The sequence below is a fragment of the Streptomyces sp. NPDC058145 genome, assembly GCF_042884245.1.
GTDB lineage: Bacteria > Actinomycetota > Actinomycetes > Streptomycetales > Streptomycetaceae > Streptomyces.
Genome location: NZ_JBHVUH010000012.1, coordinates 81,186 through 137,388, shown reverse-complemented (window position 1 = coordinate 137,388; position 56,203 = coordinate 81,186). Strand labels below are relative to the sequence as shown.

The window sequence follows — 56,203 nt, the reverse complement described above, 5'->3', positions numbered from 1 at the left end:
GGCTCACCGCCGTTGGCCCGGGCGACCGCCTCGTACAGGTCCAGCCAGTCGTCCAGGCCCGGCAGCGCCGGGTACCAGGTCATCGCCGCGTAGTCGGCGTCGCGCACCGCGATGTAGCCGCCGGGCTTCGTCACCCGGCGCATCTCGCGCAGCGCCGCGACCGGGTCGCCGACGTGCTGGAGCACCTGGTGGGCGTGGACCACGCAGAACGTGTCGTCGGGGTGGTCCAGCGCGAGGACGTCGGCGACCGCGAAGTCCACATTGGTCAGGCCACGCGCCTCGGCGGTCGCCCGGGCCCGGTCCAGGATCGCGGGGGCCCGGTCGGCGCCGGTCACCCGGCCCTCGGGGACCAGCGCGGCCAGGTCGGCGGTGATGGTGCCGGGGCCGCAGCCGATGTCCAGGATCCTCATGTGGGGTTTCAGCACGTCGAGCAGATAGGCCGCGGAGTTGGCGGCGGTCCGCCAGGTGTGCGACCGCAGCACCGACTCGTGGTGCCCGTGTGTGTAGACGGCGGTGTCCTGCGCCTTCGGCATGGCTGTGCCCCTTCGCCCCTCGTCGACGTCACCGGCGGCGCGGCCTGCGGCGCCGTCGCGCGATACGCCGAACGGTACGCGCCCGTGCCGAATGATGAGATCTGCGTTTCATCATGTGGACGGGCGCGTCACGGGCGGCCGGAAGGCGGGGGGTCAGGACAGCGGCCGGTACACCGTCAGCGCCTCGGGCAGCTTCTCCACCAGCACGTCCCCGCCCACCTCGATCACCTCGCCGTCGAACGCCAGTGGCGTCCCGGGGGCGAGACCGGTCAGCCGCAGCCGGTTCACCTGGACCGCCGCGTGGGCCGGGGACCGGGTGAGGGGGCCGGCCGCGGCGGCCGCCAGCAGGCGTAGCGCGGGCCTGCGGGTGCCGTGCACCACCCGCACGTCCAGCAGTCCGTCCGCCAGGTCGGTACGGCGACCGGGCGCGAGACCCATCCGGTGGTAGGTGCCGTTGCCGACGAACAGCAGCCACAGGGGGTGGCGCTTGCCGCGCAGTTCCACCGTCAGCGGATGCCGGTCGGCGCGCAGCACCTTCATCGCGCCGAGCATCCCGGCCGGCCAGCCTCCGATCCGGGACGACCAGCGCTCCCGCTCGCGCACCAGCTCCGGGTAGACACCCAGGCTGAAGGTGTTCAGGAAGAGCCCCTCGTGATCGCCCGCCACGAACCGACCGGCGTCCACCCGGACCGCCTCGCCCGCCCGGACGGCGTCGGCCAGGGTCCGTTCGTCCTCCACCCCCAGGTCGTAGGCGAAGTGGTTGAGCGTGCCCCCGGGCAGCACCGCCAGCGGCAGACCGCGACGCAGGGCCACCCCGGCCGCCGTGTTCACCGTCCCGTCGCCCCCGCACACCCCGAGCACCCGCGCCCGCGCGGCGGCCTTCTCCAGCTCCGCCTTCACGTCCTCGGGGGCGCACTCCACGATCTCCGCCCCGGGCAGCGCCTCGTGCAGCACCCGCACCCGGTCGGAGGTGCCCGAGGCGCGGTTGGCGACGAGCACGAGGCCTTCGCCGTCGGGCAGCGCCGGTGCCTCGGTCCGGGGCCGCGGCGGCGGCGCGACCTGGGTGCGGGTCGGAACCAGGCCCCGTACGGCGAACGCGGCGCCCGCGCCCAGCGCCGCCCCCGCCAGCACGTCACTCGGATAGTGCACGCCCGTGTAGACACGCGACATGGCCACGGAGAACGCCACCGGCGCCACCGCCGCACCCCACCGCGGCGACTCCAGGGCGACCCCGGCGGCGAAGGCGGCGGCCGAGGCGGCGTGACCGGACGGGAAGGAGGTGGTGATCGGCTGCCGCTTCAGCCGCCGCGACAGCGGCACCGTATCCAGCACCGGCCGGGCGCGGCGCACCGACCGCTTGCCGAGGGTGTTGATGGCCAGCGAGGCCACGCTCAGCGAGGCCACGCCCCGGGTGGCGGCCCGCCGGGCCCGCGGCGAACGGCTCGCCGCGATCGCGGCGGCCGTCGCGAACCACAGCACCCCGTGGTTGGCGCTCCGGCTGAGCCGGGGCAACATCCGCTCGGCGCCGGGCCAGTGCCGGGTGGCCGCCAGCTCGAACAGCCGGCAGTCGTACTCGAGCAGCTTGGACAGGACGCGGAGGCGGGGCCTCGGCACAGTGAGGTCGACGTCTGGGCTCATAGGGGTCCGGTTACCCTGAAGTGCCCGCTTCTTGTGCCCGGACACGCCGGTCACCGACCCGCGTTCACCGGTCCGCCCGAAGGGCGCGTGAGGAGACACCCCGGATGCGCCTGCTCCTGGTCCGCCACGGTCAGACCCCGTCCAACCTGGACCGGCTGCTGGACACCGCCGTACCCGGCCCGGGGCTCACTCCGCTCGGCGAGCGGCAGGCCGCCGAACTCCCCGGGGCGCTCGCGCACGAGGACATCGAGGCCGTCTACGTCTCCACCCTGCTGCGCACCCGGCTCACCGCCGCCCCGCTGGCCACCGCCCGCGGCCTGGAGCCGATCGTCCGGGACGGCATCCGCGAGGTGACCGCCGGCGACCTGGAGATGCTGCCGGGCAACTCCCCGCGGGGCACCCTCTACCTGCGCACGGTGTTCGCCTGGGCCGCCGGGGACACCGCACCGCGCATCCCCGGCGGGGAGAACGGCGCGGAGACCCTCGCCCGGTACGACACGGTGGTCGCCGAGGCCGCCGCCAGCGGTGCCGCGACCGTCGCCATGGTCAGCCACGGCGCCGCGATCCGCCTGTGGACCGCGGCCCGGGCCGGCAACGTCGACGTCGCGTTCGCCGCGGCCCGCCCCCTGCGCAACACCGGCGTCATCGTCCTGGAGGGTTCGCCCTCCGACGGGTGGAAGGCGCTGGCCTGGGAGGGCGCGACGGTGGAACCGGCGGGGGAGGGCGGCCCGGCGGGGGAACCGGTGGACGCCGGATAACGGTTTGCCCCCGCCCGGGGGCGGCCCACAGAATGCCTCCTCATGGGACATCTGGAAGCCGCGCACCTCGAGTACCACCTCCCCGACGGGAGGACGCTGCTCGGCGATGTCTCCTTCCGGGTCGGCGAGGGCGCGGCCGTCGCCCTGGTCGGCCCCAACGGCGCCGGCAAGACGACCCTGCTCCGGCTGATCTCCGGCGAGCTGAAACCGCACGGCGGCACGGTGACCGTCAGCGGCGGCCTCGGCGTGATGCGCCAGTTCGTCGGCTCCGTACGGGACGAGACGACCGTGCGCGACCTGCTCGTGTCCGTCGCCCCGCCCCGTATCCGCGAGGCGGCACGGGCCGTGGACCGGGCCGAGCACGCCCTCATGACCGTCGACGACGAGGCCGCCCAGCTCGGCTACGCGCAGGCCCTCTCCGACTGGGCCGAGGTACGCGGCTACGAGGCCGAGACCCTGTGGGACATGTGCACCACCGCGGCCCTCGGCATGCCGTACGAGCGGGCCCAGTGGCGGCAGGTGAGCACCCTCTCCGGCGGCGAGCAGAAACGCCTCGTCCTGGAGGCGCTGCTGCGCGGCACCGACGAGGTGCTGCTGCTCGACGAGCCGGACAACTACCTCGACGTGCCCGGCAAGCGCTGGCTGGAGGAGCAGCTGAGGGAGACCCGCAAGACGGTGCTGTTCGTCTCCCACGACCGGGAACTCCTCGCCCGCGCCGCGGAGCGGATCGTCTCCGTGGAACCGGGCCCGGCGGGCGCCGACGCCTGGGTGCACGGCGGCGGCTTCGCCACCTTCCACGAGGCACGCCGTGAGCGCTTCGCCCGCTTCGAGGAGCTGCGCCGCCGCTGGGACGAGAAGCACGCCCAGCTCAAGAAGCTCGTGATCAACCTTCGCCAGGCCGCCGCCGTCAGCCATGAGATGGCCTCCCGCTACCAGGCCGCGCAGACCAGGCTGCGCAAGTTCGAGGAGGCCGGGCCGCCGCCCGAGCCGCCGCGCGAGCAGGACATCACCATGCGCCTGAAGGGCGGCCGTACCGGGGTGCGCGCCGTCACCTGCGCGGGTCTTGAGCTGACCGGCCTGATGAAACCATTCGACCTGGAGGTCTTCTACGGCGAACGGGTCGCCGTGCTCGGTTCCAACGGCTCGGGCAAGTCGCACTTCCTGCGGCTGCTGGCCGGGCGGGAGGTGGCGCACACGGGGGAGTGGAAGCTCGGGGCGCGGGTCGTGCCCGGCCACTTCGCGCAGACCCACGCCCACCCCGAACTCGTGGGCCGCACCCTGCTGGACATCCTGTGGAAGGAGCACGCCCAGGACCGGGGCGCGGCCATGTCCCGGCTGCGCCGCTACGAGCTGACCGGCCAGGCCGAGCAGTCCTTCGACCGGCTCTCCGGTGGCCAGCAGGCACGCTTCCAGATCCTGCTGCTGGAACTGGAAGGTGTCACCGCCCTGCTGCTGGACGAGCCCACCGACAACCTCGACCTGGAGTCCGCCGAGGCCCTCCAGGAGGGCCTGGAGGCCTTCGACGGCACCGTCCTCGCGGTCACCCACGACCGCTGGTTCGCCCGCTCCTTCGACCGGTTCCTGGTCTTCGGCAGCGACGGCCGCGTCCGCGAGACCCCCGAGCCGGTCTGGGACGAGCGCCGGGTGGAACGCGCCCGCTAGATGTATTGAGCACACCCCAGGGTGGTGGGGGCGCCGACGTATGCGGAGGCCCGGGGACCGGGATGTTCGTACAGTGGATGCAGGAACGCGAGCTCCATGGCTTCCCTCCCGGAAGTCCCCGGGTGCGGCGCATCATCCGGGCGGGTACCCGAACCGCAGACACGACACGACGAGCGGGGCACCACCATGACCGGAGTCGAGCCCAGCCGACTGGACGACCAGCAGCTCATGAAGGAGCTGGAGACGATCCACCGCACGCGCCACGACACCCTGCTGTACGGCTCCAACGACGCGCTGCGGGCCCACAACGAGCGGATGGCGCAGCTCGAGGGCGAGTACCTGCGCCGCAACCCGCGCCGCCTGGTGAGCGCGGGCCGCACCCGCGAGGGCGCCCGTGAACGCGGCTGCGGTGAGGCGGTGACTCCGGGCACGTCCGGCACCTGATCCGGACGCCCACGCGAGAGGGCCGGCCCGTACGGGCCGGCCCTCTCTCTGCGCGGTGGACGGGATCAGCCCGCCTCACCGGCGAACGCGCGCAGGAACGCGTCGCAGAACGCCTTCAGGTCGTCCGGCTTGCGGCTGGTCACCAGTGTGTTCGAGCCGTGGTCACAGATCTTGACCTGCTCGTCCACCCAGGTGCCGCCCGCGTTGCGGATGTCGGTCCGCAGGCTTGGCCACGACGTCAGCACCCGGCCCCGTACGACGTCCGCCTCGACCAGCGTCCACGACGCGTGGCAGATCGCTGCGACCGGCTTGCCCTGCTCGAAGAACTCCTTCACGAACGCGACGGCCTTCTCGTCCATCCGCAGGAAGTCGGGATTGGCGACCCCGCCGGGCAGCACGAGCGCGCCGAACCCGCCGGCCGACGTCTCACCCACCACCTCGTCCACGGGGAAGGTGTCCGCCTTGTCGAGATGGTTGAACGCCTGGATCTTGCCGGACGCGGTCGACACCAGCACCGGTTCGTGCCCGCCGTCGGAGGCGGCCTGCCAAGGCTCGGTCAGCTCGACCTGCTCGACACCCTCGGGGGCCACCAGAAACGCGATGCGCATGATCTATCACTTTCCTTCCACAGCACGGAGAACGGTCTTCTCGGCCCGGGCGCGCCGTTTCCCCACCGCGGCCGCCCGGGCCCGGCTCATGCGCCGCCCACCAGCGCCTCGGCCAGTTGCTGCACGTTCTCGTAGCGGTTCGAGCGGGTCAGTCCCGCCACCGCGTCGATCAGCGCCCCGGGGGCGTTGCCGCGGCGCAGTGCCCGGGCCAGCTCGCCCGCGTTGGCCGGGAAGGCGTGCCGCCCCAGGCGCCGCGCCAGCTCCAGCCGCACCTTCTCCAGCGACGCGCCCGTCTGCCCCGGCGCCACGGGCCCGGCCCACACCACCGGGTCGTCGTCCGCGGCGGGCTCCGGGTCGTGCCACTCCTCGGTGCGCGTCGGGTGCCCGGACCTGAGCAGGCCCTGCAGCTCGTGTTTCATCTCGTCGTCCCGGTGGACGTTCAGCCGGTCACTGCCTCGCTGCATGTTCTCCCTCCAGAGGGTCGAAGGTTCGCACCGCGTACCCGCCGGCCGCCGGCCGACACGGGCTTCCCGGCACTCGGTCACCGCTGATCCCGCTACTTCCTGCTGCCCGGCAGGAACTCCTGCACCTTTGCCTTCAGCCCCCGCTTGATCATCGATCCCCGGTCGGCGTCGCCCTTGAGGATCGACTTGGCCGTCGCCTCCATCTGCTCCCAGGAGGCGTGCGGCGGGATGGGCGGTACGGCGGGGTCGGTTACGAACTCGATCACGGCCGGACCGTCGGCCTCCAGGGCCGCACGCCAGCCCGCCTCGACCTCCTCGGGCTTCTCCACCCGGACCCCGGTCAGGCCGAGGGTGCGGGCGAACGCCGCGTACTGCACGTCCGGGATCTCCTGCGACGGCAGGAACGACGGCGAGCCCTCCATCGCGCGCATCTCCCAGGTCACCTGGTTCAGATCGCGGTTGTTCCACACGCCCACCACCAGCCGGGGATCGGACCAGCGGTCCCGGTACTTGGCCGCGGTGATCATCTCCGCCAGCCCGTTCATCTGCATCGCGCCGTCCCCGACCAGCGCGACCACCGGCCGGTCCGGGTGCGCGAACTTCGCACCGATCGCGTACGGCACGCCCGGGCCCATCGTCGCGAGCGTCCCGGACAGCGAGCCGCGCATGCCCGGCCGCATCGTGATGTGCCGTGCGTACCAGTTCGCGACCGAACCGGAGTCCGACGTGAGGATCACGTCGTCCGGCAGCAGCGGGTCGAGCGCCCGTGCCACGTACTCGGGGTTGATCGGGTCGGCCGGCAGACCGGCCCGCCGCTCCATCGTGTCGTGCCAGCGCTTCACGTTGGCGCACACGGTGTCGCGCCACTCGCGCCCGCCCCGGTCGGTGTCCAGCAGCGGTATCAGCCGCCGCAGCGTGGCCCCGGCGTCGCCGACCAGGTTCACCTCGTAGGGGTAGCGCATGCCGACCATGTGCGGGTCGATGTCGATCTGCACCCCGCGCGCCTTGCCGAACTCCGGCATGAACTGCGTGTACGGGAACGAGGAACCGATGGTCAGCAGCGTGTCGCAGTCCCGCATCAGCTCGTACGACGGCCTGCTGCCCAGCAGCCCGATCGGCCCGGTGACGTACGGCAGCTCGTCGCTGAGGACGTCCTTGCCGAGCAGCGCCTTGGCCACGCCCGCGCCGAGCAGTTCGGCGATCTCCCGCACCTCCGCGACCGCGCCGGCGGCGCCCTGCCCGATCAGGATCGCGGGCTTGTCACCGGCGTTCAGGATGTCCGCCGCCCGGCGCAGCGCCTCGTCCGTCGGGGTCGCGGTGTAGTCGCTCATCCCCAGGCTGGACGGCACCATCTTGAACTCGTGCGTCGGCGGCGAGTAGTCCAGCTCCTGCACGTCGCCCGGGATGATGATCGCGGTGGGGCAGCGCCGCGCGTAGGCGGTGCGGATCGCCCGGTCCAGTACGTTCGGCAGCTGCTCGGGCACCATCACCGTCTCGACGAACTCCGAGGCGACGTCCTTGTACAGCGTGTGCAGATCGACTTCCTGCTGGTAGGAGCCGCCGATCGCGGTCCGGTCGGTCTGGCCGACGATCGCCAGCACCGGGACGTGGTCCAGCTTGGCGTCGTACAGGCCGTTCAGCAGGTGGATCGCGCCGGGCCCCGAGGTGGCCGCGCACACCCCGATCCGGCCGCTGAACTTCGCGTAACCCACCGCCTCGAAGGCGGACATCTCCTCGTGTCGGGACTGGATGAAGCGCGGCTGGTCCTCCGCCCGGCCCCAGGCGGCGAGCAGCCCGTTGATGCCGTCTCCGGGATAGCCGAAAACCTGTTCCACGCCCCAGGCGCGCAGCCGCTCGAGGACGTGGTCCGAGACCTTGCTGCTCATGGAGGGGCCCTCCCGGTGCGGTTGCTGGCGGACATCCGGTCAGTACCTGCCGAGTGACCTGCAGCGGGTGCCGAAAACCTGCCGGGGCGCGGGACGGGGGGGGCGGCCGGGCGGTTGTCACCCGCCCGGCCGCTCGCGTCCCGCGAATGGGGTCCGGCCGCGCGCGGTACGGCGCCGGGCGGGCTCTGATGGCAGTCGAGGGCACCAGCCGTGTCCCGCCGTCCGCCGACCGCCGTCTCGCCGAGGAGCCCGCCCCATGCGCCGCACCGCCCGCGCCCTGTCCGTCGCCGTCCTGGCCGGCGCCGCGCTCGTCATACCGGGGCCCGCCGCGTCCGCTGACCCCGGTGCCGGGGAGAGCCCCGGCACCGTCCGGCCCGAGGCCCCGGTTACCGTGCCCGGTCCGGTGACGGTGCCCGGTCCGGTGACGGTGCCCGGTCCGGTGACGGTGCCCGTGCCCTGCGACGGCGGCATCGGTGCGAGTTCCGTTCCCGGAGGGGTGTGCGCTTCGGGGGAGGCGCGGGAAACCTCGGCGCCGCAGCAGGGGTTGGGGCAGACGCAGGAACCGGGTGAGGAGGAGGGGCAGGGGGACGAGCAACAGGGGCAGGTCGAGGGACAGGAGCTGGGGCAGGGACAGGACCAGGGGGAGGGCCAGGATCAGGAGCAGGGGCAAGGCCAGAGCCAAGGGCAGAGCCAGAGCCCGGACCAGGGCCAGGGCCAGAACCAGAACCAGAACCAGAACCAAGGTCAGGGACAGGGTCAGGGACAGGGATGTGAGGAGGGCGATTCCTGCGAGGACGGCGGCGGAGACGGCTGCCCCGCGTCCGGCGGGGACCACGACTGCACGCCCGCGCTCGTGGAGCACGGGGTGGAGGCGGGACAGGGAGGCACCTTCGACGATTCGGTCCCGGCCCTGGTCGCCGGCGGTGTGCTGATCGCCGCCGCCTGCGCCGGCGCGGGCTACCGGCTCCTCGGCCGCCGACGGACCACGGGCGGCTGACGCCGGGCCGGTCCGGCACTCTGACGGGAACGACCGCGATCACCGGCCATGGCGGGCCGCCCGGCGGGTACACGCCCATCCGAGGGCACCATCCGTGGGCACCGGACGCACCAGCCGCACAGCCCGCACCACCGAAGCGGCCGGAGCCGCCGGGAAGCCAGTGGTGAGGGCCGGCGGAGGAGAGCACGGGACGGCGGGCGGCACCACGACAGCGCGGAGGCGGACATGCGGCGGACGGACCCGGAGGGCCACGGCCCCGTCCGCTACGGGCCCCCGCTGCCCGGCGACGGCCTTCCCGTCCTGCCGGAACTCTCCGCCGTCCTCGCCGCAGCCGCGGGCCGTGCCGAGGCCCAGCCGGTCGGCGGTTCCCCCGCCCTGCTGGAGGCGGCCTGCGGCTACTGGACCCGGCGCGGACTGTCCTGCGTCCCCGACCGGGTGGCCGCGGGACCCGGCGCCCCCGCCCTGCTGCTCGCCGCTACCGCCGCGCTCGCCGGGGACGGCGGCGACGTGCTGGTGCCCCGCCCCTGCGCCGCCTGGTGGGCGCCTTACGCCCGGCTGCTCGGCAGACCCGTGTTCCATGTGCCGACCCCGGCCGAGAGCGGCGGTGTCCCCGACCCGTACGCCCTGCTGGAGACCGTCCGCCGGGTCCGTGCCGAGGGCGGCGACCCCAGGCTGCTGGTGCTGTCCGTCGCCGACGACCCCACCGCCACCGTCGCCCCGCCCGAACTGCTGCACGAGACCGTCGAGGCGGCCGTCGCCGAGGGCCTGCACCTGGTCAGCGACGAGACCTGGCGCGACACCCTGCACGACCCGCACGGCACCGTCCTGCTCAGCCCCGCCGAGATGCTGCCCGACCGGGTCACCGTCGTCACCGACCTGGCCGGCGCCCTGCTGCCGCCCGGCTGGCCCGCCGCCGTCGCGCGCGTGCCCTCCGGAGCGGCCGGGGAGCGGCTCCACGCGCGCGTGCTCGACATCCTCACCGCCCTCGACGCCCGGGTCGCCGCGCCCGTCGCCGCCGTGGCCGGATACGCCCTCGACGAGCCCGCACCCGTCGCCGAGCGCCGTGAGGCCGCCGTACGCCTGCACGCGCGCGTGGCCGCCGCTGCGCACTCCGCGGTCGTCGCGGCCGGCGCGCTCGCCCGGCCGCCGCAGGCCGGCCGCCACCTGTACGCCGACCTCGCGCCGCTGGGCGGGGCGCTCGCCGGCCAAGGCGTGTCGGACGCGCAGGAACTCGAGGACTTCCTCACCGCGCGGCTCGGCATGCCCGCGCCGGGCGGCCACCGCTTCGGCGACGGCCTCGGGGAGCTGCGGGTACGGCTCGCCACGGGGCCCCTGCTGGGCGGCACGGACGAGGAACGCAACGAATCCCTCACGTCACCCTCACCGTTGGAACTGCCACACGTGCACCGCGCGTTGACCTCCTTGAGGTCGGCCTTCGACGGCCTCCGCGACGACGCTCAGCGACGGGAGCCTCCTCGATGACGCAGCAGACGCATGAGCCCGGGTCCACCGCCACGACGTCCATGACGACCTCCACTACCTCCACGACCACGACGACCTCGGCGGACCCGGGGGGCGGCGCGGCCGGCGCCCGCGGGCCCCGGGCCGCGCCCGCGCCCCCCTTCCCGCCGCTGGCCGAGCCCCGCCCGCTGGGCGAGCACCGGGTGTGGCCGCGCACCTTCCACGACCGGCTCACCGCGCCCCTGCCCGGCCTCAAGGCCCTCGCCCGCTTCGCCCGCGAGGGCGCCGTACGCCCCGGCCCGGACGGCCTCGCCGACATCCCGCGGGTCCCGTACGCCCCCGGCCCGCTGCCGAGCGTGGGCACCGGCACCCTCGCCGTCACCTGGGCGGGACACGCGAGCTGGATCGTCCGGGCCGGCGGGCTGACCGTCCTCACCGACCCCGTCTGGTCGCGCCGCATCCTCGGCACCCCGGCCCGCATCACCCCCGTCGGCGTCCCCTGGGAGAGCCTGCGGCGCGTCGACGCGGTCGTCATCAGCCACAACCACTACGACCACCTGGACGCGCCCACCCTCAGCCGGCTCCCGCGCGACACCCCGGTGTTCGCGCCCGCCGGTCTCGGCCGCTGGTTCCTGCGGCGCCGGTTCACCCGCGTCACCGAGCTGGACTGGTGGGAGGGCGCCGAACTGTCCGGCGTCCGCTTCGACTTCGTGCCCGCCCACCACTGGTCCAAGCGCACTCTCACCGACACCTGCCACAGCCTCTGGGGCGGCTGGGTCCTCACCGACCCCGACGGACAGCGCCTCTACTTCGCCGGCGACACCGGCTACGGCCACTGGTTCTCCCGCATAGGCCGCCGCTACCCGGGGATCGACCTCGCCCTCATGCCCGTCGGCGCCTACAGCCCCCGCTGGTGGCTCAGTGACGTCCACTGCGACCCGGAGGAGGCGGTACGGGCCACCCTGGACCTGGGGGCGCGCAGAATGGCCCCGATGCACTGGGGCACCTTCGTACTGTCGGCCGAGCCGGTCCTGGAGCCGCTGACCCGGGTGCGGACGGCCTGGGAGAAGGCGGGCCTGGAGCGCGAGGACCTGTGGGACCTCCCGGTGGGAGGCTCGCGCGTGCTCGAGTGAACCGGATCCTCCCCGAAGCTATCGCTCGATCCCCCGAAGACGCCGCACGGCACTCGGCATGGCGCTGACCAGCACGGTCAGCGCCACCGCGGCGGCCACCCCTTCCCAGGGCTCCGGGAACAGGGAGCCCCCCAGGATCCCGATCACCTGGTACGTCAGCGCCCACGCCAGGCAGGCCGGCAGGTTGCCCCGGGAGAACCGCCGCAGCGGCCACTCGGCCAGCAGACAGGCCAGCATCACCGGTATCCGCCCCGCGGGGACGAGCCGGGACAGCACCAGCACGGCGACCCCGTGCTCGGCGAGCTTCCCCTGCGCCTGCTCGAGGCGTTCCTCCGGCGCCCGCGACCGGATCGCCTCCAGCCAGCGCGAGCCGTTCCTCGACCGCAGCCCGCGCCGCCCCAGCCAGTACAGCGACGCGTCCCCCAGGAAGGCCGCGAGGGAGGCCGTGACGAACACCAGCAACAGGGAGAACGGCGCCGTCTGATGGAACGCCACCACCGCCGCCGTGCTCACCAGGGCACCGGTCGGCACCACCGGGACCAGTGCCCCGATCAGCACGAGCAGGAACAGCGACGGATAGCCGAGCGCCTGCTGCGTGGACTCCGGCGGCACGGACCGTGCCGACGCGGCGGCCAGCGTCACCGCGCCCGGCAGCCATCTCATCGTGCGACCTCCAGCCGCACCCGCTCACCGTGCCCCAGCTTGTGCACCGCCACCTCCGGCGCGGTCACGGCCGCCAGGCGCACGAACTCGTCACCCGGCGCGTGGAATTCGTGCGGGCGCACGGCGTCCATGCCGATCGGCCAGTACGTCCCGTAGTGCACCGGCACCGCGGCACGCGGCGCCAGTCGGGCCAGCGCCCGCGCCGCCCGCCCCGCGTCCAGGTGCCCCGTCCCAAGGAACGGTCCCCAGCCGCCCACCGGCAGCAGCGCCAGGTCCACCGGCCCCACCTGCTCCGCCATGTCGTCGAACAGCCCGGTGTCCCCGGCGAAGTAGGTCCGCGCCTCGCCCGTGACGACGTATCCGAGCGCCGGCGAGCGGTGCGGGCCGACCGGCAGCCGGCGCCCGTCGTGCCGCGCGGGCACCACCCGGACCAGCAGGTCCCCGACCCGTACCTCGTCCCCCGGCGCCACCTCGGTGATCCGCAGCCCGGGTAGCCGGCGCAGTCCGGGTACCGCCCGTGGTGCGCCCCGGGGCACGAGCAGGCGCGTGCCCGGGGGGAGTGCGGCCAGCGAGGGCGGATGCAGATGGTCGGCGTGCAGATGGGACACCAGTGCCACGTCCGCGCGGTGGGCCTCGGCGGGGGGCACCGCGCCCCGGCGGCGGCGCAGATGCGCGAGCCGGGCGGCGAACAGGGGATCGGTGATCACGCGTATGTTCGCGTCCTCGATGGTGCAGGTGGCGTGCCCCCACCAGGTGATCTCCACCGGCACCTCCTTCGCCTCCTTCACGCGACTCCCCCGAAGCCTACGGGCAGGAGTAGGGTCGCTGGCGAAACCCGGAGGTGAGGGGGACGCCATGGGACAACTACGGGGTGCCTCCGGCGGGCTCGCGCCGGTGCGGGTCACCGCCATCGCGAGCCTGACGCCTCTGGAGGAACTGGAGGCCGAACCCTTCCTGGTGGACTCCCGCAGCCAGCACGCCATGTGCGCCCGCTGGGCGGCGGAACGCGGTTACGTCGTCACGCGGGAACTCCTCGTCGGCGGGCTGCGTTTCGACCATTGCGCGCTGTGGGACGGTGTGCGGCCCGGGGTGGACGTGTTCGTCGCACCCAGCCGGCGGGTGCTGGAGCGCGCCCTCTCCTCCGTGGAGGAGTTCACCGCCGAGTGCGCGCGGCGCGGGGTGCGCGTGGAGACCGTGGGGCGGGCCGAGCCTTCCTACGACGCGCAGATGAAGGCACGGGTGCACCGCAGGCTGTCGATGCCGACGGCCGGCTACGACGGACGCTGACGGCACCGGCACCGTCGTCCACGGCGCGGCGCCCCGCCCGGACGCGTCCGGCCCGGTGTGACAAGGTGGGAGCCGGGGCCCGGTCGGTCGAGCGGGGCGGGACGTGAGGTGCGCGGGACGTGCGGTGGCGGCGGGTGGCCAGTCAGATCGGACGGAGCGCCACGGTGTGGGCGGTCTCCACGCTCACCATGCTCGTGCTCGCGGGTCTGCTGCCCGACTTCAGGCTCCAGTCCGCCGACGGCGACAGCGCCACCCACATAGCCATCACCGCCGCCTGCGGCGCCGGCGCCTTCGGTCTGCTCTCGGCCGTGGTGTGGCCGCTCCTGGTACGGCTGCTGCTGCTCGTGCCCGCCCTCGTCCTCGGCCTGCTGGTCTTCTTCCTCAACGGTTCGCTGCTGCTGCTCGCCCTGCGCCTCAACCCCTCCGGCCGCCCCGAGGCCGCCCCGGAGACCGCCGTCGTGGTGGCCGCCGTGATGTCCGCCGTCGCCTCGGCCACCGGCGCCGCCCTCGCCGTACGCGACGACGACGCCTACCGCCGCCGCCTGCTGCGCCTCGCCGACCGCCGCCGAAGAGCCGGACCGCCCTGTGCGGACACCTTCGGCCTGGTCTGCGTCCAGCTCGACGGTGTCGGCCACGACGTGCTCACCGACGCCGTCCGCAGGGGCCTGATGCCGACCGTCGGCCGCTGGCTGGCGACCGCCGACGGCATGCGGCCCACCCACCGGCTCACCCCCTGGCGCACCGACTGGTCCAGCCAGACCGGCGCCAGCCAGCTCGGCATCCTGCACGGCAGCACCTTCGACGTGCCCGCGTTCCGCTGGTACGAGAAGGACCGCGGCGAGGTGATGGTGTGCAACCGACCGACCGGCGCCGCCGAACTCCAGCGCCGTGCCGTGCAGCGGACGGGCGACGGGGGACTGCTCGCCGTGGACGGCGCCAGCCGCGGCAACCTGTTCAGCGGCGGCGCGGGCGAACAGGCCCTCGTCCTGTCCATCGCCATCCGCCGCCGGGGCCGGGAGAACCGTTCCCGCGCCGGCTACTTCGCCTACTTCTCCGACCCCGCCAACGCCGTGCGCACGGCCCTGTCCTTCGTCGCCGAGGTGGTCCGCGAGATCGTCCAGTCCACCCGGGCCCGCGTCCGCAAGCAGCGGCCCCGGGTCGGCCGCGGCGGCCTCTACCCCTTCGTGCGCGCCTTCGCCACCGTCGTCGAGCGCGATGTCGTGGTCGCCGCCGTGCTCGGCGACATGCTCGCCGGCCGCACCGCCGTCTACGCCGACCTCGTCGCCTACGACGAGGTCGCCCACCACTCCGGGCCACGCGGCCGGGATGCCGAGCAGGTGCTGCAGCGGCTCGACCGGTCCCTCGCCCTCATCGAGAAGGCTGCCGAGCACGCGCCGCGCCCCTACCGCGTCGTCGTCCTGTCCGACCACGGCCAGAGCCCGGGCGAGACCTTCCGCTCCCGCTACGGCCTCACCCTCGGCGACCTGGTCCGGGCCGGCTGCGGACTGCCCGTGCCGCGCCGCGCCGAGCGGACCCGCAGCGGCGCCGAGGCCCGCGCCGCGGTCCGGGCCGCCCTGGGCAGGCCCGAGGAGGTCGACGGCGACGGGCACCGTCCCGCCCGGGGCACCGAGCCCGTCGTACTGGCCTCCGGAAACCTGGGCCTGGTGTCCTTCCCGGACGTGCCCCACCGCATGACCCGGGAGGAGATCGACGCCCGCCACCCGGGCCTGCTCACCACCCTCGCCAACCACCCCGGCATCGGCTTCCTGCTGGTGCGCAGCGAGGAGCACGACGGCCTGGTGCTCGGCCCGTACGGCACCGAGATCCCGCTGGCCCGCCTGGACGCGGAGCCCGGCCCGCTGGCCGTCTTCGGCCCCGGTGCCGCGGACGCCGTGCGCCGCACCCACTCCTTCCCGCACACCGCCGACATCATGGTCAACTCCTTCCACGACCCCGCCGACGGCGAAGTCCTCGCCTTCGAGGAGCAGATCGGCTCCCACGGCGGCCTGGGCGGTGCCCAGGCCCGGCCCTTCCTGCTCTCCCCGCTCACCCTGTCCGCGCCGGCCGCCGACGGCGAGGAACCGGCCGGCGCCGAGCACGTGCACCGCGTACTGCGGCGCTGGCTGCTGGAGGTGGACGGCCCGCAGGTGCCGCTCACCACGCGGGCCGAGGAGGAGCGGGCCGCCTAGGGCCGGTCGTCAAATTCCCGTCGTCGCCCGAAGGGCGGCCTTGCGGCGCCTGGCACGTGCTCTCGGCGTGCCAGGCGGAAGTCCTCGTACTGGACGTACTCGGGCTTTCGCCCGGTGCGGCGAGAGCACGTGCCAGGCGTCGCGGGGCAGACGGGAATTTCACGACAGGCTCTCGGGCCTGTCCGGCGGATCCGGAATCGCGGGGCGTGGCACGACCTCCCGCACTCCGCCTCGCAGCTGGACGCACCACGCCCCGCTGACCCGAACTGAGAGAACACCGTTGCCGGTAGCCGGCCCGATCCGCCGGACAGGCCCTGAGCGGCGGGCGGCCCGGTCCGCGGGGTGCGGTGCCCCCGAGTGTGATCGGATGGGACGCGGTACCCGAACAACCCGGACCCCCATGGAAAGGAAGAGCCGTGGCAACCACGCGCACCGCACACACCGTCTGGGAAGGCAACCTGCTCGAGGGCAACGGCGTCGTCACCTTCGACTCCTCCGGCATCGGCCAGCAGCCGGTGTCGTGGCCGTCGCGCGCCGAGCAGGCGAACGGCAGGACCAGCCCCGAGGAGCTGATCGCCGCCGCCCACTCCAGCTGCTTCTCCATGGCCCTCTCGCACGGCCTGGCCGGCGCCGGTACTCCGCCCACCCGTCTGGAGACCAAGGCCGACGTCACCTTCCAGCCCGGCGAGGGCATCACCGGCATCCACCTCACCGTCCGCGGCGAGGTGCCGGGCCTGGACGAGGACGGCTTCCGCTCGGCGGCCGAGGACGCCAAGAAGAACTGCCCGGTCAGCCAGGCCCTGACCGGTACGACCATCACCCTGACGGCCGAGCTGGCCTGACGCCCGTACGTCCCGCAGATGCCGCGTGCCCACCGGGTGCGCGGCATCGCCGTTTCCTGGGCACCCGTGCATTGACAAGCGGGTACCCGCGTTCTGTGCTGGGAGGGCGGCAGCGTCCTGGCGGATGCTCCCCGGCGGAACCTCCTGGCGGAACCACCTGGCGGAAGGGAACGGACCATGACACGTGCGGTCGGGATCGATCTCGGGACGACGAACTCGGTGGTGGCCGTCCTGGAGGGCGGCGAGCCGGCCGTCGTCGCCAACGCGGAGGGTGCGCGCACCACCCCGTCGGTGGTGGCGTTCGCGAAGAACGGCGAGGTGCTGGTCGGCGAGGTGGCCAAGCGGCAGGCCGTCACCAACGTGGAGCGCACCGCCCGCTCGGTGAAGCGGCACATGGGGGACGCGCACTGGCGCTTCCCGGAGCAGGGTTCCATCGACGGCAGCCGGCTGCGCGCGCAGGAACTGTCGTCGCGGGTGCTGCAGAAGCTGAAGCGGGACGCCGAGGCGTACCTCGGCGAGGACGTCACGGACGCGGTGGTCACCGTCCCCGCCTACTTCGACGACACCCAGCGCCAGGCGACCAAGGAGGCCGGGGAGATCGCCGGCCTGAAGGTGCTCAGGATCATCAACGAGCCGACCGCCGCCGCCCTCGCCTACGGCCTGGACCGCGGCGAGGAGCAGACCGTGCTCGTCTTCGACCTCGGCGGCGGCACCTTCGACGTGTCCCTGCTGGACATCGGCGACGGCGTCATCGAGGTGAAGGCCACAAACGGTGACACCCACCTCGGCGGCGACGACTGGGACCAGCGGATCGTCGAGTACCTCGTCAAACGGTTCAAGGGGCAGAACGGCATCGACCTCGGGGCCGACAAGATGGCCGTGCAGCGGCTGCGCGAGGCCGCGGAAAAGGCCAAGATCGAACTGTCCTCGTCCTCGGAGACGTCGATCAACCTGCCCTACATCACCGCCTCCGCCGCCGGCCCGCTGCACCTGGAGGAGAAGCTGACACGCGCGCAGTTCCAGGAGCTGACCGAGGACCTGCTGGACCGCTGCAAGAAGCCCTTCCACCAGGCGGTCGCGGACGCGGGCGTGCAACTGTCCGCGATCGACCACGTCATCCTGGTCGGCGGCTCCACCCGGATGCCCGCCGTCACCGGCCTGGTGAAGGAACTCACCGGCAAGGACCCGCACAAGGGCGTCAACCCCGACGAGGTCGTCGCGGTCGGCGCCGCCCTCCAGGCGGGCGTCCTGCGCGGCGACGTCAAGGACGTCCTGCTGCTGGACGTCACCCCGCTGTCCCTGGGCATCGAGACCAAGGGCGGCATCATGACGAAGATGATCGAGCGCAACACCACGATCCCGACCCGCCGTTCGGAGATCTTCACCACCGCCACCGACAACCAGCCCTCGGTCGGCATCCAGGTCTACCAGGGCGAACGCGAGATCGCCGCCTACAACAAGAAGCTGGGCGTCTTCGACCTCACCGGACTGCCGCCCGCGCCGCGCGGGGTCCCGCAGATCGAGGTCGCCTTCGACATCGACGCCAACGGGATCATGCACGTCTCCGCGAAGGACCTCGCCACCGGCCGCGAGCAGAAGATGACCGTCACCGGCGGTTCCGCCCTGCCCAAGGACGACATCGACCGCATGATGCGGGAGGCCGAGCAGTACGCCGAGGAGGACCGCAAACGCCGCGAGACCGCCGAGACCCGCAACCAGGCCGAGCAACTCGTCTACCAGACCGAGCGGTTCCTCCAGGACAACGCGGACCGCGTGCCCGCGGAGACCCGTACCGAGGTCGAGGAGGCGGCGGCCGAACTGAAGACCCTGCTCGGTCAGAACGCCGAGACGGCCGCCCTGCGCGCGGGGACCGAGAAGCTCGCCACGGTCAGCCAGCGGATGGGCCAGGCCATGTACGCGAACGCCTCGGCCGGTTCAGCCGGGTCCACCGGTTCAGCCGGTTCCGCCGGAGAGCGGAACGCGTCCGAGGAGGACGGCGTGGTGGACGCGGAGATCGTCGACGACGAGCGGGACACGAAGGGCGGAGCGGCCTGAGCCGGCGGCCGGGAGTCACAGGGCCTCGCGATACTCCCGCAGCAGTTGCCGGGTGCGCCGGGCGGAGGAGGCCCGGGCGGTCATGTGGTCCAGGACCTCCAGATGCGTGGAGACCTCCTGGCGGGAGTCCAGGTACAGGGCGCCGGTCAGGTACTCGGTGAACACCATGTCCGGCAGCTCCGGTTCGGCGAACCGGAACAGCGTGAACGGCGCGTACGTCCCCGGGTGCGGGCCGGCCGCGAACTCGGCGAGCTGGAGCGTGACCCGGTCCCGGTCGGCGTACTCCAGCAGCCGGTCCAGCTGGTCGCGCATCACCGCGGCGTCGACGCTCACCGGGCGCCGCAGCACCGTCTCGTCCATGATCACCCACAGATGGGGCGGATCCTCCCGCTCCAGCAGCCGCTGCCGCGCCATGCGCAGCGACACATGCCGTTCTATCGTCTCCGGCCCGGTCTGCCCGATCGTCCCGGCCTCCAGCACCGCGCGCGCGTACGCCTCGGTCTGCAGCAGGCCGGGCACGAAGTGCGGCTCGTAGGAGCGGACGATCCGGGCGGCGCCCTCCAGGCTCACGTACAGGCTGAACCAGTCCGGCAGCACGTCGTGGAACCGCTGCCACCAGCCCGGCTGGTTGGCCTCCTCGGCCAGCCGGACGAACGCGGCCTGCTCCTCCCCGGCCGCCCCGTAGGTGGCCAGCAGCACCTGCACGTAGGGGATCTTCAGCGCGACCTCGGCCATCTCCATCCGCCGTACGGTCGCCGACGCCACCCGGAGCACCCGGGCGGCCTCCTCGCGGCTGAGCCCGGCCGCCTCCCGCAGTTCCTGCAACCGCTTGCCCAGCACCACCTGGCCCACGGTGGGCGCCGCCCGCCGCTCACTCACAGCCCGTCCTCCCCTACGCGCCGAAGTACCCGCGCAGTCTGTCATGCGAGGCCCTTGCCGTACACGCGGTCGAGCGGACCCGGGTGCCGGGCGGGGTCGTCAACCGGCCAGTGTGTGCAGGTACTTGGTGGTCGCCGGGTCGGCGGGCAGGAAGGTCTCGATGGCGAGCTCGGCGACCGTGACGTCCATGGGCGTGTTGAAGGTGGAGATCGACGACACGAACGACAGGATCCGTCCGTCGTGCTCGATGCGCAGCGGCAGCGCGAAGTACGGCACCGGCCCGGCCGGTTCGTCACCGGGCGCGTCCTCGGGCACCGGGTACCCGGCGACCTCCTCGTACAGGGCCCGTAGCTGGTCCGAGCGGTCCAGGGCGATCTGCCGCTCCATCTGCGCCAGCAGATGCCCGCGCCACTCGCGCAGGTTGCGGATGCGCGGCGCCAGGCCCTCGGGGTGCAGGGTCAGCCGCATCGCGTTCGGCGCCGGCGTCATCAGCTCCTCGGGGACTCCCTCCAGCAGCAGGGCGATGCCCCGGTTGGCGGCGACCACCGTGTACCCGGCGTCGACCACCAGCGCCGGGTAGGGCTCGTAGCCCTGGATGAGCCGTTCCATGCCGTCGCGCAGCGCGTCCAGCGCCGGGTCGTCCAGCGGGGTCTCCGGGTAGTGCGGGGCGTAACCGGCCGCCAGCAGCAGCGCGTTGCGCTCCCGCACCGGCACCTGGAGGTGCTCCGCCAGCCGCAGCACCATCTCCTCGCTGGGCCGGGACCGGCCGGTCTCGACGAAACTGATGTGCCGGGCGGAGGAGCCGGCGCGCAGCGCCAGCTCGAGCTGGGACACCCGGCGCCGCTCCCGCCAGGAGCGCAGCATCCTGCCGACCTGGCCCTTGTCGGCGTTCATGGCGGCGGAGGCGGAGGGGCCGGTCGCGACAATGGTCATGCCGTCGACCGTAGTCGAGCGGCGCGCCCGATGACGCGTCCCGTCACGAGCGGGCCCCGTCCGCCGCGCACCGCCCGGGGGAGCGGCAGGGAGCCGAACGGAGTGCCCGCGCGGCCGAACGGAGTGCGCGACACACCGGACCGGGTCCCGGGCGAGCGGACGTGGCAGGCTGAAGGCGTACCCGCACGCTCCGGAGGGAGACCGTCCATGGCCGTGGAACCGCTGTCGCAGAAGGAGATCGAGGACCGGCTGGCCGAGCTGCCCGGCTGGTCGCTGGACGGCGACCGGCTCACCCGCTCCTACCGGCTCGGCTCGCACTTCGCGGCGACGGCACTGGTCGTGCACATCGCCGGGATCCAGGACGAGCTGGACCATCACTCCGACCTCACCCTCGGCTACAACACCGTTCACCTGAGCGTGAACACGCACAGCGCCGGCGGCGTCGTCACGGAGAAGGACTTCGCCCTCGCCCACAGGGTGGAGGACATCGCCCCTGGCCACCGAACACACTGACGGTGTGCTCGACTACGACGAGGAAGCGGACGCCTACGACGCCTCGCGCGGCGGCGAACCGCGTGCCGAGGCGGCGGCCGGGGCCGTCCTCGGCCTGATACCCGACCGGCCGGGCCGGCTTCTGGACATCGCCTGCGGCACCGGCATCGTCACCCGGCGCCTGGCCGCCGCCCGGCCCGCGCTGCGGGTGACGGGCGCCGACCTCGCCGCCGCCATGGCACGCCGGGCGGCCCACCGCCTGCCCGGCACCATCCTGCGGGCCGACTGCCGCCGCCTGCCCTTCGCCGACGCCACCTTCGACGCGGTCACCGGTGTCTGGCTGCTGCACCTGCTGTCCAGCCCCGCCGACGTGCGCGCCGTCGTCGCCGAGTGCGCGCGTGTCCTCAGACCCGGCGGGGTCTACGTCACCACCGTCGACAAGGCCGAGGCGCACGACGTGGGCAGTGACATCGACGCCGTCCTCGTTCCCCGCCCCCGCCGCCCCGCCCAGGACGCCGCGGACGCCGTCACCGGGTACGCCGCCGCCGAGGGACTCGTTCCGGCCGGGCGGGCCGACTTCCCCGGCCTCGGCCAGGGCCGCAGTCCGCGTACCACCGTCACGGACCTCAGGCGCGGCTGGTTCACCCTGCTGCCCCCGGACGACCCACGCACCGAGGAGTTCGCCGCCCGGCTCGCCCGCCTGCCGGACCAGGACCGCCGCCGCCCGGACCCGGTCTTCTCCCTGCGCGCCTTCCGCAAGCCGGCCGTCACCTGACTCCGAGCGGGCGGCAACTCCCGGGCGAACGGCGGCGACTGAGAGGCGAACCCGTCCGCCCACCCGGGAGGTACGCCCCCGTGAAGCACCCGCACCCCCATCAGCTCCTCCACCAACAGCGGCAAGGGCTAGGACGGTCAGGGCAACCCCCAGCTCTCCGTCGCGGACGTCGACGGCGACGGCAGGGACGAGATCGTCTACGGTTCGATGGCCGTCGACGACAAGGCGCGACCCCGTCCCTGTCCGGCGACCTGCTCGGCGACTGGCGGGAGGAGGTCGTCTGGCCGACCACGGACAACACGGCCCTGCGGATCTACTCCACCCCGTACGACACGACCACCAGGATCACCACCCTGCTCCACGACACCCAGTACCGCACGGCACTGGCCTGGCAGAACACCGCGTACAACCAGCCCCCGCACCCGAGCTTCTTCAACGGCGGCGGCATGTCCACGGCCCCGAGGCCGAGCGTCTACACGCCCTGACCGTACGCCGCGCCGGCGGCCGTCAGGCCCCGTGGCCCGACCAGGCGTCGGGCCGCGGGGCCAGGATCGCGCGGACCACCGGACCGGAGGAGGACATGACGTCGGCCACGAAGCGCCGGCGTCCGACACCGAGCCGGCGCAGGGCGCGGCCGTGGTCGGCGGCGACGACGGCGCAGACCGCGAGCAGCAGCAGCCGCCACCCGGCCAGCACCGGGCGGCGTACGGCGCGGGGCAGCTCGGCCAAGGAGGCGTGCAGCCGGGCGCAGTGGAAGGGCACATGGCGCTCCTCGTCGGCGAGGACGCGGCCCGCCACCTCCGAGGTCAGCGGGTCCCCGGCGCCGTCGCGCAGCGCGCGGTAGTACCGCAGGGCCACCACCTCCGCGATCATCAGCACCAGCAGTTCGAGGCGCAGGCCCATCAGCCGCCGCAGCCGTACGAAGACCGTGTCGCTCCAGTGGCCGCTCAGCAGTGGCATCCCGCCCGCGGCCAGCAGGCGGGCGAGCATCCTGGCGTGATTCTGCTCCTCGGCGACGAACAGCCGGACCGCCCGCGTGTAGTCGGGGTCGCCCGCCTGGTCCGCCTTCGCCACGAGGTTGGCCCCGTCGCCGTCCTCCCCGACCTGGAAGCGCTGGACACCGGCCCACACCGCGGGATGCAGCGCGGCGCCCCGCCCCCAGTCGGGATCACCCTGGGCGGCCCTGCGCTCCCGCTCGTCCTCGAAGTCCCGTACCCACTTGGCGAACTCGCTGCCATGCACCCGGTCTCCCCTCCCCGGGCACGACCGTCGTGCCCTGGACAGGGACGACGCGCGGGGACGGCGAAACGTTGCATAGCCGCGTGCGGCGCCGGGCCCGTCAGGTCACCGTGCAGGTCCGGTCGCCCAGCTTGAACGACGCCGGTTTCGTTGAACGGCAGGTCCGCCTTCCGCCAGCTCGCCCCCGGTCCGAGGAGCGCAGCACGGCCCCGTTCCCGGGGTCCCAGTCGTTGGTGTACGTGCCGACGGCCGCGTAGACCTTGTCCGGGTCCACGGCGTCCGAGGCCAGGCCGACCACGCCCGTGTGCCCCCAGTCGTTCCAGCCGACCGAGTCCAGCAGCGGGGTCCAGGTCTTCGTCGACTGCTGCCAGCGGTAGGCGCCGCCGATGTCGGTACGGGCGTAGACCAGGTTCCTCTCGGACCGGTTGAACACGATCCCGGGGACAAAACCGCCCCCGTCGATCCGGGCGTTGCTCCAGGTGTACGTGTCCGCGGCGAGCGCCGTCTTCGGGGTGGCGGCGGCCAGTGCGGGCGGGGTGCCGGCGAGCAGGCCTGCGGCCAGAACAAGCACGGCCGTGAGGATACGGGTTCTGCGCACGGTGGGGGTCCTCTCGCGGGGGAGGGGGTGCAGGACCTGAAGATATGACGGCCGGGCGGCCCCCTGTACGGATGGGGACCGCCCGGCCCGGTGACCCCGTCGTCCTGTGACGGGGCCGTGCACGCGGAGCGCCGGCGGGGACTTATTCGAGCAGCTCCGCGTACGAGCCCATGGCCAGGGCGATGTCCGCCTCGGCCCAGAAACGGTGGTACGTGAAGACGGGCGCGGCGCCGCCCTTGAGGTAGGCCTCGATCTTCGACCAGGCCGGGTCGTTCTTGTAGAAGGACCGGATCGAGGAGAACGTCGAGGACGAGTTGACGGTGTCGCCGTTCGGCATCTTGCCGCTCCAGCCGCTCGGCACGTACACGCTGTCGTTGAACCGGCTGTAGTCGCTGCGGGTCTCGGGGACGGCGATGCCGAGGCTGTCCTGGTAGTTGCTCCACATGCCGTCCAGCAGCGCCTTCGCCGTCGACTTCGCCGCCGTGTCACCGGACTTGGCGGCGTAGTACGTGAGCGTCTTGGCGTACGCGGCCGCCACGCCGACGTCGTCGGTGTAGTCGGCGACCGTCACATGGAGTCCGCTGTTGGTACCGGGGCTCGACGCGTTCCAGGTGTCGGGTTGGCCGGTCCACTGGAGGGTGGAGGGAATCCGGTAGGTGCCGTCCGGGTTGACCGTGGTCTTGGACAGCGCCCACTTGACCCACTTGTCGAGGACCGCCTTGGCCCCCGCGTTGCCGGTCTGCTGGTAGTACTCGGCGACCCGCTCCATCGACCACGCCTGGAACCCGAACCACTGGTTGGACGGCGGGTCGTGGTAGACCGGCTGCCAGTCGTAGTACATGCCGTAGAACGTCGGCGTGCCCGCCGGAGGCGTGGCGTACCGGCCCTGCCAGCTGTTGGTCGCGCCGCCCGCGATCGCGCCCTCGGACGACTGCAGCCACTGGTAGAACTCGAGCTGGCGGGTGAGCGACTTGCCCCAGTCGGCCGCGCCCGTCGCAGACTTCGGCTTCAGATCGGCGTTGTTGCTCAGCGCGTACGCGGCGAGCGGGTTCTGGTAGCCGCCGTGCACATGGCTGGAGCCGATCCGCCAGGCCCAGCCCGCGCTGGTGTCGGCGGCGCCGCCCCAGGCGTAGTACCAGGAGAGCAGGTAGTGCGAGGCGTCCTTGCCGGTGCCGGCCGCGCAGGCGGACGGACCGACACAGTTGCCGATCTTCTTGAAGTACTTGTCGTACATCGCGTACCGCAGGTAGTCGCCCATCTTCGCGGCCTTGGAGACGGTCGCGGAGACGTCACCGCCCTTGCCCTGCGCCTTCGCCCACACGTCGGCCCAGTAGGCGGCCTGCACCGCGCGCGCGTCCGCGTCCGGGGCGTCCGTGTACTTCCACTGCTTGGCGTAGGAGGAGTCGCCGGTGAACAGGTCCAGATAGCCGTTGGTGCCGCCGTACTTGAAGGCGTCACAGGTCGGCTGCGGGACCGTCTCCCAGACGGACTCCTGGGGGCCGCGCTGGAAGGTGTTGATGTACGACGGTCCGGTGGCCGTCGGTCCGGCCTCGCACTTGCCGGGCTCGTCGCCGTAGCCGTAGACGTTGTCGACGTCCTGGATCCAGTGCATGCCGTAGACGTCGTCCGTGCCGTACGCGCTCTTCAGTTCACCGGCGATCGGGTCCGGGCCCACCGACACGCCCGTGTCGAGCTTCGCCGGGTACTCGTTCGGGGTGTCCTGTTCGGGCGCGTACGTGGCCGGCTTCGAGGCGTTGTAGAAGGAGTTCGTCGGCTGGTCGGCGTGCGTGGGGATCATGTACTTCTCCATGATCTCCCAGGCGCCGTTGAACTTGGACCAGTCGCCGGTCACCTTCCCGTACATCGCCTGCAGCCAGAGAAGATAACTGTAGGCCTCGGACGTGGTCTCGTGACCGTGGTCGGGCGCCTCGACGATCAGTGTCTCCACCGAATGGTACGGAATGCCCTCGGGGGAGAAGTAGCCGTTCGCCGGGTTGGTGATCTTCCCGTACAGGTCCAGGAACCGTGCGTCGTACGCCTTCGACGCGGCCAGCTCCGTCACCGTGACCGTCGCCTTGGTGTGGCCGGTCGCCGAGGCGGTGAAGGTGGCGCCGCCGGTGCCGGAGGAGTCGGCGGTGATGGTCACCTTCTGCGCCGTGTTCCAGTTGGACGGCGTGAAGGTCAGCGAGGAGCCGCCGGTCACCGACAGACCCGTGTTGCCGTCCGTACGGGCGACGCCCACCGTCACGTTCGCGCTCGGCTGCGTGGAGAGCTTCACGTCGAAGGTGCCGGACTTGCCCTGCTGGACACCGAGCTGGGTGGGCGAGGCGACGACCGCCGGGCCCGAGGCGACCGTGATGCCGACCGGCGTGGACTCGGCGGAGGCGCCGAGGCTGTCGTACGCCTTCGCCACCAGTGAATGACTGCCCACGGTCAAGCTTGAGGCCGAGAGCGAGTACGGCGCGCTGGTGTCCGTGCCCAGCAGCGTGGTGTCGTCGTAGAACTCCACCTTGGCCATCGTCGCGTTGTCGGCCGCCGCCGCGGTCGCGGCGAGCGGCACCGCGTCCCCTTGCGAGTAGGTCGCGCCCGCGGTGGGGCTGGTCAGCACGGTGACCGGCGGCTGGTGGGCGCCGGCGCAGGTCGTGCCGTTGACCGCGAAGGAGGTCGGCGCCGTGTTGGTCCCGCTGTACGTGAACTGGGCGCCCGTGGAGACCGCGGCCCCGGCGGCGATGGTGCCGTTGTACGAGGCGTTCTTCACGGTGACCGTCTGACCGGACTGGGACCAGCTGCCGTTCCAGCCGTTGCTCAGCTTCTGGTTGCCCGAGTAGCCGTAGGTCAGGGTCCAGCCGTCGATCGCGGCCGTGCCGCGGTTGGTGAGGGTGAGGTCGGCCGTGAAACCGGAGCCCCAGTCGTTGGTCTTGTAGTCGACGCCGCACTGGACGCCCGCCGCGTGCGCGGCTGTGGTGCCGGTGGCGAGCGTCGTCAGGGGCAGGGCGAGCGCCGCGAGGGCGGCGGTCCACCATCGCCGCGCGGCTCTGCGTCTGCGTCCGGGATCCATGGTGCTGGTTCCTCCTTGGGGCTTGCGGCTCGAGGGGGGATGTCAAGGCTTGAACCAGTGGGAGCGCTCCCATAGTGAGGACGACCCCGTGAGCGGTCAAGGTGCTTGAAGAGTCGAAATGATTCGACAGGCCCTCTCCCGCAAAAATTCTTCAACTCCCCTGTGCAATCACGTCACTTGCCGCTACCTTCCTTCGCACCAGTGGGAGCGATTCCATTCAGTCGACGCGTCTGTCACGGCGCGCCAAACTGCAAGGAGTCGCTCATGCGACACCCCCCGCGTTCAGTACTTTTAGCCGTCGCCGGTGCGACCGCGCTGCTCGGCAGCGTGCTCGTCCCGGTGGTCACGGCCGAGGGAGCCACACCCGCCTGCACGGTGGAGTACGCCGTCACCGGCCAGTGGGACAACGGCTTCCAGGGCTCCGTGAAGATCACCAACAACCAGGCCGCGATGAGCAGTTGGAAGCTCACTTTCGACTTCGCGGCCGGCCAGAGGGTCACCCAGGGCTGGAACGCCAAATGGTCCCAGTCCGGCACCACCGTGACCGCGTCCAACGAGAGCTGGAACGGCGGCCTCGGCTCCGGCGCGAGCGTCAGCGCCGGCTTCCTCGCCTCCTGGTCCGGCGGCAACGCCGTGCCGACGGCTTTCAAGCTCAACGGCACCACCTGCAACGTGGACTCCGAACCGACGACACCCCCGCCGACCGATCCGCCCCCGACCGACCCACCGCCGTCCGACGGCACCGCGCCCGCCCTGCACGTCTCGGGCACCAGGCTGGTGGACGCGGCCGGCAAGACCCGCAGGCTGCTCGGCGTGAACCGCTCCGGCGGCGAGTTCATGTGCGTGCAGGGCTACGGCATCTGGGACGGCCCGGTGGACGACGCGGCGATCAAGGCGATCGCCGACTGGAAGGCCAACGCGGTCCGGATCCCGCTCAACGAGGAGTGCTGGCTGGGCCTTTCCAACGTCAAGCCCGAGTACGGCGGCGCCAACTACATCAACGCCGTCAAGGACCTGGTGGCCCGCGTCGAGGCGCACGGCCTGACGCCGATCATCGAGATGCACTGGTCCTACGGCCAGTACACCGGCAACTCGGCAGGCTGCTCCGACGTGCACGCCACCTGCCAGAAGCCGATGCCCGACATGAGTTACGCGCCGTCCTTCTGGGCGTCCGTCGCCAGTACCTTCAAGGACGACAAGGCGGCCGTGTTCGACCTGTTCAACGAGCCGTATCCGGACCGGGCGACCTCCAGCACCACGGACGCCTGGAAGTGCTGGCGGGACGGCGGCACCTGCCCCGGCATCTCCTACGAGGTGGCCGGCATGCAGGACATGGTGGACAGCATCCGGGGCGCCGGCGCGAAGAACGTCATCATGGCCGGCGGGCTCGCCTACTCCAACGACCTCAGCCAGTGGCTGACGTACAAGCCCGACGACCCGGCGGGCAATCTCGCCGCCGCGTACCACGTGTACAACTTCAACACCTGTGCGAGCGAGAGCTGCTGGAACTCCACCCTCGCCCCGGTCGCGGCCCAGGTGCCGCTGATCGCCGGTGAGATCGGGGAGAACACCTGCTCGCACGGGTTCACCGACCAGGTCGTGAAGTGGTTCGACGACCGGAACCTGTCCTACCTCGGCTGGACCTGGAACACCTGGGACTGCTCCTCCGGGCCGTCCCTGATCTCCAGCTACGACGGCACACCCACCGCGTACGGCGCCGGCCTGCGCGACCACCTGCGCGCCCTCAACCCGTAACGGCACCACGGAAGAAGGAACCCGCACTCATGAGTCCTACCAGAACCTCGCTGCTCGCCGCCCTGGCGCTGGTCGCCGGCGCCTCCGGGACGGCGCTCGTCGCCGGACCGGCCGGCGCCGCGGCCACCTCGGTCCCGTGCACCGTCGCCTACCAGATACAGAACCAGTGGGACACCGGCTTCACCGCCAACGTCACCGTCACCAACAACGGGGCCGCCAAGTCGGGCTGGTCGGTGAAATGGTCGTACGCCGGCAACCAGAAGGTCACCAGTGCGTGGAACGCGAAGGTCACCCAGAGCGGTGCCGCCGTCACCGCCGCCAATGAGAGCTACAACGGTGCGCTCGTCAACGGCGGTTCCGTCAGCTTCGGCTTCCAGGGCACCTACAGCGGCACCAACGCCGTGCCGGCGACCTTCACTCTCGACGGGGTCACCTGCAACGTCGACGACGGCGGCAGCTCGGGTGGCGGAACCGGCGGCGACACCGGCGGGGGCACGGGTGGCGACACAGGAGGTGGCACCGGCGGCGACACGGGCGGCGGCACCGGCAGCCGCGTCGACAACCCCTACACCGGGGCCAAGGTGTACGTGAACCCCGAGTGGTCGGCCCTCGCCGCCGCCGAACCGGGCGGCAGCCGCATCTCCAACCAGCCCACCGCCGTCTGGCTGGACCGGATCGCCGCCATCAACGGGGTGAACGGCGGCATGGGCCTGCGCGCCCACCTGGACGCGGCCCTGCAGCAGAAGGGCTCCGGCGACCTCGTCGTGCAGCTGGTCATCTACGACCTGCCGGGCCGTGACTGCTCCGCCCTGGCCTCCAACGGTGAACTCGGGCCGAACGACCTCGACAAGTACAAGAGCCAGTACATCGACCCGATCGCCTCCATCCTGTCCGACTCGAAGTACGCGGGCCTGCGGATCGCCACGGTCATCGAGCCCGACTCGCTGCCCAACCTGGTCACCAACGCGGGGGGTACCGCGGGCAGCACCGACGCCTGCGCGACCATGAAGGCCAACGGCAACTACGAGAAGGGCGTCAGCTACGCCCTCGACAAGCTGGGCGCCATCGCGAACGTCTACAACTACATCGACGCCGGCCACCACGCCTGGCTCGGCTGGGACTCCAACCTCGGTCCCACGGTCCAGGAGTTCTACAAGGTCGCCACCAGCAACGGCGCCGGCGTGAACGACGTGGCCGGGTTCATCGTCAACACCGCCAACTACAGCGCCACCAAGGAGCCGTACTTCAAGGTCACCGACTCGGTGAACGGCCAGACCGTGCGCCAGTCGAAGTGGGTGGACTGGAACCAGTACGTCGACGAGCAGTCGTTCGCGCAGGCGCTGCGGGACAAGCTGGTCGCGTCCGGGTTCAACTCCGGCCTCGGTATGCTGATCGACACCTCACGCAACGGCTGGGGCGGCACCGCCCGGCCCACCAAGTCCGGCCCGCTGACCTCCGTGGACGACTACGTCAACGGCAGCCGGATCGACCGGCGCATCCACGCCGGCAACTGGTGCAACCAGAGCGGGGCAGGACTCGGCGAGCGGCCCACCGCGGCTCCTGCCGCCGGCATCGACGCCTACGTCTGGGTCAAGCCGCCGGGGGAGTCCGACGGCGCCAGCTCCGCCGTCAGCAACGACGAGGGCAAGGGCTTCGACCGCATGTGCGACCCGACGTACGGCGGCAACGCCCGCAACGGCAACAACCCCTCCGGCGCCCTGCCGAACGCGCCGCTGGCCGGGCACTGGTTCTCCGCCCAGTTCCAGCAGCTGATGCAGAACGCCTACCCGCCGCTTCCCTGACCGGCTGAGCGTCCGCCGGGGCGCGGCCCTCACCGGCCGCCCCCCGGCGGATCCCTTTTTGCGGCACCGGCAACAGAACTGGCCCCGGCCCCGCGTCCCGGCGCAGGCTGTCCGCATCCGGACGAGAGCGCCCAGGAGGCCGAACCCATGGCACACGAACACCACAGCCACCACCACCCGCACCAGGGCCACCACCACGGCGGCGACGTCGACTGGGGTGCGATGGCCGCGATGCTGGAGGCGGAGGCAGAGGTGTCCACACCGGCGTACTCCCGGGCCCTGGCCTGGCTGAGCAAGGAGGTGACCGAACCCGGCCTGGTCGTCGACGCGGGCAGCGGGCCCGGGGTGCTCTCCGGCCTCTTCGCGGAGACCTTCCCCGGCGCCCGGGTGATCGCCGCCGACAGCTCCGAGCCGCTGCTGGAGCACGCCCGGGCCCGCGCCGCCCGCCTCGGCTACGGCGACCGCTTCGGCACCCTCGCCGGTGAACTGCCCGGCGTGCTGCGGGAGCTGGAATACCCGGCGGACCTGCTGTGGGCGAGCCGCAGTGTGCACCACCTCGGCGACCAGCGGGCCGCGCTCACCGCGTTCGCCGAACGGCTCGCGCCCGGCGGCACCCTGGCCATACTGGAGGGCGGCCTGGCCCCCCGCTACCTGCCCCGCGACATCGGCTTCGGCCGCCCCGGACTGCAGGCACGTCTCGACGCCGCGCAGGAGGACCGGTTCGCCCGGATGCGGGCCGAGCTGCCTGACGCGGTCGCCGAGACCGAGGACTGGCGCGCGCTGCTCGCCGCCGCCGGCCTGAAGCACACCGGCACCCGCAGTTTCCTGCTGGACCTGCCCGCCCCGGTCCCGGACCGGGTCCGCGCCCACGTCGTCGCCGTGCTGACCCGGACGCGGGACATCCACGCCGAGGCCCTCGACGCCGACGACCGTGCCACCCTCGACCGCCTCCTCGATCCGGCCGACGACCGCGGCGTCCACCATCGTCCGGACGTGTTCGTCCTGGCGGCTCACACGGTGCACCGCGCGGTCCGGCCGGTGTAGCCCGGCACTCCGCCCGGTCCGGCCGGTTCCCGGTGCGGGCACCGCACTCGGCCCCACCGCGGCCGGCCGGTCCCGGTGACGGGGCTTGACCTGGAGAGCACTCCAAGTGGTGGACTCCCCTCGTTCACCGACATCCCAGGGGGAAACCATGAACGACTCTCCGGTCGCGCTCATCACCGGCGGCGGCAGCGGCATCGGCGCCGCCGTGGCCCGGCAGTTGCTGGACGCCGGACACCGGGTCACCGTCACCGGGCGCGGCGAGCGGCGGCTGCGGGACTTCGCCGAAGGCCTGGGCAATCCCGCCGGGCTGCTGACGGTCGCCGGTGACGCGGCCTCCTACGACGACGTCCGAAACGCGGTCGACCGCACGCTCAAGGAGTACGGCCGGCTGGACACGGTCGTCTCCAACGCCGGCTTCGCCACCCATGACTCCGTCGCCGACGGCGACCCGGCCGGCTGGACCGAGATGGTCCTCACCAACGTGCTCGGCCCCGCCCTCCTCATCCGTGCCTCCGTCGACGCGCTGAAGGAGACCGGGGGCCGGATCGTCCTCGTCGGCAGCGTCGCCGGTTTCGTGCCCACGCCCGGCAACCTCTACGGCGCCACCAAGTGGGCGGTCACCGGGCTCGCCGAGAACACCCGGCGCCAGGTCACGGAGTTCGGCATCGGGGTCACGCTGGTCGCCCCCGGCCGGGTCGAGACGCCCTTCTGGGACAGCTACGGCAGCCTGCCCCCGGGTCGTCTGCTGACCGCGGAGCAGATGGCCGGCTCCATCGTCTGGGCGATCCGGCAGCCGGCCGGGGTCGACGTCAACACCGTCGTCGTACGTCCACTGGGTCAGCCCAACTGACGTGCAGTGAGGGTCAGTTGTTCTGCAGGAACTGCTTGGCCAACTGGTCCCCGAGGGAGACGGCCGCGCTGTGGCTCTCGATGGGGGAGACCTTGGAGTCCTTGAACAGGATGTACGTCACGCCGGAGTCGACCCCGCCGGTGGCCGGGTCGGGGTCGATGCCGAGCGCCTGGGCGGTGGCGTACGAGGCCTCGCCGATGATCGCGGTGGGGCCGGTGTCCCCGACGACGGCGTACTCGACCTTGCCGTTGTAGATGACGGCGACCACGCCGCCGCCCTTGATGCCGGCGCCGGAGTAGTTCCAGATGCCGCTGGAGCTGGGGACGACCACATAGGGCAGGGACTCGGCCTTCAGTGGCTTGCCGTCGGACTGGTGGAACGCGGTGTCGTCCTGGTACCAGGGGTCGCGGTCCTCGTTGCAGTCGGTGGTCCGCTGGCCGTCGCAGTCGATGTCCATGTCGGCCTTCCAGAACACCGCGCCGTTCTTGCCGCAGACGGGGACCGTCGCCGAGCTCTCCTCGTCGGTCCGGTACTTGCCGTTCGAGATCTGGGAACAGGACGTCACCCTGGCGAGCAGGTCGGCCGCGCTGACCGTGCCCTCCTGGACGGAGGCGGGCGGGGCGCCGGGGGTCGTGCCGGACGGGTCGTCAGGGAGGGGGCCGGAGGCGTGGGCGGGCAGCACTCCGGCGGCGAGGAGAGCGGCCCCGGAGGCCGCGACGAGGGTCAGTGAACGCAGGCGCACTGTGGGGGGACCCTTCTGTTAGGAAAGTTTCCTTACCAGGTGCGTTACAAGGTGGCGCATGCGCATGCCCTCGTCAAGCTCCTGTGCGAGGGTCGGCGATGTGTTCGGTTTTGCGGGGCTTTGACTCACACGGAAGACTGGTCATGTCGAGGCGAGAGGCCAGAGGGTACGCGGAGGCGAGATGTCATGTTCGTGCGCACCGTCTACGTGACCGGCGACCCAGCGAAGATCGACACGGCGGTCCGGGCCCTGAACACCGAGGGGCGCGAACTGCTCGAGGAACGCCCCGGCTACCTCGGGGCCGGCGTCTTCACCGACCACGAACTGGGCAAGCTGCTGGCGGTGAGCTGGTGGGCCTCCGAGGAGGCGCGCAGCAACAGCGACACCGTGATGAGGCAGCACAGGGAAGCGCTGCTGGAGCCGTTCGCGGGCACCCTGGCGGTGGAGAACCTCGAGGCGGCCGTCCACCGCTCGCTGCAGGTGCCGCGCATGGGCGGCGGACTGCGTGTGTCCCGGGTGGAGTTCGATCCCGCGGACGCCGGCCTGTTCGTGGACACCTTCCGGTCGACCGTCCTCCCGCGCCTGGAGACCCTGCCGGGCCTCGCCCGGGCCGCTCTGCTCATCGACCGGGAGCGCGGCCGTGGCCAGGTCGGCACCCTCTTCGTCGACCGCGCGTCGATGGCCGCCTCCCGGGCCGGTCAGGCGGCGGCCCGCCATGAGGGCGTGGCGAAGGCGCGGGTGAGCGTCGTGAGCCTGGAGGAGTTCGAGGTCGTGCACGCGGACGTGCGCCTCGGCTGAGTCCGCGGGACGGGAGACGGCCGTCCGCCCCGCCCGCGCGGCGGTGCGGACGGCCGTTCACCGTGCGGGTGTCAGCCCAGGTCGAAGGTGGCCGGGTCCGGGCCGAGGCGCCGGTCCTCGTTCAGGGCGCCGATGGCCGCGAGGTCCTCGTCGTCCAGGCTGAAGTCGAACACCTGGATGTTCTCCTTGATCCGCGACGGCGTCACGGACTTCGGGATCACGACGTTGCCGAGCTGGACGTGCCAGCGCAGCACGACCTGCGCCGGAGTACGGCCGTGCTTCCGCGCGATGGCGACGATCGCCGGCACCTCCAGCAGGCCCTTGCCCTGGCCGAGCGGCGACCAGGCCTCGGTGGCGATGCCCTGCTCCGCGTGGATCTCGCGGGCCTGGTGCTGCTGCAGGTGCGGGTGCAGCTCGATCTGGTTGACCGCCGGGACGACCGAGGTCTCCGCGATGAGCCGGCGCAGGTGCTCGGGAAGGAAGTTGGAGACGCCGATCGCCTTCACCCGGCCGTCGGCGTACAGCTTCTCGAACGCCTTGTAGGTGTCGATGTAGGTGTCCCGGGACGGCAGCGGCCAGTGGATGAGGTACAGGTCCAGATAGTCGAGACCCAGCTTCTCCAGCGACGTGTCGAACGCGCGCAGCGTGGAGTCGTATCCCTGGTCGCTGTTCCAGAGCTTGGTGGTGACGAAGATGTCCTCGCGGGGCAGGCCGGAGGCGGCGATGGCCTTGCCGGTGCCCTCTTCGTTGCCGTAGATCGCCGCTGTGTCGATGCTGCGGTACCCGGCCTCGAGCGCCGTGGCGACGGCCTGCTCGGCCTCGTCGTCCGGCACCTGCCAGACGCCGAAGCCCAGCTGGGGCATCTCGACGCCGTTGTTGAGGATGATCGGGGTGACCTTGCTGCTCACGAGCTCGTTGATCCTTCGGTTGTCGACAGGTGGTACTCCTGATCGTCAACGATCACGGGCCCCGATGCATTCCTGACGGCGCGATCCGCGCCGGGAAATCCCGGCCGGCGCCGCCGGCCCGCGGCACCTCAGGCCTGGTACAGCGCCTCGACCTCGCTCACGTACGCCTTCTCGATGGCCTTGCGCTTCAGCTTCAGTGACGGGGTCAGCAGGCCGTGCTCCTCGGTGAACGGCTGCGCCAGGATGCGGAAGGTACGGATCGACTCGGCTTGGGAGACCAGGGTGTTGGCGGCGACGACCGCCCGCCGCACCTCCGTCTCCAGATCCGGGTCGCGCACCAGCTGCGCGGGACTGAGCCGGGGCTTGCCGCGCATCTGCAGCCAGTGCTCGACGGCCTCCTGGTCGAGGGTGACCAGGGCGGCGATGTACGGCCGGTCGTTGCCGACGACGATGCACTGGTTGATCAGCGGATGCTCGCGCACCCGCTCCTCCAGCACCCCCGGGGAGACGCTCTTGCCGCCGGAGGTCACCAGGATCTCCTTCTTGCGGCCGGTGATCGTCAGATAGCCGTCCTCGTCCAGGGCGCCGAGGTCACCGGTGGCGAGCCAGCCGTCGTGCAGGGTCCCGTCGGTGGCCTTCTGGTTGTTGAGGTAGCCCTGGAACACGTTGCCGCCGTGCAGCCAGATTTCGCCGTCGTCGGCGATGTGCACGGTGACACCCGGGATGGGCTGCCCCACGGTGCCGTAGCGGGTGCGCTCGGGCGGGTTGGCGGTGGCGGCCGCCGAGGACTCGGTCAGGCCGTACCCCTCGTAGATCTGCACCCCGGCGCCGGCGAAGAACAGGCCGAGCCGGCGGTCCATCGCGGAGCCGCCGGACATCGCGTTCCGGATGCGGCCGCCCATCGCCGCACGCACCTTGGAGTACACGAGCTTGTCGAAGAGCTGGTGCTGCATCCGCAGACCGGCCGACGGGCCGGGGCCGGTGCCCCACGCCTTGGCCTCGACGGCGTCCGCGTACTTCACCGCGATGTCGACGGCCTTCTCGAAGGGCCCGTTCCGGCCCTCCTTCTCCGCCTTGCGCCGGGCCGCGTTGAACACCTTCTCGAAGATGTACGGCACCGCGAGGATGAAGGTCGGCCGGAAGGCCTGCAGATCGGGCAGCAGGGCGGCCGCGTGCAGCTGCGGCTGGTGGCCGAGACGGACCCCGCCGCGGATCGTGGCGACCTCGACCATCCGGCCGAAGACGTGCGCGAGCGGCAGGAACAGCAGGGTGGAGGCCTCGTCGCCCTTCTTGGTGTGGAACACCGGCTCCCAGCGCCGGATGACGGTGTCCGCCTCGAACATGAGGTTGCCGTGGGACAGCACACAGCCCTTGGGGCGGCCGGTCGTGCCCGAGGTGTAGATGATCGTCGCGACCGATTCCGGGGTGATCGCCTGCCGGTGCCGGTGCACCACCTCGTCGTCCAGGTACGCGCCGGCGTCGTAGAGCTCCTGCACACAGCCCGAGTCGAGCTGCCACAGCTCGCGCAGCCGCGGCAGCCGGTCGATCACGGTGGCGATGGTCATCGCGTGGTCCTCGTGCTCCACGATCGCCGCCGTCACCTCGGCGTCGTACAGCATCCAGAAGCACTGCTCCGCCGAGGACGTCGGATAGACGGGGACCACCTGTGCGCCGATCGTCCACAGCGCGAAGTCGAACAGGGTCCACTCGTAGCGCGTGCGGGACATGAGGGCGACCCGGTCGCCGAACCGGATGCCCCGGGCTAGCAGGCCCTTGGCCAGGGCGAGGATCTCGTCCCGGAACTCGGCGGAGGTCACGTCCCGCCACTGCCCGGACTCGTCCTTGCGGCCCAGCGCCACGCGCAGGGGGTCCGTCCGGGCATGCTCGAAGACGGCGTCGGCCAGTCCGCCCACCGGCGGCGCCGACGTCAATGGAGGGGTGGTGAACTCGTGCAATCCCTCGCTCCCCGTCCTCGCTTTTCGGTCACGCTCGCGATGCTCCGCACAGCGCGGTGAAAGCTACCCCACCTGTCAGGCGGGCGGGAGGGGTGAGGAAATCGAGCAAACCTCGCCTTCCTACCCGCCGACGAGCGGGAAATGCCCTCACATGGGTAAGGGCCGGACACAATACTGACGGGTCAGTAACTTTCGCTACCGTAATCTCCACCGAATCTGTACGACGCGCTTACTGCTCGCCGACCTGGCCACAGGGCCGGGGGAGCGCGGCCCGCCGACGTCTGCCTACCGCCCGGCCGCTGCCGGTGGCCGACAAGTCAGCGCCCGTCACGCTGACGGCCGTGCAGCCGGTCGCCGCCCGTCAGGATCGCCGCCGCCAGCGCGTTCGCGGCGGCGTCCGCGGCGCCCCGGCGTCTGCCGTGCACCAGGACGAAGTCGACCTTGCCCAGTTCCGGCAGGGCGGGGCGCTCCGGCAGCCGGAACAGGCCCGGCGGGATCAGGCGCCTGGAGTGGGCCATGACGCCCAGCCCGGCGCGGGCCGCGGCGACGAGACCGTTGAGGCTGCCGCTGGTGCACACGATCCGCCACTCGCGGCCCTGGGCCTCCAGCGCCTCCAGGGCGCGGGCCCGGGTGATGCCCGGTGGGGGATACACGATGAGCGGGACCGGGCGGTCCGGATCCAGGCGCAGGTTCTCGGAGCCGATCCACACCAGGTCGTCGCGCCACACCAGCTCGCCGCGCGGATCCTCGGCCCGCCGCTTGGCCAGCACCAGGTCCAGCTTGCCCGCCGCGAGACGCTCGTGCAGGGTGCCGGACAGCTCCACGGTCAGCTCCAGGTCGACCTCGGGATGGTCGTGGCGGAAGCCCTCCAGGATCTCCGGCAGCCGGGTGAGCACGAAGTCCTCCGAGGCACCGAAGCGCAGCCGCCCGCGCACCCGGGTGCCGGTGAAGAACGCCGTCGCCTGCTCGTGCACCTCCAGCAGCCGGCGCGCGAAGCCCAGCATGGCCTCGCCGTCCTCGGTCAGCTCCACCGAGTGCGTGTCCCGGGCGAAGAGCTGACGGCCGGTGGCTTCCTCCAGTCGCCGCACGTGCTGGCTGACCGTCGACTGGCGCAGCCCCAGACGGCGGGCGGCCTGCGTGAAGCTCAGCGTCTGCGCCACCGCCAGGAAGGTGCGCAGCTGAGTGGGGTCGTACACACCGGCAGCCTACCGTGGTCATCGCGGAACATGATGACAGTCAGAGTGGTATGCCGGATTCCCGATCGGCGTGTCGAGGAGGACGATGGAGAGGGGCCCTCCGGGCCCGTGGACGTACCCGACGAACAGCGAGTGGAGCACCGTGAAACGCCCGCACTGGCCGAGCTGGATGCCGATCGACCCGTACATCGTGCTGCTGATCGGCACGGTGGGGCTCGCGGCGCTCCTCCCGGCCCACGGCACCGGAGCGGACGTCGCCTCCGGGGCGTCCACGGCGGCGATCGCCTTCCTGTTCTTCCTCTACGGGGCCCGGCTCTCCACCCGCGAGGCGCTGGACGGCCTGCGCCACTGGCGTCTGCACGGCACCGTGCTGGCCTGCACCTTCGTGGTCTTCCCGGTGCTGGGCCTGGCCGCCCGCGGACTGGTCCCGGTGCTGCTGACCCAGCCGCTGTACCAGGGGCTGCTGTTCCTGACGCTGGTGCCGTCCACGATCCAGTCGTCGATCGCGTTCACCTCGATCGCCCGCGGCAACGTGCCCGCCGCCATCTGCGCCGGCTCGTTCTCCTCCCTGGTCGGCATCGTCGCGACCCCGCTGCTGGCGGCCGCCCTGCTGGGCAGCGGCGGCGGCGGGTTCTCCGCCGACTCGCTGGTGAAGATCGTGCTGCAACTGCTGGTGCCGTTCGTCGCGGGACAGGTGTTGCGCCGATGGATCGGCGGCTTCGTCGCCCGGCACAAGAAGGTCCTCGGGCTGGTCGACCGCGGCTCGATCCTGCTGGTCGTCTACACCGCGTTCAGCGAGGGCATGACGCAGGGCATCTGGCACCAGGTCAGCGCCGTCCGGCTGGGAGCGCTGCTCGCCGTCGAGGGCGTGCTCCTGGCCGTGATGCTGCTGCTGACCTGGCACGGCGCCCGGGCGCTCGGTTTCGGCCGGGCGGACCGGATCGCGATCCAGTTCGCCGGGTCGAAGAAGTCCCTCGCCGCCGGTCTGCCCATGGCGAGCGTCCTGTTCGGCGCCCACGCCTCCCTGGCCGTGCTGCCACTGATGCTCTTCCACCAGATGCAGCTCATGGTGTGCGCGGTCATCGCCAAGCGGCGCGCCCACGACCCGGAGGCCGCCGCGGCACCGGCCGGGCCGGCCGCGGCGTCACGCACCGCGGTCGGCACCGGCTCCCGCTGAGGCCCCCCGGTCGATCGCCGGCCGCCGCTCCCGGGTCCGTCACCGCCGCCGCTCCCGGGTCCGTCACCGGCCGCCGATCCGGTGCCCGTGGTCAGCCGTGGGCCCGGTGCCCGTCGTCAGCCGCCGACCCGGTCCAGCGGCAGCCACAGCACGGTGTCCTTCGGGGACCGCAGCACCTTCGGATCGGACAGCTCCGGGTCGGACAGGGCGCGGTCCCAGACGCGCACCTCGTCGATCGCGCCGGTGAAGTGGGCGCGGCTGTCCATGCGCTCGCCGATGTGCACTCCGAAGGGGGAGTTGCGGCTGACCGAGCCCGGCATGTCGGCGGCGGCCGCCTCCGTACCGTCGACGGACAGCGACAGCCGGCCGTCGCCCCGGCGCAGCACCGCGTGGTGCCACTCGCCGTCGTTGTACGCGGTCGCGGTGCGCACGTACGCGGTGCGCGGCGCCACCGCGCCGTCCCGCACCGTGATGAGGCCCTGCACCCGGTCGTTCGCCGGCTCGCCGCGCAGCCACACCTGAGGCTGGCTCGTGCCGATGCCGCCCATCCACAGCAGCGGCTGCTCCCCGGCGGCCGCCGTGTAGCGGAACCACAGCGACGCGGTGAAGTCCCCGGCGCCGAGAGGGAGCCCGGTACGGAAGGGCAGGCGTACGGCGTCGTCGGTTCCGTCGAACCGGAGCGCGCCGCCCGACACGCCGTCCGTCCTCGCGGCGCCGCCGAGCACCGCCGCGGGGCGGGCGTGCGGGGCCAGGTCGACGGTGTGCGGATCGGGGCCTCGGCGCGGGGCGAGCCAGTCCTCGGTGAAGCGGGCGAAGCGGATCTCGTCGCGCGCGTCGGCCGCCCCGCCCTCGTACAGCAGGCCCACCGTGTCACGGTCGGCCCGCACCAGGTCCGAGTAGCCGGACCAGTCCGTGGTGACGACGGTGCCGCGGTCCACGCTGTCCCAGGTCCGGCCGCCGTCGTAGGAGGAACGGATCATCATCGTGCGGCGGCGGTCGGGGTCGGCGGGGCAGGAGAGCAGGAGGCGGCCCCCCAGGCGCAGTAGAGCGCCCTGCACCTGAGGCGTGTAGAGGTCCGGCAGGTCGTGGAAGGGCGCGGCGAAGCTGCCGCCGCCGTCCCGGCTGACGGCCTGGGTGCGGTGGCCGAGGTCGGTGCCGTCCTGTTCCCGGCCGCTGACCAGCACGGAGCCGTCCGCTCGCTCGGTGAGCGTGAGCTCGGAGGGTTTCTGCCGGAAGGTGCCGTCGGCGGCGATCGGCCAGGTGTCGGTGGCGCCGACGCGCCAGTGGCCGCCGTGGTCGTCGCTGACGACGAGCGCCGCGTGGTTGGCGGTGACCCGGCTGCCGTCCCAGGTCTCGGTGTTGACGCCGAACACCAGCCGGCCGGCGTACCGGCCGCGGGTCAGCTGGATGCCGTGCACGGGCCCCGTCGCGTACCAGGAGTTCCAGTCGGCGGGCAGGATCTCGGGACTCAGGTCACGCGGCTCGGACCAGGTCAGGCCGTCGTCGTCGCTGTACTGCAGGTGCGGGGTGCGGTCGCAGGGCACGGCGCAGCCGGCGCTGTCGGCGCGGCCGGTGTTGTACGTCTCCGCGAGCCAGACGCGCCCGGTGTCCCGGTCCACGACCGGCGCCGGGTTGCCGTGGGTGTCGCCGGCGCCCTCGTTGACCACCCGCAGCGGGCCCCAGGTGCGGCCGCCGTCGGTGGAACGCTTGAGCACGACGTCGATGTCGGCCGCGTCCCCGCAGTTGCGGACCCGGCCCTCGGCGAACGCCAGCAGCGAGCCGTCGGCGGTCCGCACGACCGCCGGGATGCGGAAGCAGGCGTAACCGGGGTCCTGGGCGGCCTTGAAGAGGATCCGCTGCTCGAACTCCGTCGGCTCGCCGACGGGGTGGGCGTGTGCCGGGTGGGGGTGGGTGAGCGGCATCACGAGCAGCGCGGCCGTGGTGACGGCGGTGGTCAGTACGGATCCGGGACGGGCGCGGGGTGCGGCTCGCAGACGGGCGCGAAGTACCGATCTGAGACGGACGCGGAGACCTGACGGCATGGTGGGGCCTGCCCTTCGTCGGGCGGACATTCGGACATCCGGACATCCCATGTCCAACGTGCGCCTTATCGAAGGTAGTTGGGGCCCCCGCGCCCCACAAGAAGCGCGCGCGACCGGAAGTCCGCCGCGCCGCTACGGCCGCAGGACGACCTTGCCGAGGTTGGCCCGTGTCGCGATCGCCTCGTGTGCCTTCGCCGCGTCCTCCAGTGCGAACTCGCCGTGCACCGCGGGCTTCAGGGCGCCGTCGGAGAACAGCCGCCACAGCTCCTGCCGCCACCGCTCGTACAGCTCCGGCCGGCCGCGGGCGATCAGCGCCATCTGGAAGCCGATCACCGACTTGGCGCCGACCAGCAGGTCGTACGCCCGGATCGTGCCGCCGCCGGAGCTGTAGGCGACCAGCCGGCCGTGCGGGGCGAGCGCGGCGAGCGCGGGGGTGAGCAGGTCACCGCCGACCGCGTCCAGTACGCAGTCGTACGGCTCCCCCCACCGCTCGTCGCCGTACCGGACGCAGTCGTCCGCGCCGAGCGAGCGGACGAAGCCGGCCTTCCCCGGGGCGGAGACGGCGCCCACCACCCGCCGCGCACCCCGCGCCCGCGCCAGCCGCACCGCGAGCTGCCCGACCCCGCTCGCCGCGGCCGTGACCAGCACCGCCTCGCCGCGCACGGGCCCCGCCGCGTGCAGCGCGCCGAGGGCCACCAGCCCGCTGCGCACCAGCGCGACCGCGTCGACGCATGTCGCGCCGTCGGGGACCGGTGAGGTCATCGTCTCGTGCAGCAGGGCGAAGTCGGCGTAGCCATGGCCGAAGCACAGCCCGGTCACCCGGTCCCCGGCCCGGAAGCGCGTCACGCCCCGGCGATCTCACCGCCCAGCGGGACCGGCTCCGCGGCCTCGGTCACCTTGCGGACGACGGGCAGCGTGACACCGACCGCCTCGCAGCGCACCAGCAGTTCACCGGCGCCGGGCTCGGGAACGGCGGCTTCCTCCAGGAACAGCGGGCCGCCGGTGGACTCGTAGCGGACGCGACGCATCGCAGCCTCCAGACGCCGGACCACGCCCCGGCAGATCGTTGGGGACACCCATGATTTCGTTGGGAGCCCCAACGGTACTGGAAGATTCGTTGGGAAGTCCAAGGACTTATGGCTAGGCTGCCGTCATGGCCGAAGCACCCCTACCCGCCATCCGCGCCCTGCCCAGCTGGGTCCTCGGCCGGGCCGCCGCCCGTGGCCGCGCCCTGGTCGCCGACGCCCTCGCGGCCGAGGGCATGAAGATGTGGCACCACGTGGTCCTCTCCGCCGTCCGCGACCTGGCGCCCGTCGCCCAGGCCGACCTCGGCCGCGGGGTCGGCCTCGACGCCAAGGACCTGGTAGGCGTCCTCAACGACCTGCAGTCGGCCGGTTTCGTGCTGCGGGCCCCCGACCCGAAGGACCGGCGCAAGAACGCCGTGTCCCTCACCGAGGACGGAGCCCGTCTGCTCGTCCGCTGCGAGAAGGCGGCCCGCGAGGCCAACGACGAACTGCTCGCCCCGCTGTCGACGACTGAACGCGATCAGTTCATGGGCCTGTTGATCCGGATTTCCGGCACCGTCGGCTGACGGCGGTTAACGTTCCGTCATGACCGCAGCCCCCGCGCTCGACCCCCGGCGCACCGCCCTTGTCCTCGTCGACCTGATGGACCGCGTCGTCGCGCTGCCCCTGGAACCCCGCAAGGGCACCGAGGTGCTCACCACCGCCGAGGAGCTGGCCACCGCCTTCCGCGCGGCCGGGGCGCTCGTCGTACTGATCCGGGTCGAACGCCCCACGGTCGCCGAGCAGCCGCCCGGCAGCGGCCTGGTGGCCGGACTGCGCCGGGACGGTGACGTGGAGGTGGTCAAGCGCACCATCGGCGGCTTCCAGGGCACCGACCTCGACGAGCGGCTGCGCGAACGCGGCGTCCGCACCCTGGTGTTCGGCGGCATCGCCACCAACCTCGGTGTCGAGTCCACCGCCCGCGCCGCCGCCGACCTCGGCTACGACCTGGTCTTCGTCGAGGACGCCATGGCCGCGCTCACCGCCCCCGAGCACGAGGCGTCGGTCCGGCTCGACTTCCCGCGGCTGGGCACGGTGGTCAAGGCGCGGGACCTGCGTCCTACGCGCCGCTGAGCGGCCGGCCGATCGCGTCCCACGAGCGGCACAGAGGCCGATCGACCGCGTCTCACGAGCGGCTGAGCGGCCGGTCGATCAGCGGGGCCCCCGCGGCGCAGGGGGCGCTCCCCGCCGGCAGGGGCCCCGCCGCCGTGCCGCGGGGAACCGGTCAGCCCTGCGCGGCCGCGGCCGGCAGGGCGACGCGGTCCTCGCCCGCGTACACGTTCATCGAGCTGCCCCGCAGGAAGCCCACCAGGGTCAGGCCCGTCTCGGCGGCCAGGTCGACGGCCAGCGACGAGGGCGCCGACACGGCGGCGAGCACCGGGATGCCCGCCATCACGGCCTTCTGCGCCAGCTCGAACGAGGCGCGGCCCGAGACCAGCAGGATCGTGCGGGACAACGGCAGGTCGCCGTTCTGCAGCGCACGCCCGACCAGCTTGTCGACCGCGTTGTGCCGGCCCACGTCCTCGCGTACGTCCAGCAGCTCACCGTCCTCGCCGAACAGGGCCGCCGCGTGCAGGCCCCCCGTGCGGTCGAACACCCGCTGGGCCGCCCGCAGCCGGTCGGGCAGGCCCGCCAGCAGCTCGGGGGTGACCCGGACCGGGGGAGTGTCGGCGATCGGCCAGCGCGTGGTGGTGCGGACGGCGTCCAGGCTTGCCTTGCCGCACAGCCCGCACGAGGAGGACGTGTACACGTTCCGCTCCAGGCTGAAGTCGGGCAGCGCCACGCCCGGGGCGGTCTTCACGTCGACCACGTTGTACGTGTTGGATCCGTCCGCGGTCGCCCCGGCGCAGTAGACGATGCTCAGCAGATCGGAGGCGGTGCCCAGTACGCCCTCGCTCACCAGGAACCCCGCCGCCAGCGCGAAGTCGTCGCCCGGTGTGCGCATGGTGATCGCCAGGGGTTTGCCGTTCAGCCGGATCTCCAGCGGTTCCTCGGCGACGAGCGTGTCCGGCCGGGTGGAGACCGCCCCGTCCCGGATGCGGAGGACCTTACGGCGTTCCGTGACTCGTCCCATGTCCTGATCAGCCCCGGTTCTGTACGTGCTGGTAGCCGAAACGGCCCTTGATGCAGAGGTTGCCGTGGGTCACCGGGTTGTCGTGCGGTGAGGTGACCTTGACGATCTCATTGTCCTGCACATGGAGCGTGAGGTTGCAGCCCACTCCGCAGTACGCGCACACCGTCGTCGTCTCCGTCTGCCCTGACTCGTCCCAGGTACCCGCGGCCCGCATGTCGAACTCCGACTTGAACGACAGCGCACCCGTCGGGCACACCTCGACGCAGTTCCCGCAGTACACGCAGGCCGAGTCGGTCAGCGGCGCGTCGTGCTCCACCGCGATCCGCGCGTCGAAGCCCCGGCCGGCGACCGCGATGGCGAAGGTGTTCTGCCACTGCTCCCCGCAGGCGTCGACGCACTTGTAGCACAGCACGCACTTGTCGTAGTCGCGCACGTACAGCTCGTTGTCGACCCTCGGCTCCTCGTTCAGCCGCGCGGCGTCCGGCCCGAACCGGTCCGGCTTCGCCTCGTACTCCTTGATCCACTCGGCCGCTCCCGGGGTCGTCGACAGGTCGACCGAGGACGCGAGCAGCTCCAGGACGACCTTGCGGCTGTGCCGGGCCCGCTCCGTGCCGGTCCGTACCTCCATCCCGGGCTCGGCCCTGCGGGAGCAGGCCGGGACCAGCGTCCGCGACCCCTCCACCTCCACCACGCACACCCGGCAGGCGTTCCTCGGCCGCAGCGTGTCGCCCTGGCACAGGGTCGGGACGTCCTTGCCCGCCGCCCGGCACCCGTCCAGGACGGTGGAGCCCTCCGGCACCCGGACCGGCTCGCCGTCGACGGTGAACTCCAGCAGCTGGCGCGGGATCCCCAGCGGTGTGACGGTCATTCGTACGCCCCCAGACGGTCGATCGCGGATTCCACGGCGTTCCACGCGGTCTGGCCGAGACCGCAGATCGAGGCGTCCCGCATCGCCCGGCCCACCTCGCGCAGCAGGGCGATGTCGCCGGCCGCCCCGGCCCCGGTACGGTCCACGATCCGGCGCAGAGCCTCCTCCTGCCGTACCGTCCCCACCCGGCACGGCACGCACTGGCCGCAGGACTCGTCGCGGAAGAACTCGGCGATGCGCAGCAGCACCCGGGGCAGCGGGACGGTGTCGTCGAAGGCCATCACCACACCGGAGCCGAGCGTGGTCCCGGCCTCCCGGGTGCCCTCGAAGGTGAGCGGGAGGCCGAGTTCGTCCGGCCGTACGAAGCCGCCGGCCGCGCCGCCCAGCAGCACCGCCCGCAGCCCCTCGCCCACCCCGGCCCGCCGCAGCAGCTCGCCGAGCGTCGCGCCGAACGGCAGCTCGTACACGCCGGGCCGCTCCACACTGCCCGAGACGCAGAACAGCTTGGGGCCGGTGGACGCGCCGGTGCCGATGGCGGCGTACGCCGGTGCCCCCATCTCCAGCACCGGCAGCACGTTGACCAGCGTCTCCACGTTGTTCTCGACCGTCGGCCTGCCGAACAGGCCCTTCTCCACCGGGAACGGCGGCTTGGAGCGGGGCTCGCCCCGGTGGCCCTCGATCGAGTTGAACAGCGCCGTCTCCTCGCCGCAGATGTACGCGCCGGCACCGCGCCGGATCTCGATGTCCAGGGCGTAGCCCTGGCCGAGGATGTCGTCACCGAGCAGCCCGCGGGCCCGGGCCTGTTCGATCGCGTGCCGAAGACGGTGCAGGGCCCGCGGGTACTCGCCGCGGATGTAGACGAGGGCCCGGTGCGCCGAGATGGCGTACGACGCGATCGTGATCGCCTCCACCAGCGCGAACGGGTCGCCCTCCAGCAGCACCCGGTCCTTGAAGGTGCCCGGCTCGGACTCGTCGGCGTTGCACACCAGGTAGTGCGGCTGGTCCGGCTGCGACGCCGTGGCCTGCCACTTGCGGCCGGTGGGGAACGCCGCGCCGCCCCGCCCCACCAGGCCCGAGTCGGTGACCTCCCGGATCACCCCGGCGGGGCCCAGCGCGAAGGCCCGCCGCAGGGCCGTGTAGCCGCCGTGCGCCCGGTAGTCGTCCAGCGAGGAGGGATCGACGACGCCGACCCGGCGCAGCAGGAGCAGCTCCTCCTGCCCCGCCTGCGGCACGGCCCGGCCGGCCGGCGGCTCCTCGGGCGCCGAGTCGGGCCCGCTCGCCGCGCCCACGGCCGCCTCGACGGTCGCCGGCGCCGCCACGGCCGTGCGCACCGGGTCGCCCGCCCGGATCGCGAGCGCCGCCGGAGCGCGCTCGCACAGGCCGAGGCACGGGGCGCGCTCGACATGCACCCCGCTGCCGGGGCCGAGCCGCGCCTCCACCCCCGCGCACAGCTCGCCCGCCCCGGCGGCCGTGCAGGCCAGGTCCGTGCAGACGTGCAGCACGGTCGCCGGGCGCGGCCGCAGTGAGAACATGGCGTAGAAGGTGGCCACGCCGTACGCCTCCGCCGGCGGCACGGTCAGCCGCCGACACAGATAGCCGAGCGCGCCCTCGCTGATCCAGCCGACCCGGTCGTTGATCGCGTGCAGCCCCGGCAGCAGCAGATCGCGCCGGTCCCGGGCGGCCCGGCCGCCGCGCGCCCACCTCAGATCGGCTTCGGTGCGGTCGGCCCCCTCCCAGGAGGACTCCGGCGGCCCCAGCAGCGCGTCGACCGCCGCGCGTTCCTCGTCCGTCGGCTTGCTGTCGCCGAAGTGCAGATCCACGCCCTCACCTCATGTACGTCGTGGCCGGGAGTTTCTCGATCCGGATCGCCGACGCCTTGAACTCCGCCGTTCCCGCGATCGGGCAGTTCGCCTCGATCGTCAGCCGGTTGGTGTCCACCTCGTCGGGAAAGTGCATGGTCATGAAGGCGAGGCCGGGCCGCAGCGCGGTGTCGATCCACACCGGCGCCAGCACCGACCCGCGCCGCGAGGTCACCCGCACCTGCTCGCCGACCACGACGCCGTACCGCTCGGCGTCCTCCGGGCACAGCTCGACGAACTCGCCGCGCCGCAGCGGAGAGGCGAAACCTCCGCTCTGCACACCGGTGTTGTACGAGTCCAGGCGCCGCCCGGTGGTGAGCCGGATCGGGTACTCCTCGTCCGTGAGGTCAACCGGCGGGTCGTGCTGGACCAGCCCGAACGGTGCCGGGAGGCCGCGCCTTTCGGGGTCGGGCTCCCACAACCGGCCGTGCAGATAGACCGGTTCGAGCCGCTCGGTGCTCGGGCACGGCCACTGGATGCCCTGATGCTCCGCCAGCCGCTCGTACGTCATGCCGTAGTGGTCCGGAGAGACCGACCGCAGCTCGTTCCAGACGGCCTCCGCGTCGGCGTACTTCCAGTCGTGGCCGAGCCGGTACGCCAGCTCGCAGATGATGTCGATGTCCTCGCGGGCCTCGCCGGGCGGGGTCACGGCCCGGCGCACCCGCTGCACCCGGCGCTCGCTGTTGGTGGTGGTGCCCTCCGTCTCCGCCCACCCGGCGGTCGCCGGCAGCACCACGTCCGCCAACTCGGCCGTCTTCGTCAGGAAGATGTCCTGCACCACGAGGAAGTCCAGCGCCCGCAGCCGGCGTACGGCCTGCTCGCTGTCGGCCTCCGACTGCGCCGGGTTCTCCCCGACGCAGTACACGGCCCGCAGTGAGCCCCGCTCCATCGCCTCGAACATCTCCGTCAGGTTCAGCCCGTAGTGCGGTTCGATGACGGTGCCCCAGGCAGACTCGAACTTCCGCCGTACGTCCGCGTCGAGGATGTCCTGGAAGCCCGGCAGCCGGTTGGGGATCGCCCCCATGTCGCCGCCGCCCTGCACGTTGTTCTGCCCGCGCAGCGGCTGCAGCCCCGAGCCGTAGCGGCCGACGTGGCCGGTGAGCAGGGACAGGTTGATCAGCGCGCGCACGTTGTCGGTGCCGTTGTGGTGCTCGGTGATGCCGAGCGTCCAGCACAACTGGGCCCGCTCGGCGCGTGCGTAGGCGTGCGCCAGTTCCTGGATGGCGCGGGCCGGTACGCCCGTCACCTTCTCCGCGAGCGACGGTGTCCACGGCTCGACCAGCTTCGCGTACTCCTCGAACCCGGAGGTGGCCCGCTCGATGAACGTCTCGTTGGCCAGGCCGGCGTGGATGATCTCCCGGCCGATCGCGTGCGCCATCGGGATGTCGGTGCCGACGTTCAGCCCGAGCCAGCTCTCGGCCCACTCGGCGGTGGACGTCCGCCGCGGGTCGACCGCGTACATCCGGGCGCCGTTGCGGATCCCCTTCAGCACGTGCTGGAAGAAGATCGGGTGCGCGAAACGGGCGTTGGAGCCCCACATCACGACGACGTCGGTGTGCTCGGCCTCCTCGTACGACGAGGTGCCGCCGCCGGAGCCGAACGCGGCCGACAGTCCGGCGACGCTGGGCGCGTGACAGGTCCGGTTGCAGGAGTCGACGTTGTGGGTGCCCATCACCACCCGGGCGAACTTCTGCGCCACGTAGTTCATCTCGTTGGTGGCGCGCGAGCAGGAGAACATCCCGAACGCGCCCCGGTTGCGGTGCAGGCCCCGGGCGGCGCGGTCCAGTGCCTCCTCCCAGCTCGCCCGCCTCAGCGGCTCCTCGCGCGAGTCGCGCACCAGCGGATGGGTGAGCCGGGTGTACGTCCTGGGCTGCCGGTTCCTCATGCGGCGCTCCTCAGTGCGAGCAGGTCCGAGATGGCGTGCACGGTGCGCAGGGTGGGCACGGGCACACCGGTGATCTCCGCGAGTTCGACGACGGCCGCGAGCAGCACGTCGAGCTCCAGCGGTTTGCCGCGCTCCAGGTCCTGGAGCGTGGAGGTGCGGTGGTCGCCAACGCGTTCGGCGCCCGCGAGCCGCCGTTCGACGGAGACGCCGACCTCGCAGCCCAGTGCCTCGGCGACGGCCAGGGTCTCGCGCATCATGGTCTCGATGACCCGGCGGGTGCCGCCGTGCAGGCACATCTGCCGCATCGTGGCCCGGGACAGGGCGCTGATCGGGTTGAAGGAGATGTTGCCGAGCAGCTTGACCCAGATGTCACCGCGCAGGTCCCGCTCCACCGGGCACTTCAGGCCGCCGGCCGTCATCGCCTCGCTGAAGTCCAGGCAGCGGGCCGAGAGTTCGCGGTCGGGCTCGCCGATGGCGAACCGGGTGCCCTCCAGGTGGCGTACGACCCCGGGGGCCTGGAGTTCGGTCGCCGCGTAGACGACGCAGCCGACGGCCCGTTCGGGCGCGAGGACGGCGCTGACCGCGCCGTCCGGGTCGACGCTCTCGATCCGGCGGCCGTCGTGGGGGCCGCCGTGCCGGTGGAAGTACCACCAGGGGATGCCGTTCTGGGCGGCCACCACCGCCGTGCGCTCGTGCAGCAGCGGCTTGATCAGCGGCCCGCACGCCGCGTACGTGTTGGCCTTCAGGCCCAGGAACACCACGTCGGCCGGGCCCACTTCGGCCGGGTCGTCGGTGGCCCCGGGGTGCGCGGTGAAGTCGCCGCGCGGGCTGAACACCCGTACTCCGTACCGCCTCATGGCCGCGAGATGCGGTCCACGGGCTATGAGGTGCACATCGGCGCCGGCGCGGTGGAGCGCGGCACCGACGTAGGCGCCGATCGCACCGGCGCCGAGGACTGCGACTTTCACAGGAGCACTCCGTTCGGTTTGAGGGATACCGCGGAGGTGGGGGCTTGAGGTCCATGCGGCCATGACACAGGTCAGGCTGAATCCTGTCGACGAAATATTGTCTACAGTATGGAGAGGAGTCCGGCAAGGGTTCGCGCGGCGACCGTTGAGCGCATTCCGCATACCGTTCATCGCATACGGTCGACGGCGCTCCTTCTCAACTCCCGGAACCCGTCCTACCGTTCGGCGTCATGAGCAGCCCCCCTGTCGCACCCCCGGGCTGGAGCCGCTGGCTGGTCCCGCCCGCCGCCCTGTCCGTCCACCTGTCCATCGGTCAGGCCTACGCCTGGAGCGTGTTCAAGCCGCCGCTCGAGTCCGCCTTGCACCTCGACGGAACCCGCAGCGCGCTGCCCTTCCAGCTCGCGATCGTGATGCTCGGGCTGTCGGCCGCGTTCGGCGGCACACTGGTCGAGCGCAACGGGCCGCGCTGGGCGATGACCGTGGCCCTCGTCTGCTTCTCCTCCGGCTTCCTGCTCTCCGCGCTCGGCGCCGAGACACGGCAGTACTGGCTGATCGTCCTCGGCTACGGCTTCGTCGGCGGGATCGGCCTCGGCATCGGCTACATCTCGCCCGTGTCCACGCTGATCAAGTGGTTCCCGGACCGGCCCGGCATGGCCACCGGCATCGCCATCATGGGCTTCGGCGGCGGCGCGCTGATCGCCTCGCCCTGGTCGGCGCAGATGCTGGAGTCCTTCGGCACCGGCCACTCCGGGATCGCGCTCGCCTTCCTCGTGCACGGACTGTCGTACGCCGTCTTCATGACACTCGGCGTGCTGCTCGTACGCGTGCCACGCACCGGGAAACCCGCCGAGGGCGGACCGGACGCCGCCGTCGGCGTACGCGTCTCCGCCCGCAGCGCCGTGCGCACCCCGCAGTTCTGGTGCCTGTGGGTGGTGCTGTGCATGAACGTGACCGCGGGCATCGGCATCCTGGAGAAGGCCGCGCCGATGATCACGGACTTCTTCGCCGACAGCTCCACCCCGGTGTCGGCCTCGGCGGCCGCAGGCTTCGTCGCGCTGCTGTCGGCCGCCAACATGGCCGGCCGGATCGGCTGGTCCTCCGCCTCCGACAGAATCGGCCGCAAGAACATCTACCGCGTCTACCTCGGTGCCGGTGCCTCGATGTACCTGCTGATCGCGCTGTTCGGGGACACCTCCAAGCCGCTGTTCGTGCTGTGCGCGCTGGTGATCCTCTCCTTCTACGGCGGCGGCTTCGCGACGATCCCCGCCTATCTGAAGGATCTCTTCGGCACCTACCAGGTCGGCGCCATCCACGGCCGGTTGCTCACCGCCTGGTCCACGGCAGGCGTGCTCGGGCCGCTGATCGTCAACTGGATCGCCGACCGGCAGGAGGAGGCCGGGAAGCACGGATCGTCGCTGTACGGGCTGTCCTTCGGCATCATGATCGGCCTGCTGGCCGTCGGTTTCGTCGCCAACGAACTCGTCCGTCCCGTGCACGTACGCCACCACGTCCCCGCTCAGAGGGAGGCAGCAGATGCCCAGCGACAGCAGCCCGCCTAGCCGGCCGGGCTTGATCGTCCTCGCCTGGCTGTGGGTGGGAGCACCGCTCGCCTACGGGGTGTACGAGCTGGTACGCAAGGCGACGCAGTTGTTCACGGGGTGAATGTTCGGGCGTCCGAGGGTGTGACGGAAGCCGACAACTCGGATGCCCGATTCCTGTGCCATCGCCTGCCGCCGTACTCGCGAGTCACTGACCAGACTGGTGGATCCCGCTACCCAAGGCAATGAGGGGATCCCCGACATGCACGGCTCGCGCATCGCGGCCATCGGCCACTACCAGCCCGCCAGGGTGCTCACCAACGACGACCTGGCCGGCATGGTCGACACCAGCGACGAGTGGATCCGCGGCCGGGTGGGCATCAGGACCCGGCACATCGCGGGCCCCGACGAGCCGGTCGACGAACTCGCCGCGCACGCCGCCGCCAAGGCACTCGCCGCCGCCGGGCTCACGCCCGGTGACATCGACCTGGTGCTGGTGGCCACCTCCACCGCCATCGACCGCTCCCCGAACACCGCCGCCCGGGTCGCCGCCCGCCTCGGCATCCCCCGGCCCGCCGCGATGGACGTCAACGTCGTCTGCGCCGGATTCACCCACGCCCTCGCCACCGCCGACCACACGGTACGGGCGGGCGCCGCGACCCGGGCGCTGGTCATCGGCGCCGACAAGATGTCCGAGGTCACCGACTGGAGCGACCGCAGCACCTGCGTCCTGGTCGGCGACGGGGCCGGGGCCGCCGTGGTCGAGGCGTGCGCGCCGGGCCAGGAGCCGGGGATCGGGCCGGTGCTGTGGGGATCCGTGCCGGAGATGGGCAACGCGGTGCGTATCGAGGGCACCCCGCCCCGGTTCGCGCAGGAGGGGCAGAGCGTCTACCGCTGGGCCACCACCCAGCTCCCGCCCATCGCCCGGCGCGCCTGCGAGAGGGCCGGACTCGAACCCGCCGACCTCGCCGCGGTCGTCCTGCACCAGGCCAACCTGCGCATCATCGAGCCGCTCGCGCGGAAGCTGGGCGCGGTGAACGCCGTGGTCGCGCGCGATGTCACCGAGTCCGGCAACACCTCGGCGGCCAGCATCCCGCTCGCCCTGTCCAAGCTGCTCGAGCAGGGCGCGGTCCGCAGCGGCGACGCGGCCCTGCTGTTCGGCTTCGGCGGCAACCTGTCGTACGCGGGACAGGTCGTCCGGTGCCCGTGACGCCGGCGCGCACCGGCGTGTGACGAGTTCGACTCCCACTGCCCCTGGCCTTTTGTGCGCAGTAGACTGTAGACGATAGACAATTGATACTGGCTCCATTGGCGCATGGCTGTGACCGGCCTGCCGAGGAGGGGGACCGTGATGTTGTCGACCGGACTGCCGCAGGGAGCCGTACCCAAACTCGAACGGCCCGGACCGCTGCGCGACCGCGTCTACGAGGCACTGCTGGAACTCATCACCACCCGCGCCCTGCGGACCGGCCAGCACCTGGTGGAGAGCGAACTCGCCGGGCACCTGGGCGTCTCCCGCCAGCCGGTGCGCGAGGCGCTGCAACGGCTGAACACCGAGGGCTGGGTCGATCTGCGCCCCGCCCAGGGCGCGTTCGTGCACGAGCCGACCGAGGAGGAGGCCGACCAGCTCCTGACGGTCCGTACGCTCCTGGAGGCGGAGGCGGCCCGGCTCGCCGCCCTGAACGCCGACCAGAAGGGCACCGACGCCCTCGAGGAGCTGTGCGCCCAGGGCGAGCGGGCGGTCACCGACGACGACGTGGACCGCGCGGTCGCCCTGAACGCGGCCTTCCACGCCAAGATCATGGACCTGGCCGGCAACGCGGTCCTCGCCGAACTCGCCGCCCAGGTCGACCGCCGGGTGCGCTGGTACTACACCCCGGTGGCCCGCCGGCGCGGCAGCCAGTCCTGGATCGAGCACCGCGAGCTGATCACCGCGATCACCGCCCATGACGCACCCCGGGCCGCCGACCTGATGCGGGCCCATACCGAACACACCCGCCGCTCCTACCACGAGCGCGACGCGACCTGACCGGGCCGGCCCCCGCGGGGCGCGTGACGCCGGTGCGGGCGGCGGCCCCGTGGACCGTCGCCCGCACCGGCGTGGCAGCGCAGCCCGGCCGTCAGGCGGCCGGCTGCGGCTTCGCGGCCGGCGCCGGCTCCGTCCGGCCGTCCCGGCCCGGCTGCCGCAGCAGCAGGGCGATCGCGGCGGCGACCATCGAAACGCCGCCGGCCAGCGCGTAGGCGCCGTTGTAGCCCCAGGCGCCCACCACCATCGAGCCGAGTCCGCCGCCGAACAGGCCGCTGATCAGCTTGCCGCTGTAGACGAGGCCGTAGTTGGTGGCGTTGTAGTTCTCGCCGAAGTAGTCCGGGGTCAGCGCGGCGAACATCGGGTAGAAGGCGCCGCCGCCGAAGCCGGAGAGGAAGGCGAAGAACAGGAACAGCCACTCGTTCTTGATGTCACCGGCCCAGATGACGCCGAACTGGGCGAGGCCCAGCACGACGATGACGAAGATCAGGGCCGTCTTGCGGCCCCACAGGTCCGACAGCCAGCCGACCACGGCCCGTCCGACGCCGTTGATGACGGCCATGACGCCCATCGAGGAGGCCGCGACCAGGGGGCCGAAGCCGATCTCCTTGGCGAAGTCGACCTGGAAGGAGATCCCGAAGATCGACACGCCGCCGGTCATCACGATCGTGATCCACATCAGCGGCAGCATGCCGGTCCTGATGGCCTCCTTCGGCGTGAACTGCCTTACGGCGGGCGGGTTCTTGGCCAGGCTCGCGGCGCTCCTGCCGTTCCCGGAGTGCGACAGCGGGTCGACGTCGGCCGGCCACCAATTCTTCGGCGGGTCCTTGAAGAAGAACGCGCAGACCGCCACCGCGATCAGCACGTAGACGCCGATCAGGTCGAGCACCTCGTCGAAGTTGCCGGTGTCGAAGGCGTAGTTGAAGATGAAGATGAACGGCAGCGAGCCGTAGGCGAAGCCACCGTTGACGAAGCCGGTCTTCGCCCCGCGCCGTTCCGGGAACCACTTGCCGACCATGTTGATACAGGTCGCGTAGATCAGCCCCGAGCCGAGACCGCCCACCATGCCGAAGCCGATGATGGCGAGGGCGACGTTGTCGAAGTGGGAGAGCGCCAGGAAGCCGAGCAGGCACAGCACCGCCCCGGTGTACATCGCCCGGCGCGCCGTGAGGATCCCCCGCTCGCGCAGCCAGCCGGCCGGGAACGCTATGCCCGCCTGGAAGAACACCCAGACGCTGAGGATCCAGAAGGTGTTGCTCTGCGTCCAGCCGTGCGCCTCGGACAGGGTGTCCTCGGCTGAGCCGTAGGCGTACTCCGAGACACTGATGGCCATCATCGCTATCCACGGCAGGTACACCATCAGCCTGCGTGAGTGGCCGAGTATGTCGCGGTCCGTCTCGCCGACGCGGTAGACCCGCCCCCGGGAGTCGGTGACTTCGCGGTACGAGCGGTTCGCCGCGCCGGGATCGGCCGGCGTGTTCCTTGTTGCCATCGGATCAGCCGTCATTTCAGGCCATCTCCTCGCCGAGAGGGTGGGGATTGGGGACGATGCGCCGGGCACTGGGACGGCCCGGAGCCTTGAGGAACAGCGCCGAAGCGGCGCAGGCGAGCGCGGTGCAGCCCGCCACGAGGAAGGCCCTGTGGGGGTCCCGGGCGGCGGCCGCGGCGGCACTCGTGCCGGAGCCGGCCAGAACCGGGAGGAGCCAGGAGACGGCGAGCAGTCCGTGGACGCCCGCACTGTGGTTCTCGCCGAAGTGGTCCGCGGCCAGCGCGGTGACCAGGGTCAGGACCGCCCCGCCGGCCAGTCCGGTGGCCGCGGCGCAGCCGAGGAGCAGGGGACCGCTGCCCGTCCGGCCCGCGAGCGGTACCCCGAACTGCGCGAGGCCCAGCAGCAGACAGGCCGCGCTCAGGGCGGCGCGTCGCCCCAGGCGGTCGGAGAGCGCCCCGGCGCCCGCCGACACGGCACCGCCGGCGACGACCGCGTACCAGATCCCGTCGCCCTGCCCCAGGCCCCGGCCGTACGGCGTGAGCAGGCGGAGGCCGAGCACGGTCACCCCGGCCGCGCCCAGCAGGCACAGCCACATCAGCCACAACGCCGGGGTGCGGGCGGCCTCCTCGGGCGCGTACTGACGTACGGCGGGCGGGTTCTTCTCCCGTACGCGCCGGGCGACCGGATCGGCCGGCACCGTGAGCGGGTCGGCGTGCGGCGGCCACCAGTTCCGCGGCGGATCCCGGAGGAGCCGGCCGGCCGCCGCCACGACCAGGCACACCGCGGCGCCCGTCAGGGCCGGCACGGCCGGCCGGTCCGCCCGTGCGCCGAGGGAACCGAGACCGGGGAGAAGCGGTACGGCGCCGAACGCGAGCCCACTGGCCACGAAGCCGGTCGGGCCGCCCCGCCGCTCCGGGTACCACTTGCCCGGCAGCGTCAGACAGGTCGCGTGCACCAGCCCGGCACCGGCGCCGCAGAGCACGCCGGACGCGAGCCGGGCGGCCGCCGGGCCCGGCGCCAGGGCGAGTGTGAGGCACCCGGCCAGCGTGCCGAGCGCTCCCGCCGTCACGGCCGCGCGGGCGGAGAGCCGGCCGCTCTCCCGCAGCCGTCCGGCCGGGTGGGCGACGGCCATCTGGGACAACGCCCACAGGACCGCCGGCCAGAGCATGCCCGTGTCCCAACGGCGGGCCTCGGATGAGGAGTTCTGCGCCGCGACGAACACGTACGCGGCGCAGCTGACGCCCGTCATGCCCACCCAGGGCAGGACGGCCATCCAGATCCGGCCGCGGCCCGTCAGATCGGCGGCGCTCTCGCCGACGCGGTACACGCGGCCCCTGCGGTCCCGCACCTCCCTGCACAGGAGGGAGGCGGGTGGATCGGTGGTTTCCATGCTGCGGCTGCACCCCTTGCGTCGAAAGTTCTGGCCAGCGCCCCCTGTCCAATGCCTTTCGTGCGCGCACGGGTCCCGGGGCCGGCCGACGCGCACCGCCGGCCGACCCCACATCACTCACCTCATGAACCGCCCCCCAACAACCACTTGGGCCGGCGCCTCACAGCAGCCCCGCGGCC

The 56,203-nt window shown here is 72.4% G+C and carries 47 protein-coding genes and 3 pseudogenes (1 of these 50 running past the window's edge); 25 read left to right on the top strand and 25 right to left on the bottom strand.

What is annotated here, in order from left to right; all coding sequences use genetic code 11:
• A protein-coding gene (locus ACFVVO_RS26730) for a class I SAM-dependent methyltransferase (RefSeq protein ID WP_390058132.1) crosses the window boundary here: on the bottom strand, positions 1–533 show its 5' portion. The gene continues 289 nt to the left of window position 1, outside the view; only the first 533 of its 822 coding nucleotides appear in the window; its start codon is at positions 531–533; its stop codon lies beyond the left edge, outside the window.
• A gap of 153 nt (positions 534–686) precedes the next feature.
• The gene (locus ACFVVO_RS26725; protein WP_390058131.1) at positions 687–2,171 is read right to left on the bottom strand and encodes a bifunctional phosphatase PAP2/diacylglycerol kinase family protein; all 1,485 of its coding nucleotides are present in this window, start codon (positions 2,169–2,171) and stop codon (positions 687–689) included.
• A 104-nt stretch (positions 2,172–2,275) separates the two neighbouring features.
• Between ACFVVO_RS26725 and ACFVVO_RS26720 the strand changes: the two genes are divergently transcribed.
• From ACFVVO_RS26720 to ACFVVO_RS26710, 3 genes are all read left to right on the top strand, one after another.
• A complete protein-coding gene (locus ACFVVO_RS26720) occupies positions 2,276–2,929 on the top strand; it encodes a histidine phosphatase family protein (RefSeq protein WP_390058130.1) in 654 nt (217 codons plus the stop codon).
• A gap of 42 nt (positions 2,930–2,971) precedes the next feature.
• Entirely contained in the window at positions 2,972–4,591 is a 1,620-nt protein-coding gene (locus ACFVVO_RS26715) for an ABC-F family ATP-binding cassette domain-containing protein (protein WP_390058129.1), read from the top strand.
• Between the two features lie 186 nt (positions 4,592–4,777).
• Positions 4,778–5,035: a DUF6158 family protein gene (locus ACFVVO_RS26710; protein ID WP_390058128.1), complete on the top strand. Its 258-nt coding sequence runs from the start codon at positions 4,778–4,780 to the stop codon at positions 5,033–5,035.
• 65 nt (positions 5,036–5,100) lie between these two features.
• Here ACFVVO_RS26710 and ACFVVO_RS26705 read toward each other — a convergent pair whose 3' ends face one another.
• The 3 genes from ACFVVO_RS26705 to ACFVVO_RS26695 all read right to left on the bottom strand — a co-directional run bounded on the left by ACFVVO_RS26705 (position 5,101) and on the right by ACFVVO_RS26695 (position 7,993).
• The gene (locus tag ACFVVO_RS26705) at positions 5,101–5,643 is read right to left on the bottom strand and encodes a type 1 glutamine amidotransferase domain-containing protein (RefSeq protein ID WP_390058127.1); all 543 of its coding nucleotides are present in this window, start codon (positions 5,641–5,643) and stop codon (positions 5,101–5,103) included.
• A gap of 86 nt (positions 5,644–5,729) precedes the next feature.
• On the bottom strand, positions 5,730–6,107 hold the full coding sequence (locus ACFVVO_RS26700; RefSeq protein ID WP_390058126.1) for a DUF2795 domain-containing protein: 378 nt from the start codon (positions 6,105–6,107) through the stop codon (positions 5,730–5,732).
• Positions 6,108–6,199: 92 nt separating this feature from the next.
• Positions 6,200–7,993 carry a thiamine pyrophosphate-requiring protein gene (locus ACFVVO_RS26695; RefSeq protein WP_390058125.1) on the bottom strand — a complete coding sequence of 598 codons (1,794 nt, stop codon included), beginning with the start codon at positions 7,991–7,993 and terminating at the stop codon, positions 6,200–6,202.
• 256 nt (positions 7,994–8,249) lie between these two features.
• Between ACFVVO_RS26695 and ACFVVO_RS26690 the strand changes: the two genes are divergently transcribed.
• From ACFVVO_RS26690 to ACFVVO_RS26680, 3 genes are all read left to right on the top strand, one after another.
• Positions 8,250–8,990 (top strand): hypothetical protein, encoded by a 741-nt coding sequence (locus tag ACFVVO_RS26690; RefSeq protein ID WP_390058124.1) that lies wholly within the window; start codon positions 8,250–8,252, stop codon positions 8,988–8,990.
• Between the two features lie 225 nt (positions 8,991–9,215).
• Positions 9,216–10,472: an aminotransferase class I/II-fold pyridoxal phosphate-dependent enzyme gene (locus ACFVVO_RS26685; protein WP_390058123.1), complete on the top strand. Its 1,257-nt coding sequence runs from the start codon at positions 9,216–9,218 to the stop codon at positions 10,470–10,472.
• Positions 10,469–11,584, top strand: coding sequence for an MBL fold metallo-hydrolase (locus ACFVVO_RS26680; RefSeq protein WP_390058122.1), 1,116 nt, complete (start codon positions 10,469–10,471; stop codon positions 11,582–11,584). The genes ACFVVO_RS26685 and ACFVVO_RS26680 overlap by 4 nt, the downstream gene beginning before the upstream one ends.
• An 18-nt stretch (positions 11,585–11,602) precedes the next feature.
• Here ACFVVO_RS26680 and ACFVVO_RS26675 read toward each other — a convergent pair whose 3' ends face one another.
• Complete coding sequence (locus ACFVVO_RS26675; RefSeq protein ID WP_390058121.1) at positions 11,603–12,247, bottom strand: DedA family protein; 645 nt, start codon at positions 12,245–12,247, stop codon at positions 11,603–11,605.
• Positions 12,244–13,017 (bottom strand): MBL fold metallo-hydrolase, encoded by a 774-nt coding sequence (locus ACFVVO_RS26670; protein ID WP_390058278.1) that lies wholly within the window; start codon positions 13,015–13,017, stop codon positions 12,244–12,246. The genes ACFVVO_RS26675 and ACFVVO_RS26670 overlap by 4 nt, the downstream gene beginning before the upstream one ends.
• 85 nt (positions 13,018–13,102) lie before the next feature.
• Here ACFVVO_RS26670 and ACFVVO_RS26665 point away from each other — a divergent pair, with 85 nt between their 5' ends.
• From ACFVVO_RS26665 to dnaK, 4 genes are all read left to right on the top strand, one after another.
• Positions 13,103–13,534 carry a hypothetical protein gene (locus tag ACFVVO_RS26665; protein ID WP_390058120.1) on the top strand — a complete coding sequence of 144 codons (432 nt, stop codon included), beginning with the start codon at positions 13,103–13,105 and terminating at the stop codon, positions 13,532–13,534.
• A gap of 134 nt (positions 13,535–13,668) precedes the next feature.
• Entirely contained in the window at positions 13,669–15,723 is a 2,055-nt protein-coding gene (locus tag ACFVVO_RS26660; RefSeq protein WP_390058119.1) for a phage holin family protein, read from the top strand.
• A 416-nt stretch (positions 15,724–16,139) separates the two neighbouring features.
• A complete protein-coding gene (locus tag ACFVVO_RS26655; RefSeq protein WP_199212717.1) occupies positions 16,140–16,565 on the top strand; it encodes an OsmC family peroxiredoxin in 426 nt (141 codons plus the stop codon).
• Between the two features lie 177 nt (positions 16,566–16,742).
• Positions 16,743–18,620, top strand: a complete 1,878-nt coding sequence (dnaK, locus tag ACFVVO_RS26650) for a molecular chaperone DnaK (protein ID WP_390058118.1) — start codon at positions 16,743–16,745, stop codon at positions 18,618–18,620.
• A 15-nt stretch (positions 18,621–18,635) separates the two neighbouring features.
• Here the strand turns inward: dnaK and ACFVVO_RS26645 are convergent, their stop codons facing one another.
• Positions 18,636–19,499 carry a helix-turn-helix domain-containing protein gene (locus ACFVVO_RS26645; protein ID WP_390058117.1) on the bottom strand — a complete coding sequence of 288 codons (864 nt, stop codon included), beginning with the start codon at positions 19,497–19,499 and terminating at the stop codon, positions 18,636–18,638.
• A gap of 99 nt (positions 19,500–19,598) precedes the next feature.
• On the bottom strand, positions 19,599–20,432 hold the full coding sequence (locus ACFVVO_RS26640; protein ID WP_390058116.1) for a helix-turn-helix domain-containing protein: 834 nt from the start codon (positions 20,430–20,432) through the stop codon (positions 19,599–19,601).
• A gap of 207 nt (positions 20,433–20,639) precedes the next feature.
• On the opposite strand from ACFVVO_RS26640, the gene ACFVVO_RS26635 reads away from it, so the two are divergent.
• The 3 genes and pseudogenes from ACFVVO_RS26635 to ACFVVO_RS26625 form a co-directional block, all read left to right on the top strand.
• Complete coding sequence (locus ACFVVO_RS26635) at positions 20,640–20,945, top strand: 4a-hydroxytetrahydrobiopterin dehydratase (RefSeq protein WP_390058115.1); 306 nt, start codon at positions 20,640–20,642, stop codon at positions 20,943–20,945.
• Positions 20,946–20,949: 4 nt separating this feature from the next.
• Complete coding sequence (locus tag ACFVVO_RS26630) at positions 20,950–21,699, top strand: class I SAM-dependent methyltransferase (RefSeq protein ID WP_390058114.1); 750 nt, start codon at positions 20,950–20,952, stop codon at positions 21,697–21,699.
• Between the two features lie 227 nt (positions 21,700–21,926).
• A pseudogene (locus ACFVVO_RS26625) lies at positions 21,927–22,184 on the top strand (rhamnogalacturonan lyase); the annotation flags it as partial.
• Positions 22,185–22,206: 22 nt separating this feature from the next.
• Here the strand turns inward: ACFVVO_RS26625 and ACFVVO_RS26620 are convergent.
• From ACFVVO_RS26620 to ACFVVO_RS26610, 3 genes and pseudogenes are all read right to left on the bottom strand, one after another.
• On the bottom strand, positions 22,207–22,941 hold the full coding sequence (locus ACFVVO_RS26620) for a ferritin-like domain-containing protein (RefSeq protein WP_390058113.1): 735 nt from the start codon (positions 22,939–22,941) through the stop codon (positions 22,207–22,209).
• 137 nt (positions 22,942–23,078) lie between these two features.
• A pseudogene (locus tag ACFVVO_RS26615) lies at positions 23,079–23,536 on the bottom strand (xyloglucanase); the annotation flags it as partial.
• A 142-nt stretch (positions 23,537–23,678) separates the two neighbouring features.
• Complete coding sequence (locus ACFVVO_RS26610) at positions 23,679–26,594, bottom strand: glycoside hydrolase family 48 protein (protein ID WP_390058112.1); 2,916 nt, start codon at positions 26,592–26,594, stop codon at positions 23,679–23,681.
• Between the two features lie 264 nt (positions 26,595–26,858).
• Between ACFVVO_RS26610 and ACFVVO_RS26605 the strand changes: the two genes are divergently transcribed.
• The 4 genes from ACFVVO_RS26605 (at position 26,859) to ACFVVO_RS26590 (ending at position 32,045) form a co-directional block, all read left to right on the top strand.
• The gene (locus tag ACFVVO_RS26605; RefSeq protein WP_390058111.1) at positions 26,859–28,349 is read left to right on the top strand and encodes a cellulase family glycosylhydrolase; all 1,491 of its coding nucleotides are present in this window, start codon (positions 26,859–26,861) and stop codon (positions 28,347–28,349) included.
• Between the two features lie 29 nt (positions 28,350–28,378).
• Entirely contained in the window at positions 28,379–30,151 is a 1,773-nt protein-coding gene (locus tag ACFVVO_RS26600; RefSeq protein ID WP_390058110.1) for a glycoside hydrolase family 6 protein, read from the top strand.
• Between the two features lie 147 nt (positions 30,152–30,298).
• On the top strand, positions 30,299–31,195 hold the full coding sequence (locus ACFVVO_RS26595) for a class I SAM-dependent methyltransferase (protein ID WP_390058109.1): 897 nt from the start codon (positions 30,299–30,301) through the stop codon (positions 31,193–31,195).
• A 148-nt stretch (positions 31,196–31,343) separates the two neighbouring features.
• Positions 31,344–32,045 (top strand): SDR family oxidoreductase, encoded by a 702-nt coding sequence (locus tag ACFVVO_RS26590; RefSeq protein ID WP_390058108.1) that lies wholly within the window; start codon positions 31,344–31,346, stop codon positions 32,043–32,045.
• A gap of 13 nt (positions 32,046–32,058) precedes the next feature.
• Here the strand turns inward: ACFVVO_RS26590 and ACFVVO_RS26585 are convergent, their stop codons facing one another.
• Positions 32,059–32,787 carry a glycoside hydrolase family 75 protein gene (locus tag ACFVVO_RS26585; protein ID WP_390058107.1) on the bottom strand — a complete coding sequence of 243 codons (729 nt, stop codon included), beginning with the start codon at positions 32,785–32,787 and terminating at the stop codon, positions 32,059–32,061.
• Positions 32,788–32,973: 186 nt separating this feature from the next.
• On the opposite strand from ACFVVO_RS26585, the gene ACFVVO_RS26580 reads away from it, so the two are divergent.
• A complete protein-coding gene (locus ACFVVO_RS26580; RefSeq protein WP_390058106.1) occupies positions 32,974–33,585 on the top strand; it encodes a hypothetical protein in 612 nt (203 codons plus the stop codon).
• Positions 33,586–33,656: 71 nt separating this feature from the next.
• On the opposite strand, the gene ACFVVO_RS26575 is transcribed toward ACFVVO_RS26580, so the two are convergent.
• The 3 genes from ACFVVO_RS26575 to ACFVVO_RS26565 all read right to left on the bottom strand — a co-directional run bounded on the left by ACFVVO_RS26575 (position 33,657) and on the right by ACFVVO_RS26565 (position 37,644).
• Positions 33,657–34,493 carry an aldo/keto reductase gene (locus ACFVVO_RS26575; RefSeq protein ID WP_390058105.1) on the bottom strand — a complete coding sequence of 279 codons (837 nt, stop codon included), beginning with the start codon at positions 34,491–34,493 and terminating at the stop codon, positions 33,657–33,659.
• Between the two features lie 128 nt (positions 34,494–34,621).
• Positions 34,622–36,448: an AMP-dependent synthetase/ligase gene (locus tag ACFVVO_RS26570; protein WP_390058104.1), complete on the bottom strand. Its 1,827-nt coding sequence runs from the start codon at positions 36,446–36,448 to the stop codon at positions 34,622–34,624.
• 317 nt (positions 36,449–36,765) lie between these two features.
• Positions 36,766–37,644, bottom strand: a complete 879-nt coding sequence (locus ACFVVO_RS26565; RefSeq protein WP_390058103.1) for a LysR substrate-binding domain-containing protein — start codon at positions 37,642–37,644, stop codon at positions 36,766–36,768.
• 142 nt (positions 37,645–37,786) lie between these two features.
• Between ACFVVO_RS26565 and ACFVVO_RS26560 the strand changes: the two genes are divergently transcribed.
• A complete protein-coding gene (locus ACFVVO_RS26560) occupies positions 37,787–38,821 on the top strand; it encodes a bile acid:sodium symporter family protein (protein ID WP_390058276.1) in 1,035 nt (344 codons plus the stop codon).
• 116 nt (positions 38,822–38,937) lie between these two features.
• Here the strand turns inward: ACFVVO_RS26560 and ACFVVO_RS26555 are convergent, their stop codons facing one another.
• Both ACFVVO_RS26555 and ACFVVO_RS26550 read right to left on the bottom strand, forming a co-directional pair.
• Complete coding sequence (locus ACFVVO_RS26555; protein WP_390058102.1) at positions 38,938–40,863, bottom strand: exo-alpha-sialidase; 1,926 nt, start codon at positions 40,861–40,863, stop codon at positions 38,938–38,940.
• Between the two features lie 132 nt (positions 40,864–40,995).
• Positions 40,996–41,891 (bottom strand): annotated as a pseudogene (locus tag ACFVVO_RS26550) (zinc-binding alcohol dehydrogenase family protein).
• Between the two features lie 125 nt (positions 41,892–42,016).
• Between ACFVVO_RS26550 and ACFVVO_RS26545 the strand changes: the two are divergent.
• Both ACFVVO_RS26545 and ACFVVO_RS26540 read left to right on the top strand, forming a co-directional pair.
• A complete protein-coding gene (locus tag ACFVVO_RS26545; protein ID WP_390058101.1) occupies positions 42,017–42,454 on the top strand; it encodes a MarR family winged helix-turn-helix transcriptional regulator in 438 nt (145 codons plus the stop codon).
• A gap of 19 nt (positions 42,455–42,473) precedes the next feature.
• Positions 42,474–43,001 (top strand): isochorismatase family protein, encoded by a 528-nt coding sequence (locus ACFVVO_RS26540; protein WP_390058100.1) that lies wholly within the window; start codon positions 42,474–42,476, stop codon positions 42,999–43,001.
• 151 nt (positions 43,002–43,152) lie between these two features.
• Here ACFVVO_RS26540 and fdhD read toward each other — a convergent pair whose 3' ends face one another.
• Genes fdhD through ACFVVO_RS26515 form a run of 5 tightly spaced genes read right to left on the bottom strand, consistent with a single transcriptional unit; the run spans position 43,153 to position 49,581 of the window.
• Positions 43,153–44,001 carry a formate dehydrogenase accessory sulfurtransferase FdhD gene (fdhD, locus tag ACFVVO_RS26535; RefSeq protein WP_390058099.1) on the bottom strand — a complete coding sequence of 283 codons (849 nt, stop codon included), beginning with the start codon at positions 43,999–44,001 and terminating at the stop codon, positions 43,153–43,155.
• 7 nt (positions 44,002–44,008) lie between these two features.
• A complete protein-coding gene (locus tag ACFVVO_RS26530; RefSeq protein ID WP_390058098.1) occupies positions 44,009–44,869 on the bottom strand; it encodes a 2Fe-2S iron-sulfur cluster-binding protein in 861 nt (286 codons plus the stop codon).
• Positions 44,866–46,689 carry an NADH-ubiquinone oxidoreductase-F iron-sulfur binding region domain-containing protein gene (locus ACFVVO_RS26525; RefSeq protein ID WP_390058097.1) on the bottom strand — a complete coding sequence of 608 codons (1,824 nt, stop codon included), beginning with the start codon at positions 46,687–46,689 and terminating at the stop codon, positions 44,866–44,868. Before ACFVVO_RS26525 ends, ACFVVO_RS26530 begins: the two co-directional genes overlap by 4 nt.
• Positions 46,690–46,693: 4 nt before the next feature.
• Complete coding sequence (locus ACFVVO_RS26520) at positions 46,694–48,613, bottom strand: molybdopterin oxidoreductase family protein (protein ID WP_390058096.1); 1,920 nt, start codon at positions 48,611–48,613, stop codon at positions 46,694–46,696.
• Entirely contained in the window at positions 48,610–49,581 is a 972-nt protein-coding gene (locus ACFVVO_RS26515; protein WP_390058095.1) for a 2-dehydropantoate 2-reductase, read from the bottom strand. The genes ACFVVO_RS26520 and ACFVVO_RS26515 overlap by 4 nt, the downstream gene beginning before the upstream one ends.
• A gap of 230 nt (positions 49,582–49,811) precedes the next feature.
• Here ACFVVO_RS26515 and ACFVVO_RS26510 point away from each other — a divergent pair, with 230 nt between their 5' ends.
• The 4 genes from ACFVVO_RS26510 (at position 49,812) to ACFVVO_RS26495 (ending at position 53,148) form a co-directional block, all read left to right on the top strand.
• Positions 49,812–51,140: an OFA family MFS transporter gene (locus ACFVVO_RS26510; protein ID WP_390058094.1), complete on the top strand. Its 1,329-nt coding sequence runs from the start codon at positions 49,812–49,814 to the stop codon at positions 51,138–51,140.
• Positions 51,115–51,243 (top strand): hypothetical protein, encoded by a 129-nt coding sequence (locus tag ACFVVO_RS26505; protein WP_390058093.1) that lies wholly within the window; start codon positions 51,115–51,117, stop codon positions 51,241–51,243. Before ACFVVO_RS26510 ends, ACFVVO_RS26505 begins: the two co-directional genes overlap by 26 nt.
• A gap of 138 nt (positions 51,244–51,381) precedes the next feature.
• On the top strand, positions 51,382–52,329 hold the full coding sequence (locus tag ACFVVO_RS26500) for a beta-ketoacyl-ACP synthase III (RefSeq protein WP_390058092.1): 948 nt from the start codon (positions 51,382–51,384) through the stop codon (positions 52,327–52,329).
• A gap of 141 nt (positions 52,330–52,470) precedes the next feature.
• Positions 52,471–53,148, top strand: a complete 678-nt coding sequence (locus ACFVVO_RS26495) for a GntR family transcriptional regulator (RefSeq protein ID WP_390058275.1) — start codon at positions 52,471–52,473, stop codon at positions 53,146–53,148.
• A gap of 91 nt (positions 53,149–53,239) precedes the next feature.
• Here the strand turns inward: ACFVVO_RS26495 and ACFVVO_RS26490 are convergent, their stop codons facing one another.
• Together ACFVVO_RS26490 and ACFVVO_RS26485 are read right to left on the bottom strand one after the other, a co-directional pair.
• Positions 53,240–54,652: an OFA family MFS transporter gene (locus tag ACFVVO_RS26490; protein WP_390058091.1), complete on the bottom strand. Its 1,413-nt coding sequence runs from the start codon at positions 54,650–54,652 to the stop codon at positions 53,240–53,242.
• 1 nt (position 54,653) lies between these two features.
• Complete coding sequence (locus tag ACFVVO_RS26485; protein ID WP_390058090.1) at positions 54,654–56,024, bottom strand: MFS transporter; 1,371 nt, start codon at positions 56,022–56,024, stop codon at positions 54,654–54,656.
• Between the last annotated feature and the right edge of the window lie 179 nt (positions 56,025–56,203).

Excerpts from the sequence above, each read along its gene's own strand:
- ACFVVO_RS26725 (WP_390058131.1), bottom strand. The coding sequence starts at position 2,171 with ATGAGCCCAGACGTCGACCTCACTGTGCCGAGGCCCCGCCTCCGCGTC.
- ACFVVO_RS26720 (WP_390058130.1), top strand. The coding sequence starts at position 2,276 with ATGCGCCTGCTCCTGGTCCGCCACGGTCAGACCCCGTCCAACCTGGAC.
- ACFVVO_RS26715 (WP_390058129.1), top strand. The coding sequence starts at position 2,972 with ATGGGACATCTGGAAGCCGCGCACCTCGAGTACCACCTCCCCGACGGG.
- ACFVVO_RS26710 (WP_390058128.1), top strand. The coding sequence starts at position 4,778 with ATGACCGGAGTCGAGCCCAGCCGACTGGACGACCAGCAGCTCATGAAG.
- ACFVVO_RS26705 (WP_390058127.1), bottom strand. The coding sequence starts at position 5,643 with ATGCGCATCGCGTTTCTGGTGGCCCCCGAGGGTGTCGAGCAGGTCGAG.
- ACFVVO_RS26700 (WP_390058126.1), bottom strand. The coding sequence starts at position 6,107 with ATGCAGCGAGGCAGTGACCGGCTGAACGTCCACCGGGACGACGAGATG.
- ACFVVO_RS26695 (WP_390058125.1), bottom strand. The coding sequence starts at position 7,993 with ATGAGCAGCAAGGTCTCGGACCACGTCCTCGAGCGGCTGCGCGCCTGG.
- ACFVVO_RS26690 (WP_390058124.1), top strand. The coding sequence starts at position 8,250 with ATGCGCCGCACCGCCCGCGCCCTGTCCGTCGCCGTCCTGGCCGGCGCC.
- ACFVVO_RS26685 (WP_390058123.1), top strand. The coding sequence starts at position 9,216 with ATGCGGCGGACGGACCCGGAGGGCCACGGCCCCGTCCGCTACGGGCCC.
- ACFVVO_RS26680 (WP_390058122.1), top strand. The coding sequence starts at position 10,469 with ATGACGCAGCAGACGCATGAGCCCGGGTCCACCGCCACGACGTCCATG.
- ACFVVO_RS26675 (WP_390058121.1), bottom strand. The coding sequence starts at position 12,247 with ATGAGATGGCTGCCGGGCGCGGTGACGCTGGCCGCCGCGTCGGCACGG.
- ACFVVO_RS26665 (WP_390058120.1), top strand. The coding sequence starts at position 13,103 with ATGGGACAACTACGGGGTGCCTCCGGCGGGCTCGCGCCGGTGCGGGTC.
- dnaK (WP_390058118.1), top strand. The coding sequence starts at position 16,743 with ATGACACGTGCGGTCGGGATCGATCTCGGGACGACGAACTCGGTGGTG.
- ACFVVO_RS26640 (WP_390058116.1), bottom strand. The coding sequence starts at position 20,432 with ATGACCATTGTCGCGACCGGCCCCTCCGCCTCCGCCGCCATGAACGCC.
- ACFVVO_RS26635 (WP_390058115.1), top strand. The coding sequence starts at position 20,640 with ATGGCCGTGGAACCGCTGTCGCAGAAGGAGATCGAGGACCGGCTGGCC.
- ACFVVO_RS26610 (WP_390058112.1), bottom strand. The coding sequence starts at position 26,594 with ATGGATCCCGGACGCAGACGCAGAGCCGCGCGGCGATGGTGGACCGCC.
- ACFVVO_RS26605 (WP_390058111.1), top strand. The coding sequence starts at position 26,859 with ATGCGACACCCCCCGCGTTCAGTACTTTTAGCCGTCGCCGGTGCGACC.
- ACFVVO_RS26600 (WP_390058110.1), top strand. The coding sequence starts at position 28,379 with ATGAGTCCTACCAGAACCTCGCTGCTCGCCGCCCTGGCGCTGGTCGCC.
- ACFVVO_RS26595 (WP_390058109.1), top strand. The coding sequence starts at position 30,299 with ATGGCACACGAACACCACAGCCACCACCACCCGCACCAGGGCCACCAC.
- ACFVVO_RS26590 (WP_390058108.1), top strand. The coding sequence starts at position 31,344 with ATGAACGACTCTCCGGTCGCGCTCATCACCGGCGGCGGCAGCGGCATC.
- ACFVVO_RS26580 (WP_390058106.1), top strand. The coding sequence starts at position 32,974 with ATGTTCGTGCGCACCGTCTACGTGACCGGCGACCCAGCGAAGATCGAC.
- ACFVVO_RS26555 (WP_390058102.1), bottom strand. The coding sequence starts at position 40,863 with ATGCCGTCAGGTCTCCGCGTCCGTCTCAGATCGGTACTTCGCGCCCGT.
- ACFVVO_RS26545 (WP_390058101.1), top strand. The coding sequence starts at position 42,017 with ATGGCCGAAGCACCCCTACCCGCCATCCGCGCCCTGCCCAGCTGGGTC.
- ACFVVO_RS26540 (WP_390058100.1), top strand. The coding sequence starts at position 42,474 with ATGACCGCAGCCCCCGCGCTCGACCCCCGGCGCACCGCCCTTGTCCTC.
- fdhD (WP_390058099.1), bottom strand. The coding sequence starts at position 44,001 with ATGGGACGAGTCACGGAACGCCGTAAGGTCCTCCGCATCCGGGACGGG.
- ACFVVO_RS26530 (WP_390058098.1), bottom strand. The coding sequence starts at position 44,869 with ATGACCGTCACACCGCTGGGGATCCCGCGCCAGCTGCTGGAGTTCACC.
- ACFVVO_RS26520 (WP_390058096.1), bottom strand. The coding sequence starts at position 48,613 with ATGAGGAACCGGCAGCCCAGGACGTACACCCGGCTCACCCATCCGCTG.
- ACFVVO_RS26510 (WP_390058094.1), top strand. The coding sequence starts at position 49,812 with ATGAGCAGCCCCCCTGTCGCACCCCCGGGCTGGAGCCGCTGGCTGGTC.
- ACFVVO_RS26505 (WP_390058093.1), top strand. The coding sequence starts at position 51,115 with ATGCCCAGCGACAGCAGCCCGCCTAGCCGGCCGGGCTTGATCGTCCTC.
- ACFVVO_RS26500 (WP_390058092.1), top strand. The coding sequence starts at position 51,382 with ATGCACGGCTCGCGCATCGCGGCCATCGGCCACTACCAGCCCGCCAGG.
- ACFVVO_RS26495 (WP_390058275.1), top strand. The coding sequence starts at position 52,471 with ATGTTGTCGACCGGACTGCCGCAGGGAGCCGTACCCAAACTCGAACGG.
- ACFVVO_RS26490 (WP_390058091.1), bottom strand. The coding sequence starts at position 54,652 with ATGACGGCTGATCCGATGGCAACAAGGAACACGCCGGCCGATCCCGGC.
- ACFVVO_RS26485 (WP_390058090.1), bottom strand. The coding sequence starts at position 56,024 with ATGGAAACCACCGATCCACCCGCCTCCCTCCTGTGCAGGGAGGTGCGG.